At 45.8% G+C, this 57671-nt stretch carries 47 protein-coding genes and 1 pseudogene (2 of these 48 cut by a window edge); 24 read left to right on the top strand and 24 right to left on the bottom strand.

Features of this window, described 5'->3' with window-relative positions; all coding sequences use genetic code 11:
- Positions 1–497, top strand: the 3' portion of a protein-coding gene (locus ATB78_RS06320; protein WP_005442248.1) for a MurR/RpiR family transcriptional regulator. Its footprint begins 358 nt before the window's first position; only the last 497 of its 855 coding nucleotides appear in the window; its start codon lies beyond the left edge, outside the window; it ends in the stop codon at positions 495–497.
- A 78-nt stretch (positions 498–575) separates the two neighbouring features.
- Here ATB78_RS06320 and ATB78_RS06315 read toward each other — a convergent pair whose 3' ends face one another.
- The gene (locus tag ATB78_RS06315) at positions 576–1820 is read right to left on the bottom strand and encodes an iron-containing alcohol dehydrogenase (RefSeq protein ID WP_061008128.1); all 1245 of its coding nucleotides are present in this window, start codon (positions 1818–1820) and stop codon (positions 576–578) included.
- Between the two features lie 359 nt (positions 1821–2179).
- Between ATB78_RS06315 and ATB78_RS06310 the strand changes: the two genes are divergently transcribed.
- On the top strand, positions 2180–2446 hold the full coding sequence (locus ATB78_RS06310; RefSeq protein WP_005428550.1) for a GrxA family glutaredoxin: 267 nt from the start codon (positions 2180–2182) through the stop codon (positions 2444–2446).
- A 182-nt stretch (positions 2447–2628) separates the two neighbouring features.
- On the top strand, positions 2629–4311 hold the full coding sequence (locus ATB78_RS06305) for an aspartate:alanine antiporter (protein ID WP_005442250.1): 1683 nt from the start codon (positions 2629–2631) through the stop codon (positions 4309–4311).
- 114 nt (positions 4312–4425) lie between these two features.
- Here the strand turns inward: ATB78_RS06305 and fabV are convergent, their stop codons facing one another.
- The 8 genes from fabV to ATB78_RS06265 form a co-directional block, all read right to left on the bottom strand.
- On the bottom strand, positions 4426–5628 hold the full coding sequence (gene fabV / locus ATB78_RS06300; RefSeq protein ID WP_009705827.1) for an enoyl-ACP reductase FabV: 1203 nt from the start codon (positions 5626–5628) through the stop codon (positions 4426–4428).
- 178 nt (positions 5629–5806) lie between these two features.
- The gene (locus ATB78_RS06295; RefSeq protein ID WP_061008127.1) at positions 5807–8092 is read right to left on the bottom strand and encodes an acyl-CoA dehydrogenase; all 2286 of its coding nucleotides are present in this window, start codon (positions 8090–8092) and stop codon (positions 5807–5809) included.
- A gap of 69 nt (positions 8093–8161) precedes the next feature.
- Positions 8162–8788, bottom strand: coding sequence for a TetR/AcrR family transcriptional regulator (locus ATB78_RS06290; protein ID WP_061008126.1), 627 nt, complete (start codon positions 8786–8788; stop codon positions 8162–8164).
- Between the two features lie 428 nt (positions 8789–9216).
- Positions 9217–10389: a Na+/H+ antiporter NhaA gene (gene nhaA, locus ATB78_RS06285; protein ID WP_061008125.1), complete on the bottom strand. Its 1173-nt coding sequence runs from the start codon at positions 10387–10389 to the stop codon at positions 9217–9219.
- Between the two features lie 329 nt (positions 10390–10718).
- Positions 10719–11843, bottom strand: coding sequence for a lipocalin-like domain-containing protein (locus ATB78_RS06280; protein WP_061008124.1), 1125 nt, complete (start codon positions 11841–11843; stop codon positions 10719–10721).
- A complete protein-coding gene (locus tag ATB78_RS06275; protein ID WP_061008123.1) occupies positions 11843–14296 on the bottom strand; it encodes an ABC transporter permease in 2454 nt (817 codons plus the stop codon). Before ATB78_RS06275 ends, ATB78_RS06280 begins: the two co-directional genes overlap by 1 nt.
- A complete protein-coding gene (locus ATB78_RS06270) occupies positions 14277–14948 on the bottom strand; it encodes an ABC transporter ATP-binding protein (protein WP_061008122.1) in 672 nt (223 codons plus the stop codon). Before ATB78_RS06270 ends, ATB78_RS06275 begins: the two co-directional genes overlap by 20 nt.
- Before the next feature lie 129 nt (positions 14949–15077).
- The gene (locus ATB78_RS06265) at positions 15078–16454 is read right to left on the bottom strand and encodes an MATE family efflux transporter (protein ID WP_061008121.1); all 1377 of its coding nucleotides are present in this window, start codon (positions 16452–16454) and stop codon (positions 15078–15080) included.
- A gap of 95 nt (positions 16455–16549) precedes the next feature.
- Between ATB78_RS06265 and ATB78_RS06260 the strand changes: the two genes are divergently transcribed.
- Together ATB78_RS06260 and ATB78_RS06255 are read left to right on the top strand one after the other, a co-directional pair.
- The gene (locus ATB78_RS06260; protein WP_061008120.1) at positions 16550–17989 is read left to right on the top strand and encodes a DUF2867 domain-containing protein; all 1440 of its coding nucleotides are present in this window, start codon (positions 16550–16552) and stop codon (positions 17987–17989) included.
- Positions 17990–18206: 217 nt separating this feature from the next.
- Positions 18207–20111, top strand: a complete 1905-nt coding sequence (locus tag ATB78_RS06255; RefSeq protein WP_061008119.1) for an alpha/beta fold hydrolase — start codon at positions 18207–18209, stop codon at positions 20109–20111.
- A gap of 152 nt (positions 20112–20263) precedes the next feature.
- Here ATB78_RS06255 and ATB78_RS06250 read toward each other — a convergent pair whose 3' ends face one another.
- The 3 genes from ATB78_RS06250 to rsuA form a co-directional block, all read right to left on the bottom strand.
- Positions 20264–20926 carry a DUF2913 family protein gene (locus ATB78_RS06250; RefSeq protein ID WP_005442263.1) on the bottom strand — a complete coding sequence of 221 codons (663 nt, stop codon included), beginning with the start codon at positions 20924–20926 and terminating at the stop codon, positions 20264–20266.
- Positions 20926–22128 (bottom strand): Bcr/CflA family multidrug efflux MFS transporter, encoded by a 1203-nt coding sequence (locus tag ATB78_RS06245; RefSeq protein ID WP_005442264.1) that lies wholly within the window; start codon positions 22126–22128, stop codon positions 20926–20928. Before ATB78_RS06245 ends, ATB78_RS06250 begins: the two co-directional genes overlap by 1 nt.
- Positions 22129–22595: 467 nt before the next feature.
- Positions 22596–23297: a 16S rRNA pseudouridine(516) synthase RsuA gene (gene rsuA / locus ATB78_RS06240; protein ID WP_009705818.1), complete on the bottom strand. Its 702-nt coding sequence runs from the start codon at positions 23295–23297 to the stop codon at positions 22596–22598.
- A gap of 74 nt (positions 23298–23371) precedes the next feature.
- Here rsuA and ATB78_RS06235 point away from each other — a divergent pair, with 74 nt between their 5' ends.
- The gene (locus ATB78_RS06235; RefSeq protein WP_039842563.1) at positions 23372–25126 is read left to right on the top strand and encodes a DEAD/DEAH box helicase; all 1755 of its coding nucleotides are present in this window, start codon (positions 23372–23374) and stop codon (positions 25124–25126) included.
- A 74-nt stretch (positions 25127–25200) separates the two neighbouring features.
- On the opposite strand, the gene ATB78_RS06230 is transcribed toward ATB78_RS06235, so the two are convergent.
- Positions 25201–26544, bottom strand: a complete 1344-nt coding sequence (locus ATB78_RS06230) for a GGDEF domain-containing protein (protein WP_061008118.1) — start codon at positions 26542–26544, stop codon at positions 25201–25203.
- A 339-nt stretch (positions 26545–26883) separates the two neighbouring features.
- On the opposite strand from ATB78_RS06230, the gene ATB78_RS06225 reads away from it, so the two are divergent.
- From ATB78_RS06225 to ATB78_RS06215, 3 genes are all read left to right on the top strand, one after another.
- Positions 26884–27303 carry a membrane protein gene (locus ATB78_RS06225; RefSeq protein WP_005442271.1) on the top strand — a complete coding sequence of 140 codons (420 nt, stop codon included), beginning with the start codon at positions 26884–26886 and terminating at the stop codon, positions 27301–27303.
- A gap of 88 nt (positions 27304–27391) precedes the next feature.
- Positions 27392–28051: a response regulator transcription factor gene (locus ATB78_RS06220; RefSeq protein WP_005442273.1), complete on the top strand. Its 660-nt coding sequence runs from the start codon at positions 27392–27394 to the stop codon at positions 28049–28051.
- On the top strand, positions 28041–29390 hold the full coding sequence (locus ATB78_RS06215; RefSeq protein WP_061008117.1) for an ATP-binding protein: 1350 nt from the start codon (positions 28041–28043) through the stop codon (positions 29388–29390). The genes ATB78_RS06220 and ATB78_RS06215 overlap by 11 nt, the downstream gene beginning before the upstream one ends.
- Here the strand turns inward: ATB78_RS06215 and ATB78_RS06210 are convergent.
- Both ATB78_RS06210 and ATB78_RS06205 read right to left on the bottom strand, forming a co-directional pair.
- On the bottom strand, positions 29387–30748 hold the full coding sequence (locus ATB78_RS06210) for an LssY C-terminal domain-containing protein (protein ID WP_061008116.1): 1362 nt from the start codon (positions 30746–30748) through the stop codon (positions 29387–29389). The genes ATB78_RS06215 and ATB78_RS06210 overlap by 4 nt on opposite strands.
- A gap of 14 nt (positions 30749–30762) precedes the next feature.
- Positions 30763–31497, bottom strand: coding sequence for a glycosyltransferase (locus tag ATB78_RS06205; protein WP_020194908.1), 735 nt, complete (start codon positions 31495–31497; stop codon positions 30763–30765).
- Between the two features lie 422 nt (positions 31498–31919).
- Between ATB78_RS06205 and rplY the strand changes: the two genes are divergently transcribed.
- Positions 31920–32198 (top strand): 50S ribosomal protein L25, encoded by a 279-nt coding sequence (rplY, locus tag ATB78_RS06200; RefSeq protein ID WP_005442281.1) that lies wholly within the window; start codon positions 31920–31922, stop codon positions 32196–32198.
- 237 nt (positions 32199–32435) lie between these two features.
- Here rplY and ATB78_RS06195 read toward each other — a convergent pair whose 3' ends face one another.
- Together ATB78_RS06195 and ATB78_RS06190 are read right to left on the bottom strand one after the other, a co-directional pair.
- Positions 32436–32945, bottom strand: a complete 510-nt coding sequence (locus ATB78_RS06195) for a GNAT family N-acetyltransferase (protein ID WP_061008115.1) — start codon at positions 32943–32945, stop codon at positions 32436–32438.
- A gap of 15 nt (positions 32946–32960) precedes the next feature.
- Positions 32961–33665 (bottom strand): GNAT family N-acetyltransferase, encoded by a 705-nt coding sequence (locus tag ATB78_RS06190; RefSeq protein WP_061008114.1) that lies wholly within the window; start codon positions 33663–33665, stop codon positions 32961–32963.
- A gap of 348 nt (positions 33666–34013) precedes the next feature.
- Here ATB78_RS06190 and ushA point away from each other — a divergent pair, with 348 nt between their 5' ends.
- Both ushA and ATB78_RS30305 read left to right on the top strand, forming a co-directional pair.
- A complete protein-coding gene (gene ushA, locus ATB78_RS06185) occupies positions 34014–35717 on the top strand; it encodes a bifunctional UDP-sugar hydrolase/5'-nucleotidase UshA (protein WP_054822706.1) in 1704 nt (567 codons plus the stop codon).
- A 446-nt stretch (positions 35718–36163) separates the two neighbouring features.
- Positions 36164–36385: a hypothetical protein gene (locus ATB78_RS30305; protein WP_009705808.1), complete on the top strand. Its 222-nt coding sequence runs from the start codon at positions 36164–36166 to the stop codon at positions 36383–36385.
- Positions 36386–36577: 192 nt separating this feature from the next.
- Here the strand turns inward: ATB78_RS30305 and ATB78_RS06175 are convergent, their stop codons facing one another.
- Positions 36578–36826 (bottom strand): DUF1289 domain-containing protein, encoded by a 249-nt coding sequence (locus ATB78_RS06175; RefSeq protein ID WP_020194912.1) that lies wholly within the window; start codon positions 36824–36826, stop codon positions 36578–36580.
- A gap of 220 nt (positions 36827–37046) precedes the next feature.
- Here ATB78_RS06175 and ATB78_RS06170 point away from each other — a divergent pair, with 220 nt between their 5' ends.
- Positions 37047–37493: an META domain-containing protein gene (locus ATB78_RS06170; RefSeq protein WP_020194913.1), complete on the top strand. Its 447-nt coding sequence runs from the start codon at positions 37047–37049 to the stop codon at positions 37491–37493.
- A gap of 106 nt (positions 37494–37599) precedes the next feature.
- On the opposite strand, the gene ATB78_RS06165 is transcribed toward ATB78_RS06170, so the two are convergent.
- The 4 genes from ATB78_RS06165 to ATB78_RS06150 all read right to left on the bottom strand — a co-directional run bounded on the left by ATB78_RS06165 (position 37600) and on the right by ATB78_RS06150 (position 42646).
- Positions 37600–39090, bottom strand: a complete 1491-nt coding sequence (locus ATB78_RS06165) for a SulP family inorganic anion transporter (RefSeq protein WP_061008113.1) — start codon at positions 39088–39090, stop codon at positions 37600–37602.
- Positions 39091–39418: 328 nt separating this feature from the next.
- Positions 39419–40087 (bottom strand): hypothetical protein, encoded by a 669-nt coding sequence (locus tag ATB78_RS06160; protein ID WP_061008112.1) that lies wholly within the window; start codon positions 40085–40087, stop codon positions 39419–39421.
- A 167-nt stretch (positions 40088–40254) separates the two neighbouring features.
- Positions 40255–40851 carry a response regulator gene (locus tag ATB78_RS06155; protein ID WP_045413695.1) on the bottom strand — a complete coding sequence of 199 codons (597 nt, stop codon included), beginning with the start codon at positions 40849–40851 and terminating at the stop codon, positions 40255–40257.
- A complete protein-coding gene (locus tag ATB78_RS06150; RefSeq protein ID WP_061008111.1) occupies positions 40841–42646 on the bottom strand; it encodes a sensor histidine kinase in 1806 nt (601 codons plus the stop codon). The genes ATB78_RS06155 and ATB78_RS06150 overlap by 11 nt, the downstream gene beginning before the upstream one ends.
- A gap of 307 nt (positions 42647–42953) precedes the next feature.
- On the opposite strand from ATB78_RS06150, the gene ATB78_RS06145 reads away from it, so the two are divergent.
- From ATB78_RS06145 to ATB78_RS06110, 8 genes are all read left to right on the top strand, one after another.
- The gene (locus ATB78_RS06145; RefSeq protein ID WP_061008110.1) at positions 42954–43937 is read left to right on the top strand and encodes a rhodanese-like domain-containing protein; all 984 of its coding nucleotides are present in this window, start codon (positions 42954–42956) and stop codon (positions 43935–43937) included.
- A gap of 21 nt (positions 43938–43958) precedes the next feature.
- Positions 43959–45755: an FAD-dependent oxidoreductase gene (locus ATB78_RS06140; protein ID WP_061008109.1), complete on the top strand. Its 1797-nt coding sequence runs from the start codon at positions 43959–43961 to the stop codon at positions 45753–45755.
- Positions 45752–46522 carry a (Fe-S)-binding protein gene (locus ATB78_RS06135; protein ID WP_005442306.1) on the top strand — a complete coding sequence of 257 codons (771 nt, stop codon included), beginning with the start codon at positions 45752–45754 and terminating at the stop codon, positions 46520–46522. Before ATB78_RS06140 ends, ATB78_RS06135 begins: the two co-directional genes overlap by 4 nt.
- A gap of 69 nt (positions 46523–46591) precedes the next feature.
- Positions 46592–47269 carry a TVP38/TMEM64 family protein gene (locus ATB78_RS06130; RefSeq protein WP_005442307.1) on the top strand — a complete coding sequence of 226 codons (678 nt, stop codon included), beginning with the start codon at positions 46592–46594 and terminating at the stop codon, positions 47267–47269.
- A 337-nt stretch (positions 47270–47606) separates the two neighbouring features.
- Positions 47607–48764, top strand: a complete 1158-nt coding sequence (locus tag ATB78_RS06125; protein ID WP_038894783.1) for an ABC transporter substrate-binding protein — start codon at positions 47607–47609, stop codon at positions 48762–48764.
- A gap of 9 nt (positions 48765–48773) precedes the next feature.
- Positions 48774–50483 carry a hypothetical protein gene (locus ATB78_RS06120; protein WP_061008108.1) on the top strand — a complete coding sequence of 570 codons (1710 nt, stop codon included), beginning with the start codon at positions 48774–48776 and terminating at the stop codon, positions 50481–50483.
- Positions 50449–51096: an ATP-binding cassette domain-containing protein gene (locus tag ATB78_RS06115; RefSeq protein WP_020194921.1), complete on the top strand. Its 648-nt coding sequence runs from the start codon at positions 50449–50451 to the stop codon at positions 51094–51096. The genes ATB78_RS06120 and ATB78_RS06115 overlap by 35 nt, the downstream gene beginning before the upstream one ends.
- On the top strand, positions 51089–51697 hold the full coding sequence (locus tag ATB78_RS06110) for a CDP-alcohol phosphatidyltransferase family protein (RefSeq protein ID WP_005450653.1): 609 nt from the start codon (positions 51089–51091) through the stop codon (positions 51695–51697). Before ATB78_RS06115 ends, ATB78_RS06110 begins: the two co-directional genes overlap by 8 nt.
- Before the next feature lie 69 nt (positions 51698–51766).
- Here ATB78_RS06110 and ATB78_RS29825 read toward each other — a convergent pair whose 3' ends face one another.
- Positions 51767–51919 carry a hypothetical protein gene (locus ATB78_RS29825; protein WP_170001019.1) on the bottom strand — a complete coding sequence of 51 codons (153 nt, stop codon included), beginning with the start codon at positions 51917–51919 and terminating at the stop codon, positions 51767–51769.
- Positions 51920–52191: 272 nt separating this feature from the next.
- Here ATB78_RS29825 and norR point away from each other — a divergent pair, with 272 nt between their 5' ends.
- The 3 genes and pseudogenes from norR to ATB78_RS06095 all read left to right on the top strand — a co-directional run bounded on the left by norR (position 52192) and on the right by ATB78_RS06095 (position 57045).
- Entirely contained in the window at positions 52192–53721 is a 1530-nt protein-coding gene (gene norR, locus ATB78_RS06105) for a nitric oxide reductase transcriptional regulator NorR (RefSeq protein ID WP_061008107.1), read from the top strand.
- A 543-nt stretch (positions 53722–54264) separates the two neighbouring features.
- Positions 54265–55926, top strand: a complete 1662-nt coding sequence (hcp, locus tag ATB78_RS06100) for a hydroxylamine reductase (protein ID WP_061008106.1) — start codon at positions 54265–54267, stop codon at positions 55924–55926.
- Positions 55927–56002: 76 nt separating this feature from the next.
- Positions 56003–57045: pseudogene (locus tag ATB78_RS06095) on the top strand (hybrid-cluster NAD(P)-dependent oxidoreductase).
- Between the two features lie 92 nt (positions 57046–57137).
- Here ATB78_RS06095 and ATB78_RS06090 read toward each other — a convergent pair.
- Positions 57138–57671 carry the 3' portion of a class I SAM-dependent methyltransferase gene (locus tag ATB78_RS06090; protein WP_041055300.1) on the bottom strand. 399 nt of this gene lie beyond the right edge of the window, so only the last 534 of its 933 coding nucleotides appear in the window; its start codon lies off the right edge, out of view; the stop codon is at positions 57138–57140.

Raw genomic sequence — 57671 nt, 5'->3', positions numbered from 1 at the left:
GTGCGGTTGATCTTCTGACTCAAGCTAAGCGCATCTCATTCTTCGGTCTAGGTGCTTCTTCTGCTGTTGCACGCGACGCTCAAAACAAGTTTATTCGCTTCAATATTCCGATTACTTGTTTCGAAGATATCGTGATGCAACGTATGAGCTGTATCAATTGTAGTGACAATGACGTTATCGTTCTGATTTCTCATACCGGTCGTACTAAGAGCCAAGTTGAGATTGCAAACCTTGCTCGTGAAAACGGCGCGACGGTTATTGCCATTACAGCAAAAGACTCACCGCTTGAGAAAGCAAGCTCACTGGCTATCACGCTAGATGTACCTGAAGACACAGACGTATACATGCCAATGGCAAGTCGTGTGGTGCAAATGACGGTCATCGATGTGCTAGCAACAGGCTTCACGCTACGCCGTGGTACTGGTTTCCGTGAGAACTTGAAGCGAGTAAAAGACGCGCTGAAAGACAGCCGCTACGACAAGCTAAGTCAATACTAACGAATCGACTTAGCCTGTAATAAAAAATAGAAAGGGGAGCTAAATAGCTCCCCTTTTCGTATCTGGTCGATCGTATTTCTATTGATTCACATCCGAAAGATCGGAACGTGACTCCAACACCTCTACTGAGCTGACATGTTGGCTACCTTCACTCTCGCCCATGCAGGCGTCACTGCAATCACAAACTTGGCGAAGAATGTACACCAAACGATCTTGTGTAAGCGGTAACGGATTACCTTTGATAGCAACTGACTTTAGCGCATCATCAGCAACTTGCTCGAACGACGTCTGACACACGCCGAATTTACCAAGCTGAGGTAACTCAAGCTTATCCAGCACCATTCTCACCCAAAGTACGCCATCATGCTCGTTGGCATTGGTTCTTTCCGTGACGAGTTGTGCCAATCGCTTGTAACGGCTTATCACATCGCTGCGCCCTGCCCTTTTTGCAGCATTAATGTTTTCTTGCATAACATGAGGAGCCAAACGCGCAGTAATAACACTGTGTGGGGCATCGAGCTTGCCACCTAGTGCAGAGGCTAGTCCATGCGCCGCACCAAGTTTAGCGTTGGTGATGGCCATCCCGCCTAAAAGTGCCGCAAAAGAAAGGTCTGCTCTGGCCTTATGATTATCCTGTTTACAGCCTGCAATGACCGAACGACTTAATCGACGTAATCCTTCTTCACACACCATATCGGTGAGAGGGTTTGGATCACCACATACGTATGCTTCCATCAAATGTGTGAAGGCATCCATTGCTCCGCGACCAGAAGTATATTGGTCAGTGCCATAGGTTAACGTTGGATCGACTATCGCTACATCAGCAAGCATTTCCGGACTTCTTAAACTGACCTTCACTTGGTCTTGCCCAGATTTAAGTACGGCGTTTCTGGTTACCTCAGAGCCGGTGCTTGCCGTTGTAGGAATCGAAATAAAATGAATCGGTTTGGTTTTTAAAGGTACGTTTCGTCCAACCACTTCGACGTAATCATAGACATCACCTTGGTTGGGAATGATCGCGGCAAGTGCTTTGCCCATATCAATGACACTGCCTCCGCCAATCGCAATGACCATGTCAGGTTGAAACTTGCGCCCAAGCACTGCAGTTTCTTCCACCATGGTGATATTGGGTTCGCCATTGATGGCGACGTGTTGATAACGCATGTTCTGCGCTTTTAAATAATTAATGATAGGTGTGGCTCGTTGCGTGTCTTTACCAGTGACCAGTAAAACGCTATAGCCAAATTGATTGATTACAGACAGCGAAGATTGGAGCGCTCCCTCGCCGAAGATAATCCGTGTCGCAGTCATAAACTGAAACATACACTTCCTCCCCAAACAACAACTCACACTAGAGTGCTATGCTTTCAGCAAAAAAAAGTTGACCGAGTGCACCTTGCCGCCATTAACCCTTCAAAAAGTGTGTTTTTATGCGTCACTTCACATACTTAACCGCAGCGATTTTGCGGCTAAGAATCATCCCCAAAAGTGACTTTTCTTGGCTTTAAGCTTAGTGCGTGTTTAGTTTTTATACGATAGATTTCACCTATCGAGCCAAGAGGTAAATGCTGCTTTATTTCCGTATCTGGATCGGGCATAGTTATCCCAACAAACGAAAGCATGTACCGACATGACGTCTAGTTGTGCTTTCAACAAGAATAGATTTTAGGAGAAATAAGATTATGTTCGTAGTTATCTTTGGTCGCCCAGCTTGCCCATTCTGTGTTCGCGCAAAAGAGCACGCAGAGACACTTAAAGCAAAACGTGATGACTTCAACTACCGTTACGTAGACATCCACGCTGAAGGTATTTCTAAAGCTGACCTAGAGAAAACAGTTGGTAAGCCAGTAGAAACTGTTCCTCAAATCTTCATCGACCAAACGCATATCGGTGGTTGTGATGACTTTGAAGCTTACGCAAAAGAGCACCTAGGTCTATTCGACGAGTAATTCGAATAACTGATTTTTTTAAAAAGCCGCTATTAGCGGCTTTTTTATTATGTATTCAAATTGTTACTCCCCTACGTCAAGTAATAGTAAAACCTAAAAAATTTCACTTATCTTTTTGCTATATTTAGTTACAATTCGAAATTCTTAATTTTTATTTGGCACACACCTTACCGAGCCACGCTGTGAACATAGACGTCGTACACCTTCTTGAACAAAACCCCATTCTTCTAATCTTCGTCGTATTAGCAATTGGTCTTGCCATTGGTAAAATTCGCTTTGGAAAGCTACAGTTAGGTAATTCCATTGGCGTTCTCATTACGTCTCTCGTAATGGGCCATCTTGGTTTTTCTTTTAATGCAGAAGCACTGACCATCGGCTTTATGCTGTTTATCTACTGTGTAGGTATTGAAGCGGGCCCCAACTTCTTCGGCATATTTTTCCGAGACGGTAAGCATTACTTTATCTTAAGTATGACCGTACTCGTTTCTGCGGTAGGTCTTACCTATTTCTGCAGCCACTATATGGGCCTCGATTTTGGTTTGTCTGCCGGTATGATGGCAGGTGCCCTTACTGCGACGCCTGTTCTGGTAGGTGCACAAGATGCGCTCAACTCTGGCCTTGCAACCATTCCACGTAATATGGATTTCTCTTTGGTATTAGAAAATCTATCGGTTGGTTATGCGATGGCTTATCTGGTGGGTTTGATCAGTATGATTATGTTCGCCAAACTGCTGCCAAAACTGCAAAAACAGAACCTATCGGATTCAGCTCAGCAAATTGCGCAAGAACGTGGCCTAGGCAACTCTAGTCAACGTAAGGTTTACTTGCCGATCATCCGTGCATACCGCGTTGGTCCTGAGCTAATTGACTGGACAGATGGTAAAAACCTTCGAGAATTGGGCATTTATCGCCAGACAGGTTGTTACATCGAACGTATTCGTCGTAACGGTATTCTTGCCCACCCTGATGGTGACGCTATCCTGCAAGAAGGTGACGAAATCGCACTAGTAGGCTTCCCAGACAGCCACGCACGTCTTGACCCGAGTTTCCGTAACGGTAAAGAAGTATTCGACCGTAACCTACTTGACCTTCGAATTGTCGAAGAAGAGATCGTCGTTAAAAGTGATGCGATTGCTGGTAAGCGTTTGTCTGATTTGAACCTATCTGAATTCGGCTGTTTCTTGAACCGCGTAGTGCGCGCTCAAATCGAAATGCCAATGGATTTAGACATCGTTCTGGCCAAAGGTGACGTGCTCCAAGTAAGTGGTGAGAAAAGCCGTGTTCATGGTCTTGCTGAGAAAATCGGTTTCATCTCGATCCACAGTCAAATGGCAGACTTACTTGCGTTCTGTAGCTTCTTTATTCTAGGCATTATGTTTGGTTTGGTGACAATGACGTTCGGTCAGGTGTCATTCAGCCTAGGTAACGCCGTTGGCCTACTGCTTTCAGGCATCACGTTGGGCTTCCTACGAGCGAACCACCCTACTTTCGGTTATGTGCCGCAAGGGGCATTGAACATGGTCAAAGACTTAGGTTTGATGTTCTTTATGGTTGGCATCGGCTTAAGCGCCGGTGGCAAGATGTTCGAACACTTAACTCAAGTGGGCCCGCAGATCATTGGTTTGGCATTTATCGTCAGCGTTGTGCCTGTCGTTCTTGCGTACCTAGTTGGCGCCTACGTGCTTAAGATGAACCGTGCACTACTCTTTGGTGCCATCATCGGTGCTCGTACATGTGCACCAGCTATGGACGTAGTGAACGAATACGCGAAGTCGACGATTCCAGCGCTTGGTTACGCTGGTACGTACGCGATTGCCAATATCTTGATGACCCTAGCTGGTACTATTCTGATTATTCTGAGTTAATCACTTTAAGCGGGCGTTGCAGAACAGCTTATGCAGCGCTCCTTATTCAATACAGAGATTCAAGACACAAAAAAGGCGCTCATTGAGCGCCTTTTTTAATTCCGTTAGAAACGATTAGATTTGAGTGAAATCTGTTTCTACTGCTGGGTTCACGTCTGCTTCGTAATCCACACCGTCAACACCGAAGCCAAATAGCTTCAAGAACTCTTCTTTGTACTCAACGTAGTCAGTCAGTTCTTTTAGGTTTTCAGAAGTGATTTGTGGCCATAGGTCACGACAGTGTTGTTGGATATCTTCACGTAGTTCCCAGTCATCCAGACGTAGACGGTTCACTTCATCTACTTCTGCTGCGCTGCCGTCTTCTTTGTATAGACGTTGGCTGAACATACGGAAGATCTGCTCCATACAACCTTCGTGTACGCCTTCTTCACGCATTTTCTTGAAGACCATTGCGATGTATAGAGGCATAACAGGAATTGCAGAACTTGCTTGAGTCACAACAGACTTAAGTACCGCTACGTTTGCGCTACCGCCAGTTGTAGACAGTTTCTCGTTAAGTGCTGCAGCTGCGCGGTCTAGGTCCATTTTCGCTTTACCTAGAGCACCATCCCAGTAGATCGGCCAAGTTAGCTCAGTACCGATGTAGCTGTATGCCACTGTTTTACAGCCATCTGCTAGAACGCCAGCTTCTGATAGTGCGTTAATCCATAGTTCCCAGTCTTCACCGCCCATTACGGTTACTGTGTCTTGGATTTCTTGCTCAGTAGCAGGCTCTACGCTTGCTTCGATGATTACGTCTTTGTTGGTATCAACAGCAGTCGACGTGTATGTCTCACCGATAGGCTTGAGCGCTGAACGGATCAGTTCACCCGTTTCTGGCATTTTACGTACTGGAGAAGCCAGTGAGTAAACCACCATATCTACCTGACCAAGGTCTTCTTTGATCAGATCGATTGTTTTCTGTTTTGCTTCATTTGAGAACGCGTCACCGTTTAGGCTTTTCGCGTATAGACCCTCTTCACGAGCTAGCTTTTCAAATGCAACAGAGTTGTAAAAACCTGCTGTACCTGGCTTCTTCTCTGTGCCTTCTTTTTCGAAGAAAACACCGATAGTTGAAGCGCCGCCACCAAATGCCGCAGCGATACGAGAAGATAGGCCGTAGCCACTTGATGCACCCACAACAAGAACGCGTTTTGGTGCGTTTTTAATTGGGCCTTGTGCTTTAGTGTAAGCAATTTGTTCTTTTACGTTAGCTTCACAACCCACTGGGTGCGTAGTAGTACAGATAAATCCACGAATTCTAGGTTTGATGATCATATTCAACTTCCTTTAAAAAACGTTGCTAGGATAAAAGGTTCAGCCCTACTTCGCACCTAATTTCTGTAAAAATGCTGCGAAAATGCAAGTGGTTGGAGCACTCAGCCGAAAAGCAAAAGCTTTAAACACAAAAAAGCACCTCAATTGAGGTGCTTCTCTCATTTTATACTCAAGCGCTTCATGCTGCTGAGTTCAGATGCGATTTTTTCGTGGTCACATTGGTACGAACTTCTGAGAAATCATGGCTAAAGTGGTCGACTTGAATCGCTTTGTAGCGCAACTTATCTGCCGCCATAATTTGGTCGATTTCTTGCTCTGTCAGTACCTCCGCTTCAAACGCTTGCTGTAGACGGTCATGCAGCAAGCCTTTACGCGCTACTTTGCCATCTTTCGCCGCTTTCATCAGTTTACGCTCTAGAGGCTTCACATCGTACATCGCTAAGAACGCACGCTCCATCAGACCAACACTGTCGTCCTCTGCTTTACCGATGTAACACAAGCTCGTCATACGGTCACGTTGTGCTCCTGGCGTCATCATTGCTTCTGCTAGGCTTACACACAGCTCGTCGCTTGGCGCTTTGAAGTGATTACCTAATGGGAACAACAAGCCTTTTAGGACGCCCCCCACGTATTTCACAGGGAAGTTTGAGTACGCTTCATTTAGCGACTTCGAAGCGTTGTACAAACAATGCTGAACGGCATAGTGTACAAAGTTCAAATCACCTTGTTGGCGGCCTTCATCTTCGTATTTCTTAAGCGCCGCTGACGCCATGTATAGATAGCTCAAACCATCACCAAGACGTGCAGAGATCATCTCTTTACGTTTCAGGTCACCACCCAACGTTAGCATTGCAAAGTCTGCACTCACTGCCAGTGCGCGGCTTAGGCGAGTGATGTCTTTGTAATATTGCTGTGTAGGGCCACTCATGTACGCTTTCACAAAGCGAGAACCGGTCAGTGCCGCACCCAACGCGCCAAAGGTATTACCCATTGCGTGTTTGATGTGTTTGAACAGCAGATCATCAAACTCTTTTGCGCCTTCTCTCGAATCTGGGTTAGCAGCAGCTTCCATCTCTTTCAACACGTATGGATGACAACGTGTCGCACCTTGACCGAAGATCATTAGGTTACGAGTTAGGATGTTTGCCCCTTCAACCGTAATCGCGACTGGAATACCTAGATAGTGTTTCGCTAGGTAGTTCATTGGACCGTCTTGAATTGCTCGACCCGCGTGAATATCGAAAGAATCGTTCAGGATAGTACGAGCCATTTCTGTCATGTGGTATTTCGCAATTGCGGTCACGATGCCCGGTTTCTCTTTCATATCCAGAGAAGTCGTCGTCAGCGTGCGTGTCGCCTCAAGCAGGTAAGTCAAACCGCCAATACGGCCCATTGCTTCTGCCACACCTTCAAACTTACCAATCGACATACCAAACTGCTTACGAACGTATGCATAAGCGCCAGTAGTACGCGTAGTAAGGTGACCAATCGCGGTACCTAATGCAGGAAGGGAAATACCGCGACCGGCCGATAGACACTCAACCAGCATACGCCAGCCTTTACCTGCGTATTCTGAACCACCAATCAGCCATTCCATAGGAATGAACACGTCGTTACCGCGAGTAGGACCGTTCATAAACGCAGAACCTAGCGGGTCGTGACGCTCACCAATCTCCACGCCTTCATGATCGGCAGGAATCAATGCACAGGTGATACCAACGTCTTTCTTGTCGCCAAGCAGACCATCAGGGTCTTGAAGCTTGAACGCCAAGCCAAGTACCGTTGCTACAGGAGCGAGAGTGATGTAACGCTTGTTCCAACTAACACGAATACCAAGGACTTCCTCACCCTCGTGCATGCCGTAACACACCACACCTTGGTCAGGAATGCCACCCGCATCTGAGCCAGCTTCAGGGCCAGTCAACGCGAAACAAGGGATATCAGTACCGTCCGCTAAACGTGGCAGCCAGTAATCTTTCTGCTCTTGAGTACCGTAGTGAGAAAGCAGCTCACCCGGACCAAGAGAGTTTGGTACCATCACGGACACTGCCGCACTGATGCTTCGTGTTGCAATGCGAGATACGATGGTTGAGTTAGCCAGAGCAGAGAACTCGCGGCCACCATACTCTTTTGAAATGATCAGTGAAAAGAAACGCTCTTTGCGTAAGAAATCCCAAACCTCTGACGGAAGATCTCGATCATCTTTCACAATTTGTTGGTCATTAAGCATTTCAAGCAGTGTTTCGAGTTCATTATCCATGAAAGCTTGTTCTTCAGAAGACAATGCAGGCTTCGGATAATGATGCAACGTTGTAAAGTTAGGCTTGCCAGAGAACAACTCTGCATCCCACCAAACGCTGCCCGCTTCCATTGCTTCTTTTTCAGTGCTCGACAATGGAGGCAATACTTTCTTAAACATTTTGAATGCTGGGTCACTAATCCATTTTCTTCGTAGAGAGCTCATAGTTCAGATCCTTTTGTTCACGTCACCGCTCGCGGCTTTCACTTATCTTTTTTATTGATTTAATGTTTTTTACTTAGCGGACATACCGGCCGACAAGTAAGGAATCAGTAGGTCAACGACGGACTTCACGTCCACCTCTTTTTCAAATTTGCTTTCTGCAATCTCGGTTAACGCTTGGCTCGATGCCATAGTGAAAACACAAGTGCCAAGTGTGAAATGCAATCTCCAGAAAAGTTGTTCTTCGCTCATTTCAGGGTTTGCCTTCATGATGGAGAACATAAACATGCTCAACACTTCTTCATATCTTGTACTGATAAACCAGCGTAAATGGCCTTGAACATCGGTGTATCCTCTACCAATCAGCAACATAAACAATGCTGTGCCGTTCGGTCTCACGTCATTCAGTGCACGCAGAGGTAAACGTAGCGATTCAAACACTTCATCCATGTTGTAATCGTCGCGTGTGTTTAACTCGATCAAAGACGTTTTGATGCTCGGCATTAGCGCCTCTAGGTATCGGTCTAGTACTGCCCTTACAAGCGTTTTCTTGTCGCCAAAGTGGTAGTTGACCGAAGCTAGGTTCACGTTCGCCTTGCCAGTAATGGTTCTCAGTGATGTGTCATTGAAGCCGTATTCTGCAAATAGTCCTTCTGCTACATCGAGTATTTTTTCTTTAGTTGTACTTCTCGGGGCCATTTCAATCACTCGTATTAAACAACTGTTTGAAAATATACTCCCGAAACTTGAGATTAACAAATGATTAACATCACATTTTCACTCATTGGTCTGACCAGACGAAGAAAGTGTGCAGTTAACGAGATGAATTTAAAGCGGTTCTTGTTTTGTGAAAAAAACTTCTAAAAAAAATGGAACTGTTTGGAATTGTTCCGGTCTGAATTACTGTAACAACTAGGGCATTTAAAGTTTTACTGGCCGTCAAACTTGTTTCTATCTAGTTGCTACATTGCTGCTTTTTCTTATTAACTCCTATGTTTGTATCCGCCCAGACACTTTTTCGTCTGGGCTTTTTTTCGTCTGTCGTTTGAGGCTTTGTCAAATGACTTTCTTCTGGATACAAAAAAGCCTCCCGATTTGGGAGGCTTTTAAAGTGTAATCGTCTTTTCTTACGCTTTTTCTACCGCTACTTCTTCTGCCGCTTTCTTAGGTAGAGAGAAGTGCAATAACGCATAACCGAGCACTGCTGCCGTTGTTGAGCCCATCAAGATACCTAGTCGAGCATAAGTATCGAACTCAGGACTTACGTTACCGAATGCCAGTGATGAGATGAAGATCGACATCGTAAAGCCGATACCACACAGCACCGATACAGCGAAGATGTGCATAAAGTTCACGCCTTCTGGCAACTTAGCAATTCCCATTTTCACAGCAGCCCAGCTGAATGTGAAGATACCAAGTGGCTTACCAACCAACAGACCCAGCGCAATACCTAGAGGTAGCATAGAAGTCAGACCGGACATCGATACGCCTTCTAGTGAGATACCAGCGTTTGCGAAGGCAAACAGAGGCAAGATACCGAATGCTACGTATGGGTGCAGTGCGTGCTCCATGTGTTTCAGTGGAGAGTGCTCGCCCTTCTTCCCTTTAAGTGGGATAGCAAAACCGATTACTACACCCGCTAGTGTTGCGTGTACACCAGATTTCAGTACGGCAAACCAAAGGATCGCACCAACTATCATATACGGCGTTAACTTGGTGACGTTTTTCGCGTTCAGCATAAAGAGCACGCCCGTCATGATAAAGCCAACAACCAATGCCATTGTCGATAGATCGCCTGTGTAGAAAAGTGCAATGATAACAACAACACCAAGGTCATCGATAATAGCCAATGCCAGTAGGAAAACCTTCAGGCTAATTGGCACACGCTTACCAAGAAGCGCCATGATACCTAGAGCAAAAGCAATGTCTGTCGCAGCTGGGATTGCCCAACCAGAAATCGCCTCTGGGTCACCGGCGTTAAATGCAACATATACAAGTGCCGGAGCCACCATACCGCCTACCGCTGCAATAGCAGGGAAGATTGCGGTTTCTTTCGATTTTAGTGCGCCTTCAAGTAGCTCGCGCTTTACTTCAAGACCGATTAGTAGGAAGAACACAGCCATCAGGCCATCGTTGATCCAGTGAGAAACTGACATACCAAATACATAAGTATGCAGCATAGCTTGATAAGTTTCGCCAAGTGGGGTGTTAGCAATGGTCATCGCAATTGCCGCAGCAATTACTAGAAGAATACCACCAGCGGATTCCATTTTGAAAAAGTCACGAATGACATCGTTCATGATTTCGCCCTTATATTTATTATCTTAATAAACGATTAACAAAGAATGATGAGAGTGTATAGCTGCTGAAAATTTTAGAATAATCGCTTGTTTAGAGTTTAAACTTCGATTTTTCCGATGTTTCATTTACGAAACATCGTATTTTTCAACAAGAACATAATTATTTACAAGACCTGCCTATCTCCTTATAAGCTCAATCTATTAACATAGACTACTATTAAGTTAGTATAATATCTGATGAATTTTCGTGATTAACGTGCGGTTTTGCGTCGAAAACTGCGTGTTTCATTAACAAAAAAGCCACCCTTCTGGATGGCTTTTTTCGTATCCTAGTAACCGGTGAGTTGCATAAATCCCCAGGCTTCATTGGACCCCGATGCGAGGATCGGGCCTTCCCAATATGGAATCACAAAGGGCAGCCACATGTCCGATTTTATGATCCTCGTCGTCAAATTAATCTTCTGCTCGGGGACGTTAATGATCCACTGCAGCGGTAAACGTCGTCCATTGGACAAGTTGGTCACCTGTAGTGGCGTCATGGTTAAATCTTTTTCGGTAAGGTTAATCACCTTGCCAGAACGCGTTGATAGTGTGCCAAATAGATGTGGCACCTGACCATTGTGTCGATAGCGGCTTACTGTCAATGCGCGGCCATCATCAAGATTAAATACAAACCAATCCCAACCTTGCTGCCCTTCACCAATCAGGCCGCTTCCCCACTCTTTCTGCGTCCATCCAGAGCCAGAGACTGGGATTTCACGACCATTTAAGGTCAGTGTACCTTTTACATTAAGGAACGGCGCACTGAAGCTGAAAGAAGCAATAGATTGAAGTGCGTGTTTAACTTGGAAGCCCTGATCACCATTTACGACAAATGGACCATTGGTTGTGGTGTTCAAATCAAGCGCAAACGTGTCGGTCGATACGTCTAGGTTACCCGGGAATGGAGTAGAGCCTAGCGCTCGCCAGTTCCAGTTATCAATCCACAAGCGGAACGGGCGATTCGTCATCCCAGCCTGTCCAATACCGCCTCGTGCGACTCTCTGCTCTTTCCACACATGAGAGCCAGAGCTGACAACAATATGGGAGATAAACAGTTGTGGGTTCTGCCAACCGCGAGTATCGCGTTCGTCCGTAGCAACTCGGAAGTAACTCCATTGAACGTTATATACTTTGCCGTTCTTGTCTTGAACTTTGGCAAAATAGTTCCACCATTCATGTTGATAGTCAGGGTGGAAACGAAAATCCTGCGGCAGTGAAACATGTTGATCTGGCAGCACCGGCTCAAAGATGGTTTTGCTCTCGCGTTTTAGAACATCGCTGATTTCACTTTGTTCTGTTGCCGTCGCTTCTGCCCAATGCGTAACATACAAAGTCACACTCGCTAATGCGATAAACACAACAAACACCAGCGCGGAAATAGAAAACGTCTTTTTTGGGGTCATCTTTTTCATTACAACGCATCCCTTAACGATTTCATCGGTGTACTCTTGATCATTCTTATCACAGGCAGTGCCCCTGCGATCATGATGGCCAACATCGCCCAAGCAATCGTCTGAACGTATTCCCAAGGAATGGTTTGAAGCTCTAACGACCAACCGAAGGACTGCTTAATGATGATATCGACAATCAAGTGCGCCAACGCTAAGCCCAGTGGAACCGCGATAATCGCAGAAATCATACCGAAGGCGAACAACTGTAAACCACCTAATAAGACGAGTTCTTTACCTGAAACGCCCATACACCGCAACAAAGAGAAGTGTCGTTGACGAGAAAGCTCACCCGCGAGCGTTGCAAAGAACAAACCAAACACAGCGATAATCAACGTAATGTTGCCCAGCGTACCTGCGATTGCAAAGGTATGGTCAAACACGCGCATGGCTTGGTTATAGATATTGTTATTGTCAAACACTCGATCTTGCGACAGACGGAATACGTTCTCTAGACGACGCTTTAAGCCTTCGCCATCCACGTTGTCTTCGAGCAAGACGCCAAGTCCAACGTTGCCAGAGCCTGCGAACGCATACAGCCAATTGCGATGCGACATCATGACTTGGTTGTATGGATTGCCATAGTCGTAGTAGACACCGACGACTTGCCAACCTCCCCCTAATGGAGGTTGCAGGTCTATGTAATCACCAGGGCGAATGTCGAGCTTCAAAGCCATGGATTCGCTCACCATCAAACTCTTAGAATGATGTAAATGATACCAATAGTTAGGCACACCAAGTTTCACTGTTAGAGAGTCCAACTCACCCTCGGAAGAGCCGGTACTCACAACCTGCAAGGCACCACGTTCAGTCGGTACGTCTTTTTCCCAACGCCACCAAACCGAATCAACCTCTGGCTGCTCTTTTAACCAAGAACTCATGCGTGCAGCAGAGTTGTTGGTTGGGTAAATATAGAGATCGGCCGCTAAGCGTTGGCTCAGCCATTTGTCCGTCGTATCGCGGAAGCTACCCACCATGGTTTCAACACCAATGTTCGCCGCAAGTGCAAGCATAAAGGCCATGGTCGCTACACCTCGGTAACTCATACTTGCCGCCGCGTCAGCAAAGAACCAACGCACGCGAACCCATCGTAATGAATAAGAGAAGCTTTGGAACATGTGCCACATCAGGAACGGCATAAACAACGCCACGCTGATCAGCATTAGTGCAATAATTGCAAAACCCGACTCTTGCGTTTTTGGTGCCTGATAAACCGCAACAGCAGCCACACAGAACCCGCAGGCCGCAAATGCTTGCCAAGAGAACTCACGCCCAGCAAAACGCATTAAGGACAAGCGAGAAGATAAGCGAATAGGTTGTGATTTTAATAAGCGGATCAACGGCCACAGACAGGAAATCAAGGCACCCAATGCCGACATTGCCAAACTGTATAGGCTGGATTCCCAAGACCAACCAATCGTCAGTCCTACGTTGGCATCGTATAAATCACTCAAGCTTGATGAAACGGCAGGAATAAGCTCGTTAGCGAGAATCAAACCGAAGAAGTTACCACATGCCCAAGCGACAAGAACAAGTATGGTCAGCTCCAGCATCAAAGCTTGTGCCAACTGCATACCATTCACACCGGTTTGACGAAGAATCCCTACCAAACGTTGGCGTTGAATGAAAGACAAAGACATCGCTTGATAGAAGATGAACAAGCCAACCAGAAACGATAGCATGCCCATTGCTGTCAGGTTCATGTGGAATGCTTTCGTCAAAGATTCCAATTCTGAGCGGCTATTACGTACCAGCGTCATGCCATTTGGCAGCATATTTTTCAGCGCTACTACCTTCTCTTCTGGCATTTCGCCACAAGCAATCGCGGACAAGCCAGAGCTGCGCTTTAACATTCGAAGAAGCGAAATGTCCGTCACTAAGCGCGTGCCTGAAAGTAAGTTGTCGCTGTCGACTTTCAACGGCCCTAATCTGCTGCCATCATTGAGAGCGATAAAATCGCCATCATTCCATGACATGTGAGACGCTAAGTCTTGGCTCACTAAAATTGGGTAAGGCGGCGTCATCAAAGTCAGCATAGGAAGGTCTTTTAGCGACTTTCCTTGCTGCAAAGGCAGTAACGCAACAGGATCTACCCCAACCAACATAAGGCTCAAGTCGGCTTTGGTATCGAGATGAAGAACATCGAATGGCGCGCACTGATTAAAACCAGCACGTCGAAGTTGAATGTAAAAACCCTGAGGGATTTTATTGGCTGAATGCTTGGTACGAATACGGTAAGGCAAAGGGTTTGAAAAGAGTTTCTCACCGGTTTCGTAGCTCTGTTTAGCGTGTTGGTTAATAGATGTCACACCAACAAGAAGTGATACACCTAAGGTTAAACCAAGCCAAACAAGAATAATTTGAAGTGGATAGCGACGGTAATGACCGAGTAGTGCCTTAACTACGGGCCATAACATGCAGCTGTCCTCCTTGAAGACGAATTCTACCTTCCATGTGCTCTGCAACTTTCTCACTGTGCGTAACCAACAGCAGCGTACACTCTAATTGACGTGCTAGGCTGGTTAGTAGACGCATTACCGCTTCAGCATTACGCTCATCCAAGCTACCTGTCGGCTCATCGGCAAGCAGGATTTTCGGCTCCATATACAAAGCACGAGCAATCGCAGCACGTTGTTGCTGACCACCAAACACTTCTTCAGGATAACGACCTAAAAGCGGCATAAGATCGAGAGCAGAAAGAATTTGACGCCACAAGCCTTTGTCTTCTGGTAAGCCTTTTAATTGACGGCAGAAACGGATGTTGTCAGCGATATTCAAGGTAGGAAGCAGATTGAACTGCTGGAAGATATTACCAATGTTGTTGCGGCGGTAGAGTGTTCTAAGATGTTCAGGTGCGCTATGCATTGCAAAGCTCGGGTATTGGATCTCGCCCGAATCGGCAGTATCAAGACCTGCGATAAGGTTAAGGAGCGTACTTTTCCCCGATCCACTTTCCCCCATTAATGCGACTTGTTCACCTTGTTGTAATGTTAATTCTGCCCCTTGTAGTACAGGATGAAACTCTCCCCCGTCTACATAGCCTTTACATAGGTCTGACAGTTTTAACATTGATTTTGCCGCTCAAATGGTGTTTAAAAATTGGAATCAGAATCTACACTAAAATCCTGTTGGTAGGAAGTATTTTGAATAGTTGATCACACTATCAGAGTACAAATGCAACTTGTCTCGCGACCCTTCCTAAGCATCGATCAAATTTTTCATCCATTTCTTGCTCGCCATGCGGTGTAGGCATGTCCCCCACTTCACGACTTCTTCGGTCAAAAACAGTAAATAAACCCATTGAGGCTCAAAGCCTAGGTAGATAGCACCAAAGGCGGCTAATGGAATACTTATTACCCATTGCGCGATCAGATCTTGGTACAAACAGAACTTCACATCCCCACCTGCGCGAAGCACACCGACAATAGCCATCATAGGAACAGAACGCAGGACCACCCCGACAGCAAGAATCACCATAAACTGTTCAGCCAGGGGGCGCGTTTCTGGCGTCAGAGCACTAAAGGCATCGAGAATAAGTTGGTTTGAGAGCAGAAGTAAAATCGCGACAACGACGGCTATCAATACATTGAGAATCACGGTTGCCCACGCTTGATAGTAAACCGGACCAAAGTTCTTTGCGCCTAATTGATTGCCCACCAATACCGCTGCAGCATTAGATGAACCGATCATCATAGCAAGAGCAATCGACTCTACCGGCGTCATTACTGACAATGCCGCTAAGCCTTGCACGCCTGCTTGTCCCATAATCGCGTGATAAGCAAACAAGCCGCCCGCCCATGCAAGGAAATTAAATGTTGTCGGAAGGGAAAGTTTTAGGAAGCGGGTGATTTTATCCAACACTAAGCTGGCACGAATGTCGTCCAAACCAAAAGCAATAATGTGCTTTTTAAACCACAGGTAACTGAATAAACAGGTTACTTCAATAGCACCACTAATGACGGTGGCAAACGCAGCCCCTTTAATACCCATCGCAGGAAAGCCAAATTGCCCAAAAATAAGCACCCAGTTAAGGAAGATGTTGGACAGAATGCCGATACCGCTAAAAAACGTACTTAGCCCCGGTTGATGCATAGCGCGCAGACCCACCGCCATACTTGCGACACAGGCAACAGCAAACATGCTAACCGATGAAATAACAAGATAATCAGCACCAAGCCGAATCACCTCTTCCGAATCTGTCGTCAAGCGCATGATGGGTTCTGGGAACAGAACGAATAACACCACCGTAAGGGCTGCGAATACCATGGAAATCATCCACGTCAACGACGTACTTTGCCTTACACCAACTTTGTTTCCCGCACCCCAGTACTGCGCTGTTAACAACGCACCACCGGTTGTTACGCCAAGGAGCATGATGGTCGTAACGAATGTCGCTCTTGCCGCAACGCCGACCGCAGCAATTTCCGCCTCGCCCAATTGACCGAGCATCAGCACGTCCACCAAGCTTCGGCTGGAGAACATCATGCTCTGTAAAGTTATGGGTAATGCGATGGCAAATAGTCGACGTAAAAACGACTTATCGGCATGAGTAACCAATTGTGAGAAAAAAGTCATGCACGCTCCGACGACAACTTATTGATAGAACGAGAAAAGTGTCTCATGATTATACCCAGTGGTGACTAATCCACCAGCAATAAAAAGGACTCAGAATGAAAAAGGTGTTGGTACTTGGGGCTTCCGGATACATTGGCTCACAGCTTCTTCCACAGCTGCTTGATAAAGGTTACATTGTCACGGCAGCCGCGCGTCATATAGACTATTTAGAATCTCGAACTCAACCACACCCTAATCTCACTCTCACTTATTTAGACCTCGCAGATGCAGAAGCGACACTCGAAGTCGTGAATGATTTTGATTTGGTGTTCTTCCTTGTGCACGGTATGGCGCAAGGTCACGACTTTGTTGAGTACGAATTAAACCTCGCAGAGAACTTCAAAAACGCGCTTGAGAAAAGTCGCGTAGAACACGTGATTTACTTGAGTGCGATTCAGCCTCAAACCGGCAACTCTCAACACTTAGCAGCACGTAAAGCGACAGGGAAGATCATTCGCCAAGCTGGCGTTCCTGTTACCGAGCTTCGCGCAGGCGTGATTATTGGGCCAGGGTCTGCAGCATTCGAGATCATGCGTGACTTCGTCTACAACCTGCCAGTTCTGATTGCGCCTAAGTGGGTCAACTCCAAAGCTAACCCAATCGCCCTACCCAACCTCAATCACTACTTGCTTAAACTGGCAGAAACCAAACCAGCAGAAAGTGAAATCTACGAAGTCGGTGGGCCGGACACATTAAGTTATCGCGAGCAATTTGAAGTCATTTGTAAGATCACGAAAAAACCTTACCGACTTTGGTCAACCCCACTGCTTACACCCAAAATGGCATCGTATTGGTTAGCCATTGTGACGTCAGTTCCTGCAAGTATTGGTAAAGCGTTGCTTGCTGGTTTGGAGCACGATTACATTGCTGATACCAAAGACATTCACGAACGATTTCCACAATCGCTAATCAGTTATGAACAATCCGTAGCGGACACCATCGCAACGGAAGGAACTTTTGTGCGCAGCAACGTATGGGGTTTTGAACCAGCAGCACTCAAACGTTGGCAACCGGGCTACGGGTATTATCCAAAACAGGCAGGAGCAAGCATTAAGACAAAAGCCTCGGCAGAATCACTTTGGAAGGTCGCACAAAAGATCGGGAGCCCCGAAAAAGGCTATTACTTTGCCAACATCCTTTGGCGCACCCGAGAGTGGCTTGATATCTTCTTTGGTGGAGGGAAACCCATTCGAGTTTCACCACCAGGGCCAGAGCTCAAGGTGGGTGATTTCATTGATTCATGGAAGGTGATTCGCTGCGAAGAGAACCAGTTCCTCTCACTGTTTTTCGGTATGAAAGGTCCGGGACTTGGTCGTTTAGAAATTACAATAAAAGACGATGGCGAAGAGCGCGAGTTTGATATCACCGCATGGTGGCACCCGCAGGGCTTCCCCGGTTTGCTTTATTGGTTTGCGATGATGCCAGCACACCTATTCATCTTCAAAGGTATGGTAAAAGCGATCGCCAAAGAAGCAGAGCATCTAGAGCAGGAATAACGCCCCATTGTACTTGGCCGCTCATAGCACTTTCAAACAAAGTAAATAAAGACGGTTTGAGAGTGCTATTGAAAAGGTTCTATATTGATTAACACCCTGTAAATTTAATTGAATTTATTTCAGTGCAATCCCCATATTATTCTTAGCTCATACCTTATTTGGACCGGCTTTGTTCTGAACTTAGTGACTATAACGTTAAGCAGATTTTGGAATCACAATGGGCAATCGATACATCATTAGCAGTAAACACCACGATAACTTTATGCTTCGTCAGCAACACGTCGATAAGATCGCGTTGGTGACAGAGGGAGGCGGTCAGCGAGGCATTTTTACTGCAGGCGTGTTAGATGCCTTCCTGCATGCTGATTTCAATCCTTTTGATTTGCTAATTGGTACTTCTGCTGGCTCTCTCAACCTAGCCTCGTATGTCTGCGGGCATCAAGGGCATGCCTACAAAATCATCACAGAAACAACTCGACGCCCTGAGTTCTTTAAACTCACGAAATACTTGCTCAATGGGGAAGGATTTGACTTAGATTTTTTAGTAGACAATGCCGAGACAAGCATCCCGTTAAACTGGGAAAAAGGGTCTGATTTACTCAAAACAAAGCAAGTCGTCGCCGTCGCGACACACGCACGAAACCTAACAACAGAGTGTTTTGATGTCACCGTTGATAATTGGAAGGATGTACTTAGAGCACCTTGTGCGATTCCCGCTCTGCACAAAAAGCCCGTTGTGTTTAATGGTGCACGTTGGTTAGACGGCGGTGTTTCTGCACCAATCCCAGTTGAAGAAGCCTATCGACGAGGCTACAAACACATCGTGGTGATCCGAACAATGCCCATCGACTTTGACGAGCATCATCCTTTAATAGAAGCCGTGCTAAAGCGCGCGCCATCCAAAACAATGAGTGAGCTGTCGGCTATTTTGCTCAAACACGAAGAAACATATCGACAAACTCGACGCTTTCTCGCGTCTCCTCCTGATGATGTAAACATTTACGAGATTTCTCCAGCGCGGAACTTACAATCTTCGGTTGTGGAGAGTACAAAAAAGCAACTCGATGCGGATTATTTGCACGGTGCTCAACTAGGCCGCTTGTTTGTGACCAGCATAGGAAGAAAACTCAATATTCCTCACAAGCCCTATAAACGCTATCACCCGATTACCTCGGAGTTGAGTCACCATAACCATGATTATCACCAACAAATAGATGATGTATGGCAACACAGAAAGAGCGGTTATTTTAAAGGCGCGATGAATAATGATATCGCTTGGATCAACGTGAACCCTCAAAACCATACAAGAACGTTAGTCATTGTTCAGGGGCGAAATGAATCGTTTTGGAAGTACAAAGAAGTCATTTACGAACTCAGCCAATACTTCAATATCTATTCCTTTGATCATCGAGGTCAAGGAGAGTCGCAACGCTTGGCAGAACACAGCGAACTAGGACACGTGGACCAATTTGAGCATTATGTTGAAGACTTAGCTCAGTTTCTTGAAGAGGTTGTAGAGAGCCAACATAAAGACGAAGTTATGATGCTCGCCCACTCGATGGGAGGAGCTGTCGCAACTCAATACCTCGCGAGTTATGATCACAACGTTAAAGCGTGCGCCCTAACAAGCCCAATGTTTGGTATCAAATTACCCAAAGTGGTTGGCGGCATTCAAACGGCAACCATTAAACTCATCAGTCAACTTCAGAAAACACCGAATTTCGCCCCTACCCAGACGGCATTTGTGACCAAAACCTTTGAAGGCAATGATCATACAAGTAGCCCTAATCGCTTTAAAGCCTACAGTGATTTGTTGAGCAACCACCCCAACCTGAGACTCGGTGGTGTTAGCCCCAAGTGGATCAGCGAAGCCGTTGCTGCGGGTAAAAATTGTTTAGCTCAAGCCAAAGACATTAAAACGCCGATTTTAATCGTGCAACCAGAGGGTGATAACGTTGTATCCTTGCCTGCCCAAGACTTATTCAATGAGCATTGTGCCAGTTCAAGGCTTTTAAGCATTCCTCATGCAAGGCATGACATTTTAATTGAATCCGACCGATATCGAGATTGGGCCCTGAAGCGAATCATGAACTTCTACGATCACAGTCATAAGTTTGTTTAATCGCTTAATAGAAGTGAACGTCATGCCCTCAAAAACAAAAAAGCGTACACACCACAGTATGTACGCTTTAAAGAGCCGTAATCTCCGATAAGTAACGTTCTTAACTCACCTGAAGGTGAAGTTCAGTTACTTATTGAGATGTTAAATACGGTCTAGTCTGCTTTAAATGACAGCGGGATCTCTGCCAGTTGATTGCCTTCGTTCGCAGGGAAGATCAGGTATTCACCGTGGTATTTCACCATGGATTTGTAATCCGTCACTTTATGAACCATATAGCCCGCCTGTGATGCTTTTTCGACAAACTCAGCGTGGTTACCACGAACAAACCAGCTCATTGGTTTAACGAGTAGCTCACCATCAAAACAGCTTTCGCACTGATCGGCACACAGCGCCAAAGAATTTTGACCCTCTGTGAAGATTTGCACTTTGCCACAGCCAACCAGTTGTTCAGACGTAGACACTTCCCAACCCGCTTGTTCCATCGCATCAAGAAACGCTTCAATGTCAGAATCTTTGATCACTTTAGGCTCTTCACCTTCTGGGAAAAACTGCGCGTAAAAGCCAGAGATGCGTTTGAAGATGAATAGCAAACCCGCATCATTACCTTTTGAGCGGCCTGCTTTTTGCCAACGCGTTAAGTCATCACCCACTGTGCGACCAAAACGTTGTGATTTCAGCGCTTTGGTTACCCAACGAACCAAGTAATGGTTGTTCGCTACTGGCGCGTTCGCCAATTTACCTGAGCGATGCTCTTGGTCTAAATCCGCCAGAGCAGCGTTAACTAAGTTTTGAATTTCTTTGGTGTAATTAGACATTACGCCTTTCTTCCTAAAGTCCAATAAAACAGTGCAGACAGCACTGAACAAGCAAACATAACGATGATCATAGGCCACGACACGCCACCCGGCATTGCAGCAACGAGTGCACCAATCAATGAGCCCGTGCCGAAGCGCAGTGTACCCGCAAGCGAAGATGCCGTACCCGCCATTGTTGGGTAGCCACTAAGTAGCAACGCCATTGAGTTACTACCAATCGTAGACAAAGTACCGATAAACAGCACAACGAATGGCACGATTCCCCATAAACCGAGATCAAGCATCCAGCCAACAAACAGACCAATACCCGCAATCAACTGAATCGTTAAACCAAAGCGAAGCATGGCGTGTGAACCAACTTTCTTCACCAAGCGACCGTTAAGGCTGGTCATGATGATCATCGCAATGATGTTCAAACCAAATAGGTAACCGAATTGGTCAGGTCGAACACCATATAAATCAATATAAACAAACGAACCCGCTGTCAGGAATGCAAACATACCCGAGAACGAAAACGCACCTGAAAGCATTAAACCTAATGCCTCAGGGTTAGAACACAGACGCGCATAGTTGCGAATCGTCGTTCTAAATCTTAGCGGCTGACGGTTTTCTGGTTTCAGCGTTTCTGGGATCATCCATAGAACCAGCAAAATCACCACAACGGCGAAAATAGCAAGCACCCAGAAGATCGAGCGCCAACCGAACCAGATAGCAAGGTGACCACCAATCATCGGCGCAACTAAAGGCGCAATCGTGATCACCAAGGTGACGAATGACATTGCACGCGCGAAATCTTCACGGTCAAACATATCACGCACAACCGCTTGGATAATCACAGCTGCGGCTGCGCCAGCAAAACCCTGTGCAGTACGCACATAAGTTAGCGCATCGATACCGTTAGTGGTCGCACTGACTACCGCTGCCAAACCAAAAAAGAGCACACCTAAAATGAGTACTGGTCGGCGACCGTAGCTGTCAGCTAAAGGACCGTGAATTAACTGACCTATTGCAAAACCTGCCGTATAAGCCGTTAACGTAATTTGTACCGCGCCTGGAGTTACTCCAAGATCTTTTGCGATGGTTGGCATCGCCGGCAGATACATATCGATAGCAAGTGGTGTTAATGCACCAATAGCACCGAGTACAAGGAACAATAAAAAACTGATTTGTGACTGGGGAGCACTTTGGGCTTTTTCTGTCATTGCTTTACCTCTTGTTGTGTCCTCCCATCAACATTCCACATTGATTGAGATAGATGATTGACGCTTCTCTTACCCTGAATTCGTAATAGTTACGGAGACAGAGCATAGTTTCCTTACTAATGAGAAGATCATAAAAGACGAAAGTATACCAAGACGGTCTTGACTAACTCGACGCTATAACCTGCATGATCAGTATGCAGAACGACAAAATAACCGAGCTAAAACGAAGAGGCGGTGACGTTAACACCGTCTGTACTTATCGTCAGTAAGGACCAACAAGAGAAAAGACTTTTCTCAGATTAAATACAGTTTTGCCTGCGTTTACGAGCGGCGAATGTGCGTCTTGTTCAGACACTAAGACATATTTGGTAGGAACCCTCATTTTGAGCGATTTCCTACCAAAACACTAGTTCCTATCGGGAATTAAACAATTTCCCAGAACAGCAATTATTTCCGAATAGAATGGATTACTTCCAAACTGATTCGACTTCCTCTTCGGTTAAGAATCGGTAATCACCCGGCTCCAATGCTTCATCAAGCACGATAGAACCAATACGCTCACGATGTAAGTGCTCTACTTTATTGCCGAGAGCAGCAAACATACGTTTCACTTGGTGATATTTCCCTTCCACAATCGTCAGAAGTACTTCGTTTTCTGCTTCGTTGACGATTTCTAGGTGTGCTGGCAGTGTCGCTTCACGCTCGTTACGTAGCTCAATACCTTCAGCAAACTTCTCAACATAATCAGGTTGAATCGCATCCACTAGCCATACACGGTACGTCTTTTCACATTTGTGTTTTGGTGACGTAATACGGTGCGACCACTGACCGTCGTCTGTGATCAACACAAGACCGGTTGTGTCCACATCCAGACGACCAGCAAAGTGAAGGTTCTCTACCTTTGGCTCATCAAGCAACACGAATGCAGTTGGGTTGTGCCCATCTTCATGTGAACACACAAAGTCCGCAGGTTTGTACAGCATGATGTAACGAGGGCCCGGAGCACCGACTTCGCGTCCTTCCCACTCAACTACACCACCTTCTGGCACTTTGAAAGCGCCACTCTTTTGTACTTCACCATCAACCGTTACTTCACCACTTTTGATGATCTTCGTTGCCTGCTTGCGAGTCGCGCCCAGTGCATCACACAAATATTTATCTAAACGCATGAATACCTCTAATGTTTAAGGTCGGGTATTATAGCGATCCTAATTCGAATAGTTGAGCAATTTCACAGATTTTCATGTACACCCTTCGACCATACCAAGCCGACTCTGTAAAAGCGGTGATTCACTATTTTCGTAAACACTCTACACCAGCGGTCATTGTGCTGCCTACAGGTGCGGGGAAAAGCTTGGTCATTGCAGAGTTAGCAAGGCTTGCCAAAGGTCGAGTGCTGGTACTTGCTCACGTAAAAGAATTGGTGGAACAGAATCACGCCAAGTACGAAGGCTATGGACTGAAAGGCTCAATATTTTCAGCGGGGCTTGGGCGAAAAGAAACCGATCAACAAGTGGTGTTTGCGTCGGTGCAATCTGTAGTGCGTAATCTGGATTCCTTCAAGAACCAGTTTTCTTTGCTCGTCATTGATGAATGCCACCGTGTACCCGATGAAAAAACCAGCAGCTATCAAAAAGTAATCACACACCTAAGAGAGCTTAACCCGGGCATTAAAGTTTTGGGCTTAACCGCAACACCATATCGCTTAGGTATGGGTTGGATTTACCAGTATCACACCCGTGGGCAGGTTCGCACTGAAGAATCACGCTTTTTCCGTGACTGTATCTTCGAGCTCCCTATCCGTTATTTACTAGACGAAAACTTCTTAACACCAGCACGTATGATGGATGCGCCCGTCTTGTCTTATGACTTCTCGCAGCTAAAACCAGCGAACACGGGTCGATACAAAGAAGCGGAAATGGACATGGTGATCGACAAAGCCAAACGTGCGACGCCGCAAATCGTTGAGCAAATCATTCAATACGCCAAAGAACGTAAAGGCGTCATGGTGTTTGCTGCCACGGTTCGCCATGCCCAAGAAATCCATGGATTACTGCCTGAAGGTGAAACCGCGATAGTGATTGGTGATACGCCAACACCTGAGCGCGATGCCATTATTCAGTCGTTCAAGAACCGTGAAATTAAGTACTTGGTCAACGTGTCCGTTTTAACCACAGGCTTCGACGCGCCACATGTGGATTTAATCGCGATTCTGCGTCCGACTGAATCCGTTAGCTTGTATCAACAAATTGTTGGTCGTGGTTTGCGCCTGTCGGAAGGCAAATCTGAATGTTTAGTTCTGGATTACGCCGGCAACAGCTATGACTTATATCAACCTGAAGTGGGCGATCCTAAGCCAGATTCCACCAGCGAAATTATCACCATTCCATGCCCTGCTTGCGGCTTTAATAACAACTTCTGGGGCAAGTTAGACAGCAATGGCTTTTTGCTTGAACACTTTGGTCGTCGCTGCCAAGGGTATTTTGAAGATGATGAAACCGGAGAGCGTGAACACTGTGGTTATCGCTTCAGAGCGAAATACTGCGGAGAATGTGGCGCTGATAACGACATTGCAGCGCGTATTTGTCATGAATGCGATGCCACCCTTGTCGACCCAGACAAAAAACTCAAAGAAGCATTAAACCTGAAAGATGCGCTGATCTTCGAATGTACAGAAATGGATTTGTCGGTATTTAAGTCCAGTGACGGTAAGTCACAACTAAAAGTGACATACTCTGGTGAAACCTATCAAGGTGAAGGGAACGCATTGGTGCATGAGTTCTGGTCACTGAATACCAAAAAACAGAAGCAAACCTTCAAAGACCAGTTTGTGCGCCCTCACCTTGCCGACAAACATCGTCCATTTGAAGAAGCATCACCAACGAAAGTGGTGGCAAACCAACATCGTTTCCGTTTGCCTCAATTTGTTATTGCTCGTAAATCAGGTCGTTTCTGGAAGTTACGCGATAAGATCTTCGAAGACGAACTCAAGCAGTAAAAATTCAAGCATCACCCAGCCATAAAACGACAAACAGCGCCCACTTCGGCGCTGTTTCACTTTAAGACTTAGACTCAAATGTCCTTGTACTGATACATGTCTTGATCGGCCAGTTCAATCACATCAAGCAGAGACTCGTCACTCGTTCCTTTCGCTACCCCTGTTGTCACACCAACTTCTATGCCATAACGCACTAATGGTCTTGCAGCGATGGTATCTCGCAGGTTCGCAGCAAGTTCCTCTGCAGACTCTAGTGGGCAATGTGGCATAACAACCACAAACTCATCACCACCAAGGCGAATCAACCAATCACTCTGCCTAAAGGTCGATTTCATCATTCTAGCGATATGAATAAGCGCTAGGTCACCCGCTTTATGTCCATAGGTATCATTGATTTGCTTAAACTTTTTGCCATCGATAAGAATCACCGAATAGTGCCCATCTTTGAGTGCATCTTCAAAGTCCTGATCTTCAAATACCTTGCGATTGTATAACTCGGTCAATTCATCCCGACTGGCACTTTTAATCGCATGCGCTAAGTGATCCCTATGCTTTATATTGGAAGAGTAAAGGCGGTGATAAGTTCGAACCAAAACCCAAGTCACCAGCAACACCCAAAGGTTATCGATGATCACCTTCACGACAGGCAATTGATAGATCACCACGCTGACGTTATCAAGCGGCAATATTAGCCCTCCAGCGAGATCATAAAACGGATAATTTGCATGCCCGATAGTGACGTAATAGTGTCCGTTCACTTTCTCCGTCGATAAGCTCTGCCCTTCCAAAAACTCATAGTTGACGTGAACTTCAACGACCACATCACCAACGATGCTCCCGTCACTATAAACAGGACTTGAGATGCTGAATGTCGTTTCTCCTGTCTCGGTATTATTAAAGTTTTCAGAAAAAACAACTCGGTCGGCTAAATCAGAGTCGTGCATATTCAAGGTGCAATCGCGAGTTTGACTGCATAAAGCGGGATCGAACATTGAGGGCTCAATAGCGAGGTTGTCCCCTGCTTTCGAGAAGATAAGCTTTTGCCCTGTGTAAGAGCGATAGTAAATGTGAACGTTGGGTCTTTCCGCAAGCTCGCGGTTGTACTGATAAAGGTCTTCTAATACGGTGAACGCAATCTTTTCGCTGTGGTTGAGTTCGTCATCGTTTAATGATTTAACTCGTTGCGATTGGTTTATATGCTCTGATGTAAGGGAGACTTGAGAATCGTGTTTTAGGTCAGACTGAATTCTCAATCCAGTTAGGACCGCAGTGCTTTTGTAGAGCTCCAGATAATTGGCGATGGAAGCGAACTCTTTTTCACTGCGATTGATGGCCCAAAAGCTCATCGAAGAAACGACAGCAACATAGACCAGTAACGAAATGACCAGAGGATTTTTCGACAGTTTAAACAGAAGCATTCTCTACCCTAAGAACTCCATGCATACACTAGGAACTGCACCGAGCTATCCAATTAAAATGCCCTATCATTTGTCCAGACCAACTATATGTAATATTTATATCAGCAGCGTATAGCGCGAAAAATATACATTTGTTAGGTTTTTGGTTATAGGCATATTGCGAAATGCAAATCCGACCAGTGCCTAATTACTGTTAAATCTCTCTATAAGCCATTTAAATTACAGAAATTATTTTTTTATCGTAACGAAGGTAGAAAAATTTGAACTCGATTTCGTATTCACTTTCCATTCATGTACGAGCCGATATAATTTTGCTAACTCTCCGAAAAAGGCTTTGCTATGTCTACATCCTTCACACCACGCAAGCTGCCTGTGCTGCTAGGTTTAGTACCGCTTTTATTGTCTGCACCAAGCTTTGCGTCTCACCATGATCATCATGATGACAAAGACGGTCATGCCATTGTTCGTGACGTCGAAAAACCAGGAACACGAATCGAGTTCGATGAAGATCAGGATGAAGTCTACCGCGCCGTTCAGAAAGGCTATATTCGCCCTTTCTCTGATATGTATGAAGCAGTGGAGAATGATCTGTATGGGCGTATTATTAAAGTAGAACTTGAAGAAGACGATGATGAGTGGGTATACGAGCTGAAAATCCTGTTCAATGACAGCGTAATCAAAGTGGAATACGACGCAGCAACACTGGAAATGCTCGAAATCAAAGGTCGTAACTTTAATAAAGCACTCAAGCCACAGTAATCAATCACAAGCACTGGTTACTAACAACCTGATCACTCATAACCTGATCATTCATAAATAGTCACTAAGCATAATAAGAAGAAAGAATATGAAAATACTTGTTGTCGAAGATGAACCTCGCTTAGGCGAACAGATTTTAGAAACGTTGGAAAACAATGGCTGGGTGCCAGAGCTTTCTCAAGATGGCATCGATGCTTTATATCGCGCCACCTCTGAAGAATGGGATGCGATCGTACTCGACCTTGGTTTACCAAAACTCGATGGTTTGACGGTTCTAAAAGGCATTCGAGACGAAAACATTAATACACCTGTGGTGATTTTGAGTGCTCGTGACACTCTATCTCAACGTGTTGAAGGTTTGAATGCAGGTGCCGACGATTATCTGACTAAGCCATTTGAAATGGTGGAACTTACTGCACGTCTCCGCGCTCAACTGCGTCGTGCTTCAGGTAACGCATCACCTGTCATGCAGATTGGTGATTTAAGCTTAGATACGCGCTCATCAAAAGTTCTATGGCAAGGCCAAGCTGTCAGCTTAACCGCGCTAGAGTACAAAGTGGTGGCGTACTTCATGCACAACCCTGAAAAAGTCATTTCCCGTACCGAGTTGGTCGAGCACATTTATAAGCAAGATTTCGACCGCGACTCAAACACCATTGAAGTGTTCATTGGTCGTATTCGTAAGAAAATCGCACCGAAAATCATCAAGACCGTTCGTGGCTTGGGGTATCAACTGAATGCCGAATAAAGCAAGGCCTTCTATACACGTACTTAAGCGGCTCAGTATTAAGAGTCGCTTAGTTTTAGCTGCGGTCGTTTGGCTGACCGCAATGATCCTTGCTGCTGGCGTAACAATCCCGACTCAAGTTTATAGCTACATGGTAGACGACACTCGTTCGCAATTGAATGTTTACATGGACGAAATCGCCGCCCAACTTGAAGTCGACAGCAAAGGCAAACTCACCCTCCCTACCCAACTTTCCGACCCAAGATTTAGCCGCCCATACAGTGGCTTATACTGGAGCGCTTCTACCGAGACGAGCTTAGAACGATCTCGCTCTCTGTGGGACAAAAAAATCGCATACAAAGGCTTGGATAAAGATGCTTTTGGCGCGCGCGATGAAAAGCTCATCACGTTGAAGAAGACCCTTTACCTTCCTGATTATGACGGCCCTATTGATGTCATCATTGGTATCGACGAGGACCCAATTGAGGGCACGATTCAATCTTTAACTGGGCAACTTTGGATTATCTTGGGATTGCTGTTTGCTGGCGTACTCGCCGTTATCTTGCTGCAAATTGCGTGGTCTTTAAGCCCGCTGACTAAGTTACAAAGAGAGTTAGCAGAGCTAAAATCCGGCAATAAAAAAGGCTTGGAAGAAGAGTACCCGAAAGAAATTTCGCCGCTAATCTCAGACCTCAACGCCCTGTTATTCCATTATCAAGAACTGCTTGAGCGTGCTCGTAACCATGCCGGGAACTTGTCTCATGCGCTTAAAACGCCGCTTTCGGTTTTGAAAAACGAAGTGCAAACCTTAAAGCCCGAAGAGCAAGATCGCTTGAACGCGCCAATCACGCAGATTCAGCAGCACATCGACTATCACTTAGGTCGTGCTCGTATGGCTGGCTCAATGAACATCCTTTCGGTGAAATCGAACCCTTCGGAGCGAGTTGATGCCATTTCAATGGCGTTTGATAAAGTCTATGCGCACCGTGATGTCACATTGATTAACGAGCTCGATTCTGAACTGAATGTGGCAGTAGAGAAAACTGACCTTGATGAGATGGTGGGTAACTTGCTAGAAAACGGCTACAAATGGGCAAACAGCATCATTCGTGTTCATTCAACCTTGGACAAAGACAACATTCACATCGTTATTGAAGACGATGGTCCGGGGATTCCTGCTGAGCAACTATGTCAAGTGATTAAGCGTGGCTACCGACTGGATGAAACCACTCCGGGTTCTGGTTTGGGTTTGAACATCGTGAATGAAATGGCACACAGTTACCGAGGCCAACTTGAACTCTCAGAAAGTAAAATGGGCGGTTTAAAGGCCACCCTTATTTTGCAAAAGAGTCGAGCTTAAATCACATCCGGTGATAACTCTGAAATGGCACTTATCGATACTTCATCGTTAGGTGCCATTTTTGTATCTGAGCTCTGATTAAGCACATTGAAAGCAAGTGAAGGCTCGCTAATCAACAATACATTCCCATCTGAGTAATAGTCATGTTTATTGTCCATTGCGACAGGTTGCGCCAACGAATGCAATTCCCCTACTAAGGCTAGATGACTCATTTCGATTTGATTCGCCAGACGGTCTCTTTCACTGTCTACGTTTGGATCAATCCGATGCAGCACAGTCACAATACCGGAGTAATGCGCTAATTTGAGTCCATCATCATAGCTTATCGCCCCTACCCAAACCGACTGATTTGAGCTTGCCTCGTGTCCTGCTTGCCACCAGCGTATATGAGAACGTTTAAGTAAGCTTCCGGGTTCTTGAAATGCCATCGCTTGTGGTTTGCCATTCCAAAACAAATCCGACACAGGAGGCAGCTTTTGCTTCAACAAACTCACATAATCAGACAGCTCAATATCGTTTCTTGAGAATGTTTGATTTTCTAGCCAACCGAGTTCTTGCATTAAGGTTCTTGGTGATTCACCGACGTAGACCAAGTTTACGGCCTGAGCATCAAACACATTGGAACGTCCTGGATACACTTTAAAACCAAGATCGTTAAACGCGATTGGTTGAATCTCAGTGGACTCGACTTGCTCAACATTATCGTCAGCAAGATAGAAAAAATGCCCGTAATTCGCCGCAACCAAACACAGCACTAATGCCGTCAGTGATTTGGTCCACTTGCGTGACCAATTCTTTTTCCACGCAACAACGGTAAATGTCACAGCCACCAATACCGAAGCGATAAGAAGTTTATGTTCGATTAAGATTAACTTTAGGGAATCCAGTGGCAACCAAGTTTGTAAACCTGCAGCAAGCAAGTATCCAGCAACGACAAATTGCCCAACACCGAGTATCAAACCGATTGATGAACAGACAGTAAAGCGCTTCCAACTGACGTTCACTGAACCGGCCATAAATGGCACGACCCAAGCGACAGGGCCTAGTAGGCGTGCAAAGATCAAAATGACGTTACCACGCTTTTTCATCAGCAGGCGACAACGGGCAATTGGGCGCTTCGTCTTAGCTTGCCAATGAATTAGTTTTCTCTGGGCTTTAGAGCCCGAACGTTTGCCAATAAAGTAACTGAGTTGATCACCAAGCCAACCACCAACAAGGACGGCGATTACGCCCCAAATGATGCCTTGGTGTAATTGATAGCCCGCAGCGAGCAGAAACGGCTCGCCCGGGACAAAGAGATTTGGTCCAATCGTCGCATCCAGAAATGCCCCGAAGAACAGACTGATCGCTTCCAGCATACAGCCTCCGACGATTATGAGTGTTGATCTTTATAGTGACCGAATTTGTACTCCATCTCGTTGTTGCGCATTTCTCCAAAGAAGAATCGACGCACATTGGCTTTGAAATAGGTCATGCCCATTTTAAAGAAACCATCTTGCTCCAAACGACGCGGATCGAATTCGAACGTCATTGGTAAAAAGCGGAATCGCCATGTTTTTGAGGCTCGTTTCACGTAATCACAATCTTCGCAAAGCGTAATAGACTCATCAAATCCGTTTATCTCTTTGTGCGCACGCTTGGTAGAGAAAATGCAAGCGCCTACCGCAGTTGGGAATGTGTACTGAGTAATAAACAAACCCGCGTTAAACATGCCATAGCCTAGCTTGTGCGCCATTGGTAAGTCTTTAGCGCCCATATAGACACCAGCCACTTCTAACTTAGCGTCTTCTAACTTGCTCATTGCACGACTTAGAAAGTCGCTTGGCAAACGTACGTCTGCATCCAAGAAAAGAATACGTTCGTATTTCGCCAACTCTGCCCCGGTGTTACGTCCTAAGCTGACACCACGAGTCTCCATTTGATGAACGGTAAGTTCTGGTAATGAGCTTTCGTAAGCTTGTGCAACTTCACGTGTCGAATCTTCGCTGTTCGAGTCCACCACGATCACTTCAAAGTTCTGGTGAGTTTGTTTGGTTAAGTCTTCAAGTAGTCGACCAATACGTTTTTCTTCATTGAGGGTAATAATCACGATACTGATAGGATTCATAGTGTGCTCCATTGAGGTTGTCCGTTTATGTACGATGGAGAATAGAACCGACTGACTTAACGGTTACTGAGGTCAACATTCATTTTGCGTTCATTTTGTGAATAACAGATGTCGTTAATGAATGAATTAACTTGGGAAGAGGATTGAGTCCTAGGCAAATAAAAACGTGCTGACAAAGAGCCAAATAGGTTAAAGTCAGCGCAATGCGGACAAAGTTTTGCCGACACCACAAAACAGACACTCTTCTTGACGAAGAATTACTGGCTTTTTGGTGATTTAGGTACAATTTTGGTTGCTGAATGTAGAGCAGGATGATAGTATCCGCGCTCGCTTGAACAGTTCCTGTTTCAAGCTTTACTACGAACACAAGGTCGCATTGTGTTTGTAAAGTTTTATTTTTTACTAATTTGAGAGTAAATACTATGAAATTCGAAGCAGTAGTACGTACTGAACTAGGTAAAGGTGCGAGCCGCCGCCTACGTCACGCTGGCAAATTCCCTGCAGTTGTATACGGCGGTGAAGCAGCAGCAGTTGCTATCGTTCTTAACCACGACGACATCGTTAACCAAATGGACAAGCCTGAGTTCTACGAAGGTATCGTTCTAGTGATCGACGGCGCTGAAGTTAAAGTTAAGCCACAAGACGTTCAACGTCACGCTTACAAGCCAAAAGTTGAGCACATGGACTTCATCCGTATCTAATTCCCTACCAAGGAATTAACGGATAAAATCCAAACCTTTTGCATAAAGATTATCGGACTTACCAACCGAGATATCTAAAAAATTTCAAACCCCCGGAGACTTACCACCTCCGGGGTTTTACTATTTAGGGTAAACGTAAATCTCCCCTACACTTAGAGTCTGATAAACGACTCTCTATTCAACCAAGCTTTGCATTGGGCATTTCAGTTCAGACAAATGTGAGCTTAAGCACTAGGTTCACGCTATATACTTCACCAATGTGACGTCGTTTAGCGTCATATCATCAATAACCTCGGCCTCTTCCTCTCCAGAGCGCACAAAACCGCACTTCTTATAGAAATTCAGCCCCTGCTTATTGGTATCTAACGCCTTAAGGCTAATTTGCATCACAGGCGTTGACAGCAATCTTGTTTCTAACTCATCAATCAATGCACTGCCTGCACCCTGCCCGTAATATAAAGGGGAAACATAGCAACAGGTTACAATCGCTGTCTTATCTTCACTTGAATGATTGGGCAGTTCATAACTCAGAAAACCGACAATCTCTTTTTGCTTTTCGACAACGATGAGGTTTGCCAGTTGCTCCGTCATCACTCGCGTCCACATTCGTTCTCGACGCTCTCGAGTGAACTGGTCAATATAGCTTTGCGGCATCAACCCTCTGTAAGCAACTTGCCAGGAATCAACGTGTATCTTGGCGATATAACTCGCTTCGTCTCTCACTGCATTTCTAACTGTATATCCCATTGCTCGCCTTTCTCGTTATTCCTGAGTAAACACCCTCTGACGGCTGTACGCTTCAAAACCTAATGACTGGCACAGCTTTATTGAGATCGTATTTTCAATATTTACTCGATACCTAATTGTGCGCTGCCTAGTCTTCACTTCATTAATTAAGTGGCCAAGCAGCCGTTTCCCATAACCTTTCCCTCTCGAATTTGGGGAAACTAATATGGACAAAGACTCGAATGGTTCTTTTCCTTGATAACAGTATGAAGCAAGCACAGCGACCAGTTCTTTGTTGTCGAAGATACCATAGAAAAAATGGCTATCGAGGTCAAAATCCGCCTTTAAAATATCTTCTTCACTCTCACGACATAAAAAGGATTCGAGCAACTCACGATCCGACTCAATAGAAAGAGAAATCACTTCGTCGTCTTTGTTGACGTTAACGTCATTAAATAAATAGTAGTCGACATCGTCGTATTCACAGAACAATTGCTTGTTATTTAATTTTCTCTCCAGCTCATTGGTCTGAAAATGTTTAATTCGTTCCCATAAACTTGGAGGACAGGATATATACGTACAGGCGTCAGATTGGTATAAAAATACAGCACAAAGATCGGAGAACTTTTGCCAATAATGTGGGTCATAAGAATAGCCGTTGTACAAATTACCGTTCACGTTGAACAGTTTCTGCCATGAGCAATCGATTTCTGCGGCAAGCGCGGTTGTTTTTTTGAGCATCCCTTCCTCTCAACACAGCGTACAGAAAAGTATAACTATTTGTTTCTTTAGCATTAAGAAGACATGAATTTGGCAAAATAATCACCAAAGTTTGCTTTATATCTCACCAAAACGCGTATTGATTCACATAAACAAAATGCATTCAATTAAACCGCTCACACTTTTAATTCAATAATGGATCAAACCTTTACTAAATACGATTTCTGTTTATTTATCGACATGCTTTGCAGTGCCGTAATTTCCCTTATTCAACAAAACTATAAATAAGAAGTAGATCACTAAAGTTTCACACTATTTCCGTATATTGCACGCCGTAACAATAACAAAATCACAAAGAAAGGATCCCTTATGAAGTTTTCCAAATCCCTTTTGGTACTTTCGGTCGGCGCTGCGCTAGCAGGATGTGGCTCAGACAGCGACAACTCTCCAGTGACCTGTGACACAGCAGACTCATGTACTAAGTTCACGGTTCTACACACTAACGATAACCACGGTCGTTTCTGGCACAACAGTGATGGCGAGTACGGCATGGCTGCTCGTAAAACGCTTATCGAGTCTATTCGTGCAGAAGTTGCTGCAAACGGCGGTGAGAGTATTCTTCTATCTGGTGGTGACATCAACACAGGTGTACCAGAGTCAGATATGCAAGATGCAGTACCAGACTTCGTAGGTATGAACCTGATTGGTTACGATGCAATGGCAGTGGGTAACCACGAATTCGATAACTCTCTAGATGTTCTAGACATGCAAGCTGAGCTAGCAGACTTCCCTATGCTAGCAGCGAACATCTACAAGAAAGATGCAGACGGTAAAGTAACTGACGAGCGTTACTTCGCCCCTTACAAAGTATTCACGATTAACGGCCTTAAAGTAGCGGTAATCGGTCTTACAACAAAAGACACAGCGAAACTGGTAAACCCAGACAACGTTGCTGATATCTACTTCGAAGATCCACAAGTTGAAATCCAAAAAGTACTTGCAGAAATCGAAGCAAACGAAAAAGTTGACCTAGTATTCGCTACAACTCACATGGGCCACTACCAAGATGGTCAACACGGCAGCGAAGCACCTGGTGATGTTCTACTTGCACGTTCTCTTGAAGAAGGTGAGCTAGACGCGATCATCGGTGGCCACTCTCAAAACCCTGTATGTATGGAGCCAGGTACCAATAACTACGCTGACTTCAAACCAGGTGATGACTGTACGCCAGATCAACAAAACGGTACTTACATCATGCAAGCGCATGAGTGGGGTAAATACGTAGGTCGTGCAGACTTCGAATACTACGATGGCAAACTTCACCTAGCGAACTACGCTCTGATCCCTGTGAACCTTCTTGATGATAACGATGAAGTTATCGGTGAATACATCAAGCACGATGCGACAGTGAAATCGATCCTTCTACCTTACCAACAACAAGGTCAAGACCTGCTAGATGAAGTGATCTCAGCAACTGACGGTAAACTTGAAGGTGACCGTAGTGTTGTTCGTTCTGAGCAAACTAACCTTGGTCACCTACTGGGTGAAGCGTACCGTACTTATGAGCTAGTTAACGCTGACTTCGGTGTAATGAACTCAGGTGGTGTGCGTGATTCAATCCAAACTGGCGACATCACTTACCGCGACGTACTAACGGTACAACCTTTTGGTAACTTCGTAACTAAAGCGACCATGACGGGTGCAGAAGTGAAAGAGTACCTAGACGTAGTTGCAACTAAGTCAGCGGGTTCTGGTGCTTACGCTCAACTGGATAACATCAAACTATCTGTTAACTGTGACGAAAGTGACGTAACGATTACTGAAATCAACAATAAAGCTTTCGATCCAGCAGCGACGTACACCTTCTCTGTAATCAGCTTCAGCGCAGCGGGCGGCGATGACTACCCGATCATTGATGTTGAATCTACTCAGCTAACAGATGCTTATGTGCTACGTGAGTTCTTTGCTAAGAACCCTCAGATTTCAGCAGATGATTTCAAGAAAAACCTAGGCAACATCCAGTACTTCAGCAACGGTCAGCCAGTGAAAGGTTGTCCTGCTTCTGGTAGCTAATCTATCTAGACATTGTCTACACTTAGACGTTGACAGCCATTCGGTTGCATAACAATCGAAATAAAGGCGTGTCAGACTGACTCTAAGACCAACCGGAGCCCAAGTGGCTCCGTTTTTTTTATTGGCGCTAAATCTCTGATAAAACGCCACCTTCACAAATCGTTCAAAAAATGTTCATTTGTGTTATTGACGCCCCTGTGTGCGGCTTCTATGTTTGATAAGGTCTTTCAAATATGCAGATTCATTAACTGAGTTTTTGGAGTCATTTTTGATTCATGCAGTCAATGATTCTGAGAAAGACGTGAATGGCGTTACAAACACTGCTCTCAAACAATTTGTCTCTCAAACTTCAAACGAAGGCGATGGGCTTCTACGCTCACGCCAATGAGCAGCGATATGAACGCCAATGTGTTCAAACTGCTGCCATCGAGTTCTGGAGGTCAAAAATGAAACGAGCCAGCAACAGCTATAGACTGCAATTAATTAAAGAAGTGGTTACTCGTAGAGAGCGCGAATCGTGTACTGATCCAATGGCAAACTATATCCATCGACTGATGGATGAAATGCCCGCGAGTAAACTAGAGGTTGAACAAAACCACCGCTTTGCCGGGAGTCACTTCGACGAACAAGCAGGAGGCTGGGTAAGCGACCAATGGTCTTTAAAATAACGCCAAACGCTCACTCTTTTGGGCGAGAAAATGGATAGGAACTTCCCGGCTCTTACGGATGAGCCTCTCAGACTGGGCCGGGAATAGTTGTTGAACTGGACAATCAAAAGGTAAATAAGTCGATAAAGTGGTTAGCTAAGCCGACGAATGGCTATGACAGATTAGTTAGATAGTGAAAACCCAAGCCAACCATCAGAATAAATCTTGTTGCGGTGACAAATCATCTTTAGGTAGCTCTGCCTTCCCCTTTCCTGCCAGTACTTTTCTTCTATAACGCTGACGGCACAACTTAATAACGTGCAACTGCTGCGCTGGGGTAAAGCTCAGCCAATTAAACCGCTCTTCTCTTTTACGCATACATCCTTTGCAATAGCCCTTTTCGTCTGAGGTACACACTCCGACACAAGGACTCGGGACGGTAAAAAACTCCAGTTGCTCCATGCTCAACCCGTTCTTTGGTTATCTCATCAAGACCCGATTCGCTTATAGTCGAATAACTGTAAGAAATTTCGAAGTTTTCTGTGAATTTCAATACCGGGAATGGGATCTCTGTTATAAAATACGCTGTGTTTAAAAACATACGAAACCATAACCGTATGCTGACAAAAACAGTGTTTTATTACCTATACTTACCACGTTTTCTAAAAACGGAGTCAATAAAATGAAGCTTAGCCTAAAAACGTTAGTAGCAGCAATCTCTCTTCCAGTTCTAATGACTGCATGCGCTAGCAACGGTGATAATGTGAAAGAAATTACGGCTCAGGATCTACAGCACCATAACTGGGAGCTGGTTCAAATCGATGGCAAAAACATCGCATTGGAAGAACAACAAAAAGCCCCTCGTCTAGAAATCGGTGAAAACCTAACGGCGAACGGCAACGCAGGTTGTAACAACTTCTTCGGTCAAGCTGAACTGAAAGACAACCAACTACGCATTGAAAAAATGGGGATGACCATGATGATGTGTGTAGGCGATCAAATGAAGATTGAAAAAGTAATGTCTGAAACGCTTTCTGATTGGAGCGACGTTACTCTGACTGACCAAGGTCTAGTACTTAAAAACGCAGATCACGAACTAACGTTCACACTGCGTGAGTGGGTAAACTAATCATAACTTGAGTTTTAGAGCGGTTTTAAAGCCTTAATGTGCAGACCAATCGCTTCTACATACACAAGTTCCTAAAAAAGCAGCCTTTTGGCTGCTTTTTTTGTTTCTAGTGTCCCATACCTTGTTTAGCAAGCTTTTCCGGATCATCATAAATCGCATGGCGATCAATCATATCCAGCGTTGCTTCATTCATTCCTCTCACAGCGACAATAGAGCCACCTTTTCGGAACTTGATGATCGCTTTATCTAATGCAGATATTGCCGTGATATCCCAAAAATGCGCATCGGATAAATCTATCGTGATGTACTTAGTCGCATTCTCGAAATCAAACATATCGGTAAAGCTGTAAGCAGAAGCGAAAAAGATTTGGCCGTGTACTTTGTGAATCGTATGGTCATTATCAACGATGACCTCATCCGATACCTTCATTAAGGTGCGGCTTTGATTCACGTAAAACACACACGCAAGTAAAACGCCGACTAAGACGCCAATTGCGAGGTTATGAGTCGCAACAACAGCAATGACGGTGGATACCATGATCACGTTAGTTGGCAAACTGTGCTTACGCATCTCAGCAAGAGAGCGCCAAGAAAACGTGCTGATAGAAACCATGATCATCACAGCAACCAAAGCAGCCATTGGAATTTGCTTAAGGTAATCTCCTAAGAACACCACCATAATCAGCAAAAACACACCCGCACAAAGCGTAGACAAACGTGTTCTACCACCAGATTGAATGTTGATCATCGATTGACCAATCATCGCGCATCCGGCCATGCCACCAAACAGTGACGCCACCATATTCGCAATGCCCTGCCCTTTACACTCATCATTCTTTTCGCTTTCCGTATCAGTGAGCTCATCAACGATCGACGCCGTCATAAGAGACTCCAGCACACCAACAATGGCGAGTGCTAACGAATACGGGAAAATTATTTGGAGCGTTTCAAGGTTGAAGGGAATATCGGGAATCATGAACACAGGGAGCGAATCGGGTAAATCCCCCATATCTCCAACCGTTCGGATATCGATATCAAACATCAACGCAATCACCGTCACCGAGATAATGCACACCAATGGAGAAGGCAACATTTTTCCGATTTTAGGTAAGTATGGAAACAGATAAATAATGGCTAATCCTAACGCAGTCAGCGCATAAACTGGCCAAGAAACGTTCGTCAGTTCAGGCAGTTGAGCCATAAAGATCAAGATAGCCAAAGCGTTAACGAATCCCGTCATAATCGACTTGGATACAAAACGCATGAGGTCCCCTAGTCTCAAATATCCAATCAATAATTGAAGCACGCCAGCGAAAAAAGAAGCCGCTAACAGATACTGCAAACCATGATCTTTGACTAAGGTGGTCATTAATAGCGCCATCGCTCCTGTCGCCGCGGAAATCATTCCGGACCTTGAGCCTGTGAACGCAATAACGACACATATTGAAAACGAGGCGTATAGACCAACTTTAGGGTCAAGTCCCGCGATAATAGAGAATGCGATAGCTTCTGGTATAAGTGCCAGCGCTACAACAACTCCTGATAAACAATCTCCTTTAATATTGTTGAACCAAGTATCTTTTGTAAATTTAAACATAAATCTCTCATAAACGTATTGCCTTAGTTGGTGCATTGCGCACGGTGAAGGGAGTGATGCAAACGCATCTGAGAGATCGTTCTAAGGCGGACTAATGAGCAAAAAGCACCTTCCTTTTCCTGTTGATGAGCCGAAAAATGAGGACAAACAGCGAGTGATCCCCTCAAAAGAAGTGTGCTTTATATCACTATAAAAATGTAAATTGTAATCAATTCTTACAAAACGAAGTCAATAATCCTACAGAAAGCCACAAAAAAACGCCTCACAAAGGAAGCGTTCTTATCATCTCTATGCCTTACAGGATAAGGGATTATCGCAACAACCGTTTTTAGAATGACTGTTGAGAGTAACCTTCTCCATCAAAGCCACTTAATTGCTCATAAGCTTTGGAAAGAATGGCAATACCAACAATCGTGACGAAGAAGCTTAAAAGACTCATCAAGAAAGGAAGCTGTAAAAACGCAAGTGGAGACATAGCCAAACCAAACAGAAGCGGCACAATAACCACAACGCTCATCATGTACCAGGTATGGCCTTTAGTAAGATTCCACGCGTAAGGAAAAGAAACACCTTTACCAATCGCGATGGCAGGAAAAACCAAGACTAATCGACAACACACAACGCTTAACGCTAATAGCGCGATAGCTGCAAGGATAAGATTAATCATCGCGAAAATCGCAGCCACTGCGACCACCGCCACCGTCATGGCCAAGTAGTGGCCGATAAACCACATTTCGATTTTTCCAAACGTGAAACGTCCCCACTGCGGCACAGACTGAGGGCCTTTCAAAATGATGCTGTGAACGTTGATTGCAACGATTGCAGATAAAACAGCCATCAGGATCTGAACAAGAATAGGAGCGACATCCCCTTGCGCTGAGTTCAAAACAAGATCCAGCATCAAAGAAAGGAGAATGGGTAACGCCGTTGCTTTCGCAATAGCCTGTTTATTTGCACTCAATGAAGAGAAAGCGCTTTTAACGGTATCGACAAACATAGTTGGATTCTAATTAAGAGTAAGGTTTATTCTGGTTACTGATGTTATCTTCCAGATAGTAAATGAGCAAACCTTTCCCTAATTATCATTGAGTTACCGTAATTACTTCGACCTAGATAGATTCATTTACCCACAACTATGCGCTTTGTTCACCGAATACGGTTTTGTTAGATTAAATGTCCAACTTTACGAATCAGTACAGCAAGGCTTTCCGCTTCGAGTTTCTTCATCACGTTGGAACGGTGTACTTCAATCGTCCGCAGAGAGACACACAACAAATCCGCCATCTCTTGGTTTTTCATCCCTTTCACCACTAAGCCAAGCACTTCCCTTTCGCGCTTAGTCAGATTCTGTAGAACTTGTTTTGCACCAAGCTTTTCGCAGTTTTTGATCGACTGTGCCATCGCATCGTCTACGGCAACCACCAGAGCGTTGCCATCAACCGGCTTTTGGAAGAAATCTAACGCTCCATCTTTGAGCGCATCTACCGCCATCGGGATATCACCATGCCCTGTCAGGTAAATTACACTGATTGGACTGAATTTCTCGTTCATGAAGTGGTGAACGTCTTGGCCTCGCATCTCTGGCATGCGGCTATCAAGCAAAACACAACCGGGTGATGATAAATCGGCACCATCGAGAAACGCCATCCCGCTAGAGAAAGTCTCAACCTCATAACCATAGCTTTCCAACATAAACGCCATGGATTCCAATACTGGCTCTTCATCATCAACGATATAGAGCGGACAAAGGTTACGACTCATGACAAGCCTCCTGATACGGTAATACAATGGTCACCTGACACCCCGTTGGCTCAATTGACCTAAATTGAATGCTGCCTTGGTGGGCATCAAGTACATCACGACAAATCGCCAAACCTAAACCCAACCCATTCTCTTTGGTGGTGTAGAAGGCTTGATCAAGTGGTGTGCTCTGTTCTTCAATACCAATGCCGTTATCGGTCACATCAATGATGACCATCTCATCACAAAAACTGACGTGCAGGTCCACGTACAAACCTTTTCGTTTCGGTGAATGGCTCAAACAGGCGTCTTTGGCATTGTTCAGAACATTAAGAATGACTTGCTGCAAACCAGTCACGTCGGCAAACACTTTTTGCGGTTCGCCAGAGTACAGCACGCCAAGTTGGATACGATGACGTTGGAACTCGTAATCCACCAGCTTCATCGCTTCTTCGATTAAGAAAGGTAAATCTACCCAGCTCTTTTCAATCGGCGTTTTGTTTATCAAGCTACGAAGACGCTGAATAATGTCGCTCGCGGACGTAACTTGCTGCTGAATTTTATCTAGGATTGGCGACATTTCTTCTGCTGTCGCACCCCGCTCCATTCGCACTTTCGCGCCCTGACTGTAATTCTTGATGGCTGCAAGCGGTTGATTGATTTCATGCGCAAGGCTACTCCCTAACTCACCAACAATGGTAATTCGCTGGGCATGCTCAAGCATCGAGCTCTTACGACGCAAGTCGTTCATCGTTGCTTGTAGTTCTTCTCGGCTGCGTTTGAATTTCCACTCCAACCAGAAGTGATAGCCCGTTAATAGCAACAGAGTCAGTAAAGAGGCCATCGCAATCGCTTGGTTCTTATGCAGCCATTCTTGCGCTTTTTGTCCCCAAGATTTTTGTAATGGGTGCATGTCTAAGTGCTTGTAGACTTTATCGACATTGATGCTCGGCGCTGGCAACATCCACCCCACGTTATTCGCAGCAATCGCTGCAGGGTGCTCTTCAGGCATTGCGAATAAGGTTTGCGCCACCATTTGCCCCACATCCGCAGGGGCTCGCTCTGTCATTGCCATCGTCCAGTTTGGGTACAAAGGTGTACTCACCGCACAAACAGAATCGGCGGGACGCTTTTCATTTAGAACGCGCAAGTTATGCAGCTGAATACGCCCCTCTTTCGCCATGTTCTCCAGAGTACAAGCTGGCACGATCGCGACATCGAGATCATTCTTGATCACGTCCAAAATCAGTTGATCAGTCGGCGGGCCAGTAAAGTGGATCTTTTCGAAGAAAGAAGAGTTGAAGTAACCCAATTTGTCGAGCTCGTAACGCAGGGCTAAGAATCCACCAAACGCTTTTTCTGATACTGCCGCAACGTTCGCTTTATTGATGTCACGCAGCGTTTTGTATGGTGAAGCTTCACGCACTACAACGACAGATGCGATCGATTTATTCGGCAAATTACTATAGGCAGTTTTCTGCGTTGCCAACCAGTTGATTGGGTATTCACGAGCAAGCTTGGTCGCCTGCCCCGGACTGGTCAGGATGAAATCGAGCCAACCGTGTAAAAACGCGTCTTCGAGTTGGTCAAAGTCGTAAGTATGTAAGTTGAATTTATAACCGGGATTTTGAGCCTCTAACCAATCCAAAGTCGGTTGCCATGCTTCTCGCGCATGTGCGTGCCCGCGCAGTGCTAATACACCGACGTCATAAATCATTCTTTGTGTTTTTTGCTCGTCCGAAAAACTAAAAGAAGAGAAGAAAAGGGAAACAAGGAGTATCAACCGGACGAATTTATGAGAATGGTTATTAATCACTTAATAAATAATATGAAAATTTGTTTGTAGCACATTTTACCATCACATCCCCCTATCAGTTTGTTGCTTTAGATCAATTCGGATTCATTATTGTGGGAAACCACAATACCCCCTAAGTATCAATTTCCTCAAAATGCCTACCAACAAAGGGCTAGATGCAAATGCACTCTTTAAGAGTGTTAATACACCATGAACACTTATGAAAAATTACAAAGTTCATGCTTCTTCTTCCTAGCTGCAAAAAATTCTAACTGCCGAGCGAAATGACTCGTCAGGAAAACTTTAAATTAAAATATGGAAGCAACTCATGAAAAAATCGACGATTGCGTTGGGTGTGTTGGCGGCTGTCGCAGCTGTTGGCTACTCAGCTTACAATACGATGTTCTCAGCTGAAGCAGTGACAGTGGATGCCGCAGCACAAGAGCAAAAGTTCACTGAATACGCTCACCCAGAGCACTTCATCTCTGCACAACAACTGAAATCACTGATGGACAGTGATAAAGACGTGGTTGTAATCGGCGCGCTAAACCCTATCAAGCCAGATAGCCCTATCTCTGGTTCTTACACTATGTGGCGTAACGATTACTCTGCGGCAGAAGGCGTTTACGATTTCGGCGGTATGAGCAACAGCACAGAAGAGATGGAGACCATCTTAGGTAGCTTTGGCGCAACAACAGACAGCACAATCGTCGTTTACGCGGCAGGCTCTCACCACGATGCTGCACGTCTTTACTGGCAAATCCATAACCTTGGTCACCAAGACGTTCGTTACCTAGACGGTGGCTTAAACGCTTGGATGGGCGCAGGTTTCCCAACTGGCTCTGCAAACCAAAGCGTTGCAGCGGTTGAATACAAAGCTCCGAACACGAAGCAAGACAACAACACACTAGCAACGCTAGACATGGTTATCGCAGCGCAAAACAACCCAGACTGGGTGATCCTAGATACGCGCGGCAACGACGAGTTTAACGGCGAAGTAGCGGTGTCTGGCGCGTACGGTCCGGGCACTATCCCAAGCAGCGTTCACATTAACTGGACCAAAGCGTTGAACGAAGACACAACGCTGAAATCAGCAGAAGAATTGCAAGCCCTTTACGGCGACATCATCAAAGGCAAGAAAGTTATCGCTTACTGCCAGTCTGGTGTTCGCTCTGCCCACACCACCATGATTCTTACTGAAGTATTAGGTGCAGAAGGCGTCTACAACTACGACGGCTCATGGATCGAGTACAGCCATGCTCACTACGAGCAGAAGAATCCTGAAGTGAACGTTATCAACGGCAAGAGCTAATCAACACGGAAACCGCAGTTAATGAACAATGTAATTTTTAGCCAAAAGCTATACGACACCGCGCAAATGATTGTCGATGGCTGTATGGGTGATGCCGATCCGGCATGTCAAACCGCATGTCCAATGCACACAGACGTAAAACAATACGTTCGCATGGCAGGCGAAGGGGATTTCCAAGGTGCTTTGGATCTGATCCGCAGCAAACTATTCCTACCTCAAACGCTTGGCCGCATCTGTGCACACCCTTGTGAGGCTTCTTGTCGTCGTAACACTGAATTCGGTCAGCCAATCAGCGTTGCTGGCATCAAACGCTTCGTTGCAGAAAAACTGGATAACCAAGATCACTGGGATCTTAACATCGCGCCCCTAACCAACAAGCACATCGCGATCGTGGGTGCAGGCCCTGCTGGCGCGCAAGCGGCTATTGAGCTTCGTCGTCAAGGCCACGAAGTAACGATTTACGAAAAGCTAGACGTATACGGCGGCATGATGCGTGTCGGTATCCCTGAATACCGTCTACCACGCGACGTTATCGACTTCGAATACAGCTACTTAGCAATGCTAGGTGTGACGACTCGTTTCGGCGTTGAAATCGGCAAAGACATCAGCTTCGACACTCTACGTAGCGAACACGATGCTGTGATTCTGGCTCACGGTGCACACGTAGGCTCTATCATTCCGCTACCAGGTCACGACAACGACGGCGTGTTCTCTGCGGTTGAGTACTTGAAAGAGATTTCTGAAACTCGCCAATTCCCACGTGCAGGCAAACGCGTGATGGTTATCGGTGGTGGTGACGTAGCAATGGACTGTGCGCGTTCTTCATGGCGTATCGGTGCAAGCGACGTTTACCAATGTTCGCTTGAGAGCCTAGAGAACCTACCTGCAAGCCAAATCGAAATCGACGAGTCGCTAGAAGAAGGTGTCGAATTCAACGCAGGCTGGGGCCCAGTTGCTATCGAACACGAAAACGGCAAAGTAACCGGCATCACTATCAAGAAAGTAGTGTCTATCTTTGACGAGCAAGGCAACTTTGCACCTAAGTACAGCGAAGAAAGCAAAACTATCTCTGTGGATACGGTTGTTTTCGCTACGGGTCAAGTTGTGGCTGACATCACTGGCGGCGCACTAGAACAAACTCGCGGCGGCCGTTATGTAGTCGATAAACAAACGCTAGCGTCTAGCCTAGAAGACGTCTTCGTCGCCGGTGACGCGTGTGGCGGTAACATCGTGATTGAAGCGATGGCATTAGGTCGCAAAGCCGCAATGAGTGTTGAGCGGTTCCTAACGACTCGCCCACTGACTGAAGGTCGCGACTTCGAGCAAGAATACAGCTACTCATCTCGTCTAGACGTGCCACTACCAAAAGGCACGGTAGATACCCCTCGCCTACACGGTGAATTGCGTAACGCTGAAGAGCGTAAGCAAGATTTTGCACAAGTGGATTTAGGCTTTACTGAAGAACAAATCAAACAAGAAGCATCTCGCTGTCTGCAATGTAGCTGCAAGCTATGTATGACCGAGTGCATCATGATGAACGACTTCAGTGACTGTCCAAAGACCATCTTCTCTGACTTTGTGAACAACAAGTCAATGGACCCACTGATGGCTTACTCATGTAACGCCTGTGACCAGTGCACCATCGTATGTCCGAAAGACTTCCCTATGAAGGAAATGTTCCTAGGCGCACGTGCTGACTTTGTTAAGGCAAACAATGGTGAATCACCAATGCCGGGTCACAAAGCAATCAATATGCACCAGAAGCTGGGCTTCTCAAAAATCTTCACTATGGCAAAACGAGCGGTATCGACAAAATGAGTAATAAAGTATTTATGCCAGGATGCAGCTTGCCATCCTACTCACCAGAAGGCGTAGCAGCAATTGCGAGCTACTTAAAAGAAGTGTACCCAGACATGGGCGCAGTGCAGAAGTGTTGTGGTAAACCAACCGCTGCTATTGGCCAAACTGAGAAGTTCAAAGAGCGTTACGGCCAGCTTCAAGCAGACTTCGATAAGCTAGACGCACAAGAAGTCATTGTGGCGTGTCAAAGCTGCTACGGCATGATCAAGAAATCTGGCGGCACACAAAAACCGGTTTCATTGTGGAAACTGCTTCCAGAAATCGGTCTGCCAGAAGCTCTGCGTGGAAAAGCGAAAAACAGTGACGTGGTATTCACCATTCACGACTCTTGCTCTACTCGCTACGAAAAAGAACTGCAAGACGGTATCCGCTGGATCTTGAACGAGCTTGGCTACAAAACCTCAGAACCAGAACACACACGTGAAAACACACGCTGTTGTGGCTTTGGCGGCATGGTAGTGCCAGCAAACCCAGACGTCGCAACACGCGTAATCAAACGCCGCGTGGAAGAGTTTGAGACAGACTACGTTGTGGTTTACTGCTCGGCTTGTCGTGCATCCATGATGGGTGTTGGTACGAAATCTTGGCACATTCTGGATCTGATGTTCGGCCCTGTAATCATGCAAGGTGATGAGCCGCCAGTAAACGTGCTCGCTAGCCCTGTGAAAGCTTGGTTCAACCGCTACAAATCTAAAGCGGGCCTAATCAAGTGTATGTCTGTGTAGCTGTGTCTCTGTAGCTACGTTTTTGTAGCTACATCTTTTTAATTATTAGGTTTAAGTGAAGTTGAACTTATGAAATTCGTAAAAATCGCTCTTATTGTTGCTGTTATCGCTCTCGCTCTATTTGCAGCAAAACAAACTGGCATCCTTGAAATCATCACAGACATCAAGAGCCTACAAGATTGGATCGCAAGCTTTGGCGTTTGGGGTTACGCAGTATTCGTAGCAGCATTCGTGTTTGCATGTGTTTTCCTACTACCAGGCAGTGCGTTCACCATCGTAGCGGGTATCGTATTTGGCCCAATCAAAGGCGGTATCTTAGCGCTGTTTTCTGCAACGCTTGGCGCGGTGGCGGCATTCATCGTGGCGCGCTTCCTGCTTCGTAACACCATCATGAAGAAGTTTGGCGATAACCCAATCTTCAAGAAAATCGACGATGGCGTAGCAGCAAACGGTACAAGCTTCTTGATCCTGACGCGTCTCGTGCCTGTATTCCCATTCAGCCTACAGAACTACGCTTACGGTCTAACCAGCCTAAACCTTGGCACTTACGCTCTGGTTTCTCTACTAACGATGGCACCAGGTGCATTCATCTTCGCTTACATGGCGGGTGATATTGCGACAAACGGTGTGTCTGCGATGCTACTAGTGAAGTTTGCGGTTGCGGGTCTTATCCTGTTTGGCATGTCTCTGATTCCAAAATACATCGCGAAGAAAAAAGGCATCAACATGGAAGAATTAGCGAAGTAATCCGGTCTATCCATTATTGACGCCAAAAGAGTGCGACTTATCGGGAGTTGCACTCTTTTCATTCTTACTAATTTGCTCACAGTTTGTGCCTCTTTTGGCGACTTTTAAAACCAAAAACTGACGCGAATTGGTATGACCTCACAAGGCGAATAATTCTATGAAACTATTATCAAATTCGCGTTGATAATAAAGCGAGATAGATTACTATCCATGTAGAGGGAACGGAGCGTTCAGCCTGTTTATACCCCTATGTTGAGTATTGAAAATAGACGTTTTTCATCACATAGGCGAACAAAGCTCCAAAATGAAAACAAAGATAAAGAAACACGGATTACGTATGAAAAAGCTACTTAGCACCATTGGCATTTTAGCCACCACTTTTGCCACCTCCTCTTATGCCACTTCTCACTCCGAAGAATGGCAAAAAATCGAACAACAAGCCGACGGTCAGACTGTTTATTTTCATGCTTGGGGTGGTAGCCAAGAGATCAACCGCTATATCCAATGGGCAGGCAAAGAGCTTAAATCTCGCTACAACGTGACGCTTAACCACGTAAAAGTCACCGACATTTCTGAAACCACCACTCGTCTTATCGCAGAAAAAGCCGCAGGGAAGAACAGCGGTGGCAGCGTAGATATGGTTTGGATTAATGGTGAAAACTTTAAATCAATGAAAGACAACCAACTGCTGTTTGGTCCTTTTGTTGACGGTCTACCAAGTTGGCAATATGTCGACAAAACACTACCGGTAGATGTTGATTTTTCAGAACCGACTGATGGCCTTGAAGCGCCATGGGGTGTCGGTCAACTTGTTTTTATCTACGATGAAGAGACGCTCAACAACCCACCAAGCTCGTACGCAGAAATGCTAAGTTACGCAAAAGCGTTTCCTAACCGCCTTACTTACCCTCGCCCACCAGAGTTCCATGGCACTAGCTTCATTAAATCTCTGCTCATTGAGTTAAGTAACAACGATCCTGCACTGCAAAAACCAGTGACCGACGAAGCATTCAAAACCGTTACGCAGCCTCTATGGGCTTACTTAGATGAATTCCACACTGTTGCATGGCGTGGCGGTAAACAGTTCCCTGGCGGAACAGCAGAAACCGTACAACTGCTAGATGATGGTCAGATTGACCTAGCTGTCACGTTCAACCCGAACGCGGTTTTCTCAGCACAATCAAGCGGTAACCTAGCAGAAAGTACCAAAGCATACGCAATGGACGCTGGCGCATTGTCGAACATCCACTTCTTAGCGATTCCTTGGAACGCAAATGCCAGTGCAGGCGCGCAAGTTGCTATAAACTTTTTATTGAGCCCTGAAGCACAATCTCGCAAAGGTGATATCAACATCTGGGGTGATCCTTCAGTGCTAAGCAGCCAGTACCTAACCGGCACGGCTAAGAATACTCAACAGTTCAAATCTATCGCGGAGCCACATCCAAGCTGGCAAGCAGCGTTAGAAAAAGAATGGCTGAAACGCTACGGAAATTAATACACACCCATGTTAAGAGCGCTGTATCTAGTTATTATCGCAGTTTGTATATTACCGACCATCCCGGGGCTACTCGGGGTGGTGGTGTCTGCGCTCGGCTATGTACCCCCTATCGGTTTGCACCACTTTTCACTGGATGGCTTTCATGCTGTGTTTGACTGGGAAGGTGTGTGGACGTCGATTGGACTGACTTTCTATTCCGCCATTTTCAGCAGCTACCTTGCTTGTTTGATCACTTTCGCGATTCTTCAAGCTTCATGGGGCAGCAAGTTCTGGCGCAAGATTGAAATGAGTCTTTCCCCTCTTCTTGCTATGCCGCATGTCGCGTTTGCTATTGGTTTCGCTTTTCTATTCGCACCAACAGGTATGGGCGTTCGTGTACTCAACCAAATGTTTGGTTACGATCCAAATGCGCAAACGGTGAATGACTTAGCGTTGTTGATTAAAGACCCACACGCACTGGGTTTGATCGTCATGCTTGCTATTAAAGAAGTACCATTTTTATTGTTGATGAGCATTCCTATTCTTCAGCAGTTAAAAGTTGAGAAGATTGAAAAAGTCAGCCATTCGATGGGTTACAGTTCCGCCCAAGCATGGTGGAAATGCGTTTTCCCACAATGGTTAGCGAAGTTGCGTTTCCCAATGTTGGCTGTTCTGGCTTACAGCTTATCCGTTGTGGATGTGGCGCTAATTATTGGCCCAACCAACCCTCCTACGTTTGCAGTGTTGGTCTGGCAGTGGTTTAACGATCCTGATTTGTCGCTCCTACCAAGAGCAGCGGCGGGTGCAGTGGTACTGTTTGCTATTGCAAGCCTATTAATTGTTTTTGCACGCCTTGTCGAATGGAGCATTACCAAAGGCTTTAAACGCTGGCAATACTCCGGCCGTAGCGGCTTCCGCTTACCGGGTAAGACCTTGTTCTCCATGATTGCCCTACTCGCACTGTTAATGGTGCCTTTGATGGTGGTATGGAGCTTTGCACAGCGTTGGCGTTTCCCTGACTTATTACCAAGCCGTTATAGCTTACGTTTTTGGGAATACGAGTGGCAAAGCATTCTTGGCACGCTAGAGCAAAGCATGTTGATTGCAGTTATCAGTGCATCTATTGCCCTTGTATTGGCGCTGATCGCTCATGAGTACCGTCTACGATACCGTTGGCAGGTGCCGGGGTACATCATCGCTGTACCTATGCTGATCCCACAACTTTCTGTGTTGTTTGGTATGCAGGTCGCCACTCTGTATCTCGACAGCAATGCGTATTTCTTCTGGGTATGCTGGGCACATGTCTTCTTCGCTTTCCCATTCGTTTACCTGTCATTGGATGGGCCTTGGCGCAGCTTCGACAACGGTTTGACTCGTGTCGCTCTTAGCCTTGGCAAATCACCAATGCAAGCTTGGTTGAAAGTGAAGTTGCCGATTCTTCTGCCTGCCATTGCTTTTGCTTGGGCCGTGGGTATTAGTGTGAGCTTGGCGCAATACCTACCAACACTAGTGCTGGGTGCAGGTCGCATCAGCACCATAACAACAGAAGCGGTAGCCCTCTCAAGTGGCTTCGACCGTCGTGTCACCGCGATTTACGCAATTTGGCAAGCGCTCTTGCCGTTAATGTTCTTCTCTTTTGCGATTCTACTTAGTCGTTTACACGTCAAGTATCGCCGGTTGTCTATTAAAGGTTTACTACCGAATGAGTCTTTGTCTCGAAAACCTCGCCATCCGTAAAACCAATGGCGACACACTTTTCTCTGCGTTCAACATGACCGTAAAGAAAGGTGAAATTGTTACCCTGATGGGCCCAAGCGGCTGCGGAAAATCCACCTTGTTGGATGCGATTGCTGGTCACCTGTCTTCCGAGTTCGACTATTCAGGCTCAATCACGCTCGATAACGAAAAGCTGGATGCTTTACCTGCGCACAAACGTCAGGTGGGTATTCTGTTCCAAGATGATTTGCTCTTCCCGCACCTCACCGTGTGGGAGAATCTGGCCTTTGCGCTGCCCGATTCAATCAAAGGCGCAGAGCGCAAAGAGCGTGCGATGCAGGCTTTGAAGCACATCTCGCTAACTAAACTTGCAGAGTCTTTCCCTGATCAAATCTCTGGCGGCCAGCGCGCACGTATTGCTCTCACCCGCATGTTATTGGCAAAACCGAAAGTTGCCCTACTCGATGAGCCATACAGCAAATTAGATAAAGATCTGCGCGTACAGTTTCGTAACTGGGTTGTGGAGCAGCTTCAACAAGCCCACATTCCTGCTTTAATGGTAACTCACGATGAGGATGATATTCCTGAGGGCAGTCGCTGCCTGAACTGGCCTTGGGAGACAAGCCATGCTTGATAGCCTAAGTATCAAAATCATTAAGTGGCCATTGGCACAAAGCGCAAAACTCATTGATAAATGTGGTGTGACGGCTAACCAAACCACCTTGTTTGGCTTCGCCCTTGGCTGTTTTGCCTTACCTGCATTGATGGCAGAGCAATACACGCTTGCATTAGCGTTTATTCTGCTAAATCGAATCTGTGATGGATTGGATGGTGCTTTAGCGAGAATTCAAGGCATCACCGATGCCGGCGGCTTCCTTGATATAAGCCTAGACTTCTTGTTTTATTCTCTGATTCCCTTTGGCTTTGTACTAGCAAACCCAGAACAAAACGCTGTCGCGGGCGCGTTCTTGATCTTCTCGTTTATTGGTACAGGAAGCAGCTTCTTAGCATTTGCGATCATGGCGGGTAAACGTGGTATCGATAACCCTGTCTACAAGCACAAATCTCTGTACTACATGAGCGGCCTGACAGAAGGCACAGAGACCATAGGTTGCTTCGTGCTGTTTTGTTTGTTCCCGCAACATTTTGCCGTGATTGCGTACATCTTTGGTGCAGCATGTTGGTTTACTACGTTTACGCGTATTTACTCCGGGTTTCATACGCTGAAACCATAAACAAAACTTCAAGAGAGATTCCTGATTGCAACGAAGGAATGCAGTCGGGAATCTCTATTCCATCATCCCTCAATAAAGCATCCCACTCACCACCAGCGTCACCACAATTCCAGAGACAAAACTCGGAAAATGCCACGTCCGCTGCTTAGCGCGGTAATACTCTTTTTGTAGGTCCTCTTGGTAGCTCTTTACGGCTAACTCTTTAATGTAGTTATTATGCATAACCTGTCCTCCTGACGTGTATTACAGATGGAGGATAAAAGCTCAAGTTAACTTCAGGTCAACGGAAAAAATTCAATTTCGGAGAATATTATTTGCGAAGGCTGAATCCCTCATTCCTAGCTCTCAAGCGCAATCAGTTGCACTTGTTTGTATCACAGTTCTGTTATGTCACTTGATCGTCGTCAATGGAACATCAATCTCTCACACCTTTCGATGTTCAAATGACATCAAGTTGCTAGCATGAGCCCATTCAAGATAACTCTGGGCTTGTTATGACTCCTACTGTCGACCACGTACTTCTCAATATCGCACTCAATCTGAGCTCAAATCGCTCTCATGAGCAGCAATACCAAAACCTGATTGACGGGGTGGCGCAAGTGTTCCCTTGCGATGCGAGCTGTCTGTTTATCTTTGATGAAGATGGCTTCCTAACGCCAGTCGCAGTAAAAGGTTTGTCGAGCTCAGTACTCGGTCGCCGTTACTTTCCTAAAGCTCATCCCCGTTTGGATGCCATCATTCATAGTCGCGAGCCTGTTCGCTTTGATGCCGACTGCGCCCTACCCGATCCATTTGACGGAACACTGTTAACCGAAGATCAATGTATTGACGTCCATGACTGCATGGGCTTTAGCTTGTACGTTGAGGGGCAACTTGTCGGCGCATTAACCATGGACGCACTTGCGGTTGGTGCGTTTGATCATATCGACCCAGTCGCAATCGAAACGTTCGCAGCACTAACGGCAGCAACACTGCGTAACATTGCGCAATTAAAAGCCCTTAAAGCGCAGAACCAGAAGCAAAAGAGCGTCACGCAAACCCTGATCCAACAGGCGCGCTCACAACACAGTGACATGGTTGGCTTAAGCCCACAAATCAATCAATTACGAAACAACATTGCGACCGTTGCTCAATCAGATTACGCAGTATTGGTAACGGGAGAAACGGGGACGGGTAAAGAGCTTGTTGCTCACTCCGTCCATGCTCAATCTCATCGCAATGATAAACCGATGATTTATGTAAACTGCGCCGCTCTACCCGAAGGTCTGGCAGAGAGCGAACTGTTTGGCCACGTAAAGGGCGCTTTTACCGGAGCAAATAGTCATCGTGCAGGTAAGTTCGAACTGGCTGATGGCGGGACAATCTTCTTAGATGAAGTCGGTGAATTGCCATTGATTTTGCAGGCAAAACTGCTGCGAGTTATTCAACAAGGTGAGTTGCAGCGTGTAGGTAGCGATCAGCATTTGATGGTTAACGTGCGCATCATCGCAGCCACTAACCGACAGTTAGAAAAAGAAGTGGAAGATGGCACATTCCGTGCGGATTTGTTCCATCGTTTAAATGTATTCCCAATCAAAGTGCCACCACTGCGTGCGCGTGATGGCGACATTCCAGTTCTTGCGGGGTATTTGTTAGAAAAAGTACGTCAGCAATTTAACGCACCAAACCTTCACGTTCACCCTAAGGTACTGACTCAACTAGAATCTCTGCCTTGGTATGGTAACGTTCGAGAACTTGAACACACCTTAACGCGAGCAGCGTTACATGCCATTCAACAAGGTGCGATCACCATCATGCTCAATCACTTTGATACTTCGTTGGTATTGGATGATGTAAAAAACACATCGCATTACTTGCCGAAAGAGAGTCAGCCAATGCGCGAGCTTGTAGAGAGTTATCAACGAGACTTGATTGAGCACGCTTTGAGCCAAACTGGCGGTGTTTGGGCAAAAGCAGCGGAGTTTTTACAAATGGATCGAGGCAACTTGTATCGCATGGGTAAAAAGCTCGGCATTAGCAAATAAAGTACCCTACTTCGCTCTTTTTTCTAGAAGGAAAAAGTTACCTCTTGAACAGAGGGATTCCGGATGGCTCGCTTAGACTCGTCCGGAATGACACCCAACACCAATGTACATTGGCTAACTGCCCCATCTGGTTTCACGCATTTCATTTTCTCTTCCACATTAGTGACAATTAAACAGCTCTAGTCTCCGCTTTCTTCTGACTCTTTAAACTCACCAAGTTTTCAGCAGCCCTATTGCGTCACTCCCGAAATCTACAGAGGCGCGGAATAGGGAATCTCTTTCTCCACACAACTTCATTAACTTTTCTTCTGTTTAACAAGCACTTCCACTATCGTCCGTTAAAACGTTTCTCGCGCGTTGCTTTTATCATCACATCTAAAACCCTGTTGTCATTTGTACATCATTCGTGTTGTCACAATCACATCAACTACGCAATTAATAAGCAATAAAACCACTAAAAATCAACAACATAACAATTGGCACGCATTCTGCTCTATAAGGAAAAACAAAACGACTATTACTACAATCACTGGAGAACCCAATATGTTCTGTATTCAATGTGAACAGACAATCCAAACCCCAGCTGTAAAAGGCTGTTCTTTCGCACAAGGTATGTGTGGCAAAACTTCAGAGGTATCCGATCTACAAGACGTGTTGGTTTACACTCTGCAAGGGGTTTCTTTTTGGGCAGCACGCGCGCTTGAATTCAACATCATCAATGATGAAATCAACCAATGGGCTCCAAGAGCATTCTTCTCTACGTTGACTAACGTAAACTTCGATCCTGAGCGTATCCTTGAGCTAACTTCTCAAGCAGCAACATACAAAGCATTGCTAAAAGACCAAGTCATGTCTGCCGCAACACTTGCTGACGAAGTCGTATTGAACGTACCTAACGTTGCGAACTTCGAGCTGCCAAACAGCGCAGAAGAAATCCTAGCATTTGCTCCTCAAGTGGCAGTAAACCGTGGTAAAGACCAAGTACACGAAGACGTTATCGGCCTGCGCCTACTTTGCTTGTACGGTCTAAAAGGTGCTGCAGCGTACATGGAGCACGCGCGAGTATTAGAGCAAACCAACAATGATATCTTCGCGGAATACCACGAAATCATGGCTTGGTTAGGTACTGACCCAGAAGATCTAGGCGAGCTATTAGACTGCTCAATGCGCATCGGTCTTATGAACTACAAAGTGATGGAAATGCTGGATCATGGTGAAACAGCAACGTTCGGTCACCCAGAGCCAACCACTGTTAACGTTAAGCCAGTGAAAGGCAAATGTATTCTTGTTTCTGGTCATGACCTTCACGACCTAGAGAAAATCCTGCAACAGACTGAAGGCAAAGGCATTAACGTTTACACCAACGGTGAAATGCTGCCTGCACACGGTTACCCAGAGCTGAAGAAATACCCTCACCTAGTGGGTAACTACGGTAGCGCTTGGCAGAACCAACAGAAAGAGTTCGCTAACTTCCCTGGCGCGATTGTGATGACATCAAACTGCCTATTGAACCCGAACGTTGGCCAATACGCAGACCGTCTATTCACTCGTAGCATTGTTGGCTGGCCGGGTGTCGCTCACCTAGAAGGTGATGATTTTAGCCAAGTCGTTGAATGTGCATTAGCGCAAGAAGGCTTCCAACATGACGAAATCGAACACAACATCACGGTTGGTTTCGGTCGCAACGCACTAATGAACGCAGCACCAGCGGTTATCGACCAAGTGAAGCAAGGCAACATCAAACACTTCTTCCTAGTAGGTGGTTGTGATGGTGACAAAGCAGAACGTAGCTACTACACCGACTTCACTGCAGAAGCACCAAAAGATACGCTAATCCTAACGCTGGCTTGTGGTAAATACCGCTTCAACAAGAACACGTTTGGCGACATCAATGGCATCCCTCGCCTATTGGATGTGGGCCAATGTAACGATGCGTACTCAGCAATCCAGCTTGCACTGGCACTTGCGAAAGAGTTCGATTGCGACATCAACGAGCTACCTCTAACGCTTGTTCTGTCTTGGTTCGAGCAAAAAGCGATTGTGATCCTACTTACGCTATTCGCTCTTGGTGTGAAAGGCATTTACACGGGTCCAACAGCGCCTGCATTCCTGACGCCAAACTTGATTGCGATTATCCAAGAGAAGTTCGACATGCGCAGCATTGGCAATGTTCAGGACGACCTTAAAACCATCCTAGCAGCGTAATCGCCTCGCTTATCACGCGCCTCCTTAATTGGGGGCGCTTCTATCTATTGAGTACTCGATAACCAAAGAGATTGTTATGTTTTTTGAATGGCAAGGCAGTCAACCTGTCACGTTACGCTGTGTAGATAAATACCATGAAACTGCCGATGCAGTGAGCCTCAAGTTGGCAGACCTGTCAGAATCGCTCTTGTTTGAATTTAAAGCCGGTCAGTTCATCAACCTTGGCGTTGAAATCGATGGCAAGATGGAGTTTCGTGCCTACTCACTCAGCTCTCTTTCCGGTGACGATTGCCTGCAACTGACGATAAAGCGTGTCGAAGGCGGTAAGGTATCCAACTACATCATCGATAAGCTTCTCATTGGCGATTCAGTTCAAGCGCTTCCTCCTACAGGTGATTTCAACTGCATTGATCATCCACCAATCGAGGTCAACGGTAGAAAGAAAGCACTGCTCATTAGTGCGGGCTGTGGCATTACGCCTGTATTCGCGATGGCAAAAGAATGGCTAGGCAACGACGCTGGTGTTGATATTGAGTTCCTGCACATTGCCCGTTCTAAGCCGGAAACCATCTACTTTGATTTGCTGGAGACCTACCATTCGGTTTATCCAGATTTCAATTTGAAATTGCTACTGAAAAACCGTGGTGAAACACTATACCCAGAAGGTCGTTTGAATACCGAGTGGTTAAAACAACTGGTGCCCGACTTTAAACAGCGCACGGTTTACCTATGCGGTCCAAATCAGTTTATGCTTGACGTCCAAAGCTATTTGAGTGAGCTTGGCTTTGATATGGCGAACTTCTTCCAAGAAAGCTTTACTCCTACAGCCAGTGAAGAAGCTGAAGTGTCAGATGAAAGGCCAGTGTGTCAGTACCTGACTTTGCTCAAACGATCGATGCGCAAAAAGGTCAAGTCCTCGCAGACGTATTGGAAGGTGCTGGATTACCGTTGATCGTCGCTTGTCGAAGCGGCATTTGTGGCTCTTGTAAGTGTAAGGTTCGCAAAGGTAGCGTTTCTTCAACCAGCCTAGAGACATTGACCCCAGAAGAAATTGAGCAAGGCTATGTACTCGCCTGCTCTTCGACAATTGAATCCGATCTTGAAGTACAGATTGGTTAAAGCCGTTGATACGAACATTAAAAAAGCGCCGTACTAGGCGCTTTTTGTTTATGGAAAAATATTATTAAACTCAGAAGTTTCTTTATCTAAACTCAGCTAAACAACAAAACCTTCAGTGCAGCTTCGCTATCTACATCCATAAACTCTGGTGGGTTGTCCAAACGCTCACGGAATGTCAGCTCTGGCGCTTCTTCCTTCATGCTTTCAATCAAGAAGTCGCTAGTCACCGATGGCGAGTTAACACACGCTAACACCTGGCCACCTTCTGCCAACAAATCTGGCAAACGGCGTAGAATCTTTTTGTAGTCTTTGGTTAGTGCAAAGCTGCCTTTCTGGAATGACGGCGGATCAATGATGATCATATCGTACTGACCGGACTTCTTAATCTTGCCCCACGACTTAAAGATGTCGTGTCCCATAAAGCTCACTTGGTTGATGTTATGACCATTCAACTTATGGTTCTCACGACCTTTTGACAGCGATGCTCTCGCCATATCCACGTTAACCACTTTATCTGCGCCACCAGCAATTGCGGCAACAGAGAAGCCACACGTGTAAGCAAACAGGTTAAGTACGTTTTTGTGCTTCGCATTTTCACGTACCCAGTCACGACCGTAGCGCATATC

The organism is Vibrio sp. CUB2 (assembly GCF_001557945.1).
GTDB classification, from domain to species: Bacteria; Pseudomonadota; Gammaproteobacteria; order Enterobacterales; family Vibrionaceae; genus Vibrio; species Vibrio owensii.
This window is presented reverse-complemented; position numbering and strand designations above follow the sequence as displayed.

Bases quoted from the DNA above. Each gene is read 5' to 3' on its own strand.
- ATB78_RS06315 (WP_061008128.1), bottom strand. From the start codon at position 1,820: ATGTTTCAGTTTATGACTGCGACACGGATTATCTTCGGCGAGGGAGCG.
- ATB78_RS06310 (WP_005428550.1), top strand. From the start codon at position 2,180: ATGTTCGTAGTTATCTTTGGTCGCCCAGCTTGCCCATTCTGTGTTCGC.
- fabV (WP_009705827.1), bottom strand. From the start codon at position 5,628: ATGATCATCAAACCTAGAATTCGTGGATTTATCTGTACTACTACGCAC.
- ATB78_RS06295 (WP_061008127.1), bottom strand. From the start codon at position 8,092: ATGAGCTCTCTACGAAGAAAATGGATTAGTGACCCAGCATTCAAAATG.
- ATB78_RS06290 (WP_061008126.1), bottom strand. From the start codon at position 8,788: ATGGCCCCGAGAAGTACAACTAAAGAAAAAATACTCGATGTAGCAGAA.
- nhaA (WP_061008125.1), bottom strand. From the start codon at position 10,389: ATGAACGATGTCATTCGTGACTTTTTCAAAATGGAATCCGCTGGTGGT.
- ATB78_RS06280 (WP_061008124.1), bottom strand. From the start codon at position 11,843: ATGAAAAAGATGACCCCAAAAAAGACGTTTTCTATTTCCGCGCTGGTG.
- ATB78_RS06275 (WP_061008123.1), bottom strand. From the start codon at position 14,296: ATGTTATGGCCCGTAGTTAAGGCACTACTCGGTCATTACCGTCGCTAT.
- ATB78_RS06270 (WP_061008122.1), bottom strand. From the start codon at position 14,948: ATGTTAAAACTGTCAGACCTATGTAAAGGCTATGTAGACGGGGGAGAG.
- ATB78_RS06265 (WP_061008121.1), bottom strand. From the start codon at position 16,454: ATGACTTTTTTCTCACAATTGGTTACTCATGCCGATAAGTCGTTTTTA.
- ATB78_RS06260 (WP_061008120.1), top strand. From the start codon at position 16,550: ATGAAAAAGGTGTTGGTACTTGGGGCTTCCGGATACATTGGCTCACAG.
- ATB78_RS06255 (WP_061008119.1), top strand. From the start codon at position 18,207: ATGGGCAATCGATACATCATTAGCAGTAAACACCACGATAACTTTATG.
- ATB78_RS06250 (WP_005442263.1), bottom strand. From the start codon at position 20,926: ATGTCTAATTACACCAAAGAAATTCAAAACTTAGTTAACGCTGCTCTG.
- ATB78_RS06245 (WP_005442264.1), bottom strand. From the start codon at position 22,128: ATGACAGAAAAAGCCCAAAGTGCTCCCCAGTCACAAATCAGTTTTTTA.
- rsuA (WP_009705818.1), bottom strand. From the start codon at position 23,297: ATGCGTTTAGATAAATATTTGTGTGATGCACTGGGCGCGACTCGCAAG.
- ATB78_RS06235 (WP_039842563.1), top strand. From the start codon at position 23,372: ATGTACACCCTTCGACCATACCAAGCCGACTCTGTAAAAGCGGTGATT.
- ATB78_RS06230 (WP_061008118.1), bottom strand. From the start codon at position 26,544: ATGCTTCTGTTTAAACTGTCGAAAAATCCTCTGGTCATTTCGTTACTG.
- ATB78_RS06225 (WP_005442271.1), top strand. From the start codon at position 26,884: ATGTCTACATCCTTCACACCACGCAAGCTGCCTGTGCTGCTAGGTTTA.
- ATB78_RS06220 (WP_005442273.1), top strand. From the start codon at position 27,392: ATGAAAATACTTGTTGTCGAAGATGAACCTCGCTTAGGCGAACAGATT.
- ATB78_RS06215 (WP_061008117.1), top strand. From the start codon at position 28,041: ATGCCGAATAAAGCAAGGCCTTCTATACACGTACTTAAGCGGCTCAGT.
- ATB78_RS06210 (WP_061008116.1), bottom strand. From the start codon at position 30,748: ATGCTGGAAGCGATCAGTCTGTTCTTCGGGGCATTTCTGGATGCGACG.
- ATB78_RS06205 (WP_020194908.1), bottom strand. From the start codon at position 31,497: ATGAATCCTATCAGTATCGTGATTATTACCCTCAATGAAGAAAAACGT.
- rplY (WP_005442281.1), top strand. From the start codon at position 31,920: ATGAAATTCGAAGCAGTAGTACGTACTGAACTAGGTAAAGGTGCGAGC.
- ATB78_RS06195 (WP_061008115.1), bottom strand. From the start codon at position 32,945: ATGGGATATACAGTTAGAAATGCAGTGAGAGACGAAGCGAGTTATATC.
- ATB78_RS06190 (WP_061008114.1), bottom strand. From the start codon at position 33,665: ATGCTCAAAAAAACAACCGCGCTTGCCGCAGAAATCGATTGCTCATGG.
- ushA (WP_054822706.1), top strand. From the start codon at position 34,014: ATGAAGTTTTCCAAATCCCTTTTGGTACTTTCGGTCGGCGCTGCGCTA.
- ATB78_RS30305 (WP_009705808.1), top strand. From the start codon at position 36,164: ATGAAACGAGCCAGCAACAGCTATAGACTGCAATTAATTAAAGAAGTG.
- ATB78_RS06175 (WP_020194912.1), bottom strand. From the start codon at position 36,826: ATGGAGCAACTGGAGTTTTTTACCGTCCCGAGTCCTTGTGTCGGAGTG.
- ATB78_RS06170 (WP_020194913.1), top strand. From the start codon at position 37,047: ATGAAGCTTAGCCTAAAAACGTTAGTAGCAGCAATCTCTCTTCCAGTT.
- ATB78_RS06165 (WP_061008113.1), bottom strand. From the start codon at position 39,090: ATGTTTAAATTTACAAAAGATACTTGGTTCAACAATATTAAAGGAGAT.
- ATB78_RS06160 (WP_061008112.1), bottom strand. From the start codon at position 40,087: ATGTTTGTCGATACCGTTAAAAGCGCTTTCTCTTCATTGAGTGCAAAT.
- ATB78_RS06155 (WP_045413695.1), bottom strand. From the start codon at position 40,851: ATGAGTCGTAACCTTTGTCCGCTCTATATCGTTGATGATGAAGAGCCA.
- ATB78_RS06145 (WP_061008110.1), top strand. From the start codon at position 42,954: ATGAAAAAATCGACGATTGCGTTGGGTGTGTTGGCGGCTGTCGCAGCT.
- ATB78_RS06140 (WP_061008109.1), top strand. From the start codon at position 43,959: ATGAACAATGTAATTTTTAGCCAAAAGCTATACGACACCGCGCAAATG.
- ATB78_RS06135 (WP_005442306.1), top strand. From the start codon at position 45,752: ATGAGTAATAAAGTATTTATGCCAGGATGCAGCTTGCCATCCTACTCA.
- ATB78_RS06130 (WP_005442307.1), top strand. From the start codon at position 46,592: ATGAAATTCGTAAAAATCGCTCTTATTGTTGCTGTTATCGCTCTCGCT.
- ATB78_RS06125 (WP_038894783.1), top strand. From the start codon at position 47,607: ATGAAAAAGCTACTTAGCACCATTGGCATTTTAGCCACCACTTTTGCC.
- ATB78_RS06120 (WP_061008108.1), top strand. From the start codon at position 48,774: ATGTTAAGAGCGCTGTATCTAGTTATTATCGCAGTTTGTATATTACCG.
- ATB78_RS06115 (WP_020194921.1), top strand. From the start codon at position 50,449: ATGAGTCTTTGTCTCGAAAACCTCGCCATCCGTAAAACCAATGGCGAC.
- ATB78_RS06110 (WP_005450653.1), top strand. From the start codon at position 51,089: ATGCTTGATAGCCTAAGTATCAAAATCATTAAGTGGCCATTGGCACAA.
- ATB78_RS29825 (WP_170001019.1), bottom strand. From the start codon at position 51,919: ATGCATAATAACTACATTAAAGAGTTAGCCGTAAAGAGCTACCAAGAG.
- norR (WP_061008107.1), top strand. From the start codon at position 52,192: ATGACTCCTACTGTCGACCACGTACTTCTCAATATCGCACTCAATCTG.
- hcp (WP_061008106.1), top strand. From the start codon at position 54,265: ATGTTCTGTATTCAATGTGAACAGACAATCCAAACCCCAGCTGTAAAA.